Below are 54,434 nucleotides of genomic sequence, written 5' to 3' on the forward strand. Positions count from 1 at the left end.
CGAATCCCAATAGCAATGGCCTCCGGCAGGATCAACCGGAATGTATACCTCAGTGCCTGGTTCCCGGCACTGAGGGGGTGTTGGCGGGTGTTGACGCGATGTCAACACACCATTGCATGGTCTAGTATGGTGTCCAGTCCCATCCAGCGACCTGGATGACACCGAACGACCATGGCTCACATCAGATTTCCGCTTACGCCGGAGCGCAGGGGGCGAAATCCTCATCTTCGCGGACCTGGTTGTACCCTTCGAGGGGATATAAACCCGTCGAAGCGTTTCAGGTCCAGCGAAACCGGGCCGAGTTGAACGGCCCGAGTTCGCGGATGCGTTCTTCGCATTAGTCACGATGGCCGGGGTATATTTAACCCCGTCGAACTATCGACGCCACGTCATGCGGTTTCATGCCGAGGGAATCCACGGAGAACGGCACGCGGATGAGTCAGAAAGCGGCGTCTGAACTGCCGGTGTTGCCACTAAATCTCGGATACTTTCGTGTGGTTCGGTGAAAAATCGTGCGAGAGAACTACGCTTCGTCGATGTACTCGATCCCCTGTTTCGAGACGTTGGCCTTGGTGATGTCGTTGAGGTCATTGAGCCAGAAGTCGTCGTCTGCGTCGTCGACTTCTGGAGCACTGTCCTTCCACGCCCACCCCTCATACTCGTGGACCTTTTTCGTCCCCTTTTCGCGGAGTCGAAGCGTGATCCGTTCGGCCTCGTCTTCTGACGGGGCAGGGTCGAGGGTTCGCGCCGCTTTGAGCGCGGCCTGCCGAGGCATGTTTCCGGAGAATTCGCTCGATTCTGATCCGTCTTCGTCTCGAAGGGCAAAGTTTCGCTTACCGTCTTCACGTACCATGGTTTATCCTCCATGGGAACCCAGCACACAATCCATAATAAATATATCGGGGAAGTGAAAGCTGATGTGCAAAAGATTTAAATAATAACTCGGCTTGGGCTAGCGATTATCTCGATGTGTAGCCGAAGATTGAGCAGAACGACAGTATTTGACACCCTCCTCGCGCTGCAACGCGAGGCTTTCTCCTTGTACTTCCGTAAACAACACTTATGTAGCTGGTATGGCGAAGTGCGACCAGTACAACCGCGATGGTCCGCAAAAAGAAGCTCAGCCCGAGTGGCGCGAAGGACGACGACGGGAAGTACCACAACGTCCACGTGAACCTCCACGAAGACGAGCTCGCTGTCGCCGGAATGGAGATCGGTGACGAAGTGTTCGTCCGAGTCCGGGACGGGAAAATAATCATTCAGCAAGCGGATTCGAGCCCCGAAGATCTCGAACACGACTTCTGAGTAGCGACCGGATCTCGCGGTACAGGGACTTCTCACCGAGGACGAAGTGTTATGTCGGTGTGCGCGCTGGACGCAAGGACCGGGGTCGACGCTGCAGTGCGCGTCGGTCGGCGGATTGATACCCGCTCGTACTGAGTGGGAGACGATGGACGCGTACGATCTGTTGAAGCCGGCGCTGTTCAGGCTTCCGCCGGAGACCGCACACGGGTTGACACACAGGCTCTTGGAATTCACACAGGGGACACCGGTCACGACGGCGCTCCGGTCCCGATATACGGTCGAAAGCTCTCGCTTAGGCGTGAGCGCGTTCGGACTCGAATTTTCGAATCCGGTGGGGGTCGCCGCTGGATTCGACAAGAACGCGGAGATACCCCGGGCGCTCGCGTCGCTCGGCTTCGGGCACGTCGAAATCGGCGGGATTACAGCCGACCAGCAGCCAGGAAACCCGCGACCACGGCTGTTCCGGCTTGCCGAGGATGAGGCGCTGATAAACCGCATGGGGTTCAACAACGAGGGAGCAGACATCGTCGGGAAGCGACTCGACCGGGACCCACTGCCGGACGTACCGGTCGGGGTGAACATCGGGAAGTCGAAGTCGACTCCACTCTCTGACGCCGCCGACGATTACCGGTACACCTACGAGCGCGTGGCTGACGCGGGCGACTACTTCGTCGTCAACGTCTCCAGTCCGAACACGCCCGGTCTCCGCGACCTCCAGAACCGCGAGGCGTTGGAGGAGATACTTGGATCCCTCGCCGACTCCGGGGCCGACCCGCTTCTCGTGAAGCTCTCTCCGGATCTCCCGGACCCGGCCGTCGAGGAGGCACTCACCGTCGTCGACGAGTGTGATCTGGACGGCGTCATCGCGACGAACACGACCACGTCGCGCCCCGATTCGCTGCGGAGTCCACACGGAGCAGAGCGAGGCGGCTTGTCGGGGAAGCCTATCAGGGACCGTGCCACCGAACGCGTACGGTTCGTCGCCGAACGGACTGATGTACCGGTGATCGGCGTGGGGGGAGTCACGGACGCCGAGAGCGCCTACGAGAAGATACGCGCGGGCGCGTCGATCGTACAGTTGTACACCGGGCTCGTGTACGAAGGGCCGACGATTGCGCGTGACATCAACGAAGGCGTACTCGAACGGCTCAAACGAGACGGATTCGAGACGGTCGAGCAGGCGATCGGGGCGGACCTGTAGTACAGAAGAGAGCGCGAACTCGGAACGAACGCGAGCCTGTTACGCCTCGTCGTTGACGATGACGACGACATCATCGGCTTCGAGCAGCTCTCCGTCGCCTCGGTACTGCCGGGATTTCTCGACAGAGAACTCGTCTGCGAGGAGAGTGAGGCCCGCGACGTGGAGTTCGTCGCCGTCGATCTCATAGTCATCCCGCGCCAGCGCAGCCTCGATGTCGCCGACTTGATCGCCGTACTTCGGGCCGACAGTGGCGTAATCGAGGTCGATTCCCGTGATCACCGTTTCGACGGGTGCGTCGGCTTCGGGGTGGACCGTGAGGTCGGCGACGTGCATGACGCCCGTGATATCGGCCTCGAAGCCGCGGACGTCCGCGTACACCTCGACCGAGTCGAGTTCGGCGTTCAGCGCGAGTTGGTTTTCGCTTTTGTACTTCCGGATGGCACCGACGACGGCGGTCGCTGCCGTGCCGGCGGTCCGGTCGGCGTCGATCCCGAGCGGCTCGGGCCAGTCGGTGAGGTGGATCGAGTCGCTGGCGGCGGCGTCGACGGCGTCGGACGCGTCGACCGCCCCGACGTACATGTCGTGCCACAGTTCCTCGGTGACGTGCGCCAGCAGGGGCGCGAACAGCTTCAAGAAGCGGCGGTGAGCGGTTCGGAGCGTGTACGCTGCGGCGGCGTCGTCACGTTGCTTGGCGATCTCGAGGTAATCGTCACAGAACGTGTTCCAGAAGAAGCTCCGGAGGCCGTCCCGCGCCTTCGAGAACTCGCGGTTTTCGAGCAGGTCGGTAAGCCGATCGATCTCCGCGTCGAGTTCAGCGAGGAGCCACCGATCGAGTTCGTGGAGGTTCACGTCGGCCGGTTCGTCCGGGAACGGCTCCGGAGCCAGCGACTCGACGAGCTTGGACGCGTTCCACAGCTTTCGGATCAGCTTCTCGCCCGCGCGGAGGTCCTTCTCTTTGAACGGGAAGTCGTCGCCGACGGCGGTGCCGGCGGCCCAGTAGCGCGTGGCGTCGACGGGGAACTCTTCGAGCACCGTCTCGGGCTCGACGACGTTGCCGACGGACTTGGACATCTTCTCGCGGTTCTCGTCGAGGACGTGCCCGTTGATCATCGTCTCGCGGAACGGAACCTCGCCCGTGTGTTCGTAGCACTTGACGAGGGTGTGGAACAGCCAGAAGCTGATGATGTCGTGGCCCTGCGGTCGGAGGTCGAACCGGTACAGCTCCGGGTGTTCCATCGTGAACTCCCCAGCCTCGTCGTCCCAGTCCCAGCCGGCGTTGATGAGCGGGGTGAGACTGGATGTGGCCCATGTGTCGAGCACGTCGTCTTCCGGTTCGAACGCCTCGTGGCCACAGGTCGGGCAGGCGTCCACGGGCGGATCGTCAGAGAGGGGATCGACGGGCAGGTCGGCCTTCTCGGCGATGATCTCTTCGCCACAGCCCTCGCAGTACCACACCGGGAACGGAATGCCCGACGAGCGCTGTCGCGAGATGAGCCAGTCCCACTGGAGCCCGTCGACCCAGTGTTCGTATCGGGTGAACATCTTCTCGGGAGACCACTCCATCTCCCGGCCGATGTCGAGGTACTCGTCCGTCTTGTCGAGCATCTCGACGTACCACTGCTCCGTGACGAGGAACTCGACTCCCGTCCCGCAGCGCTCGTGGACGTTGACGGTATGAGTGATGGGGCGGCGCTCCTCGAGCGCGCCCGCGTCGTCGAGGTCGTCGACGATGGCCTCGCGAGCCTCGTCGGAGTGGAGGCCCTCGTACTCCTCGGCGACATCGGTCATGTGTCCGGACTCGTCGATGGCGACCCGGAGGTCGAGGTCGTGGACTTGGTACCACTCGATGTCGTTCTGGTCGCCAAACGTACAGCACATCACGATGCCGGAGCCGGTCTCCATGTCGACGCGCTCGTCGGCGATGATGGGAACTTCGTGGCCGAACAGCGGGATTTCGGCGAACTCTCCGACGAGGTACTGGTTCTCGTCGTCGTCCGGGTGGACGAACACGGCGACACACGCGGGGAGGAGTTCCGGACGGGTCGTCGAGATTGTGAAGGTTTCAGCCTCGGTGGCGGTGTCACCGGCCTCGTCGTCCCGCGCGACGGGGAACGTGATATCGTGGAAGTGGCTGTCCTGCTCGTCGTCTTCGGTCTCGACCTGCGAGATTGCTGTCTCGCACTCGGGACACCAGATCGCGGGGGCTTTCTCGCGGTACTCGCGTCCCTGCTCGTACAGGTCGACGAACGACAGCTGGGAGACGCGCTGGACGCGTGGCTCGATCGTCTGGTACGTGTGGTCCCAGTCGACGGAGACGCCAAGCGACTGGACATTATTCGTGAACTGCTCCTCGTAGTCGGCACAGACCTCCCGGCACTTCGCTTGGAACTCGCGTCGCTCGAAGTCCTGGTGTCTGATGTCGAGTTCGTCCTCAGTCAGGCGTTCGGACGCGATCCCGTTGTCGTCGTAGCCGAACGGGAAGAACGTGGCACCCCCGTTCATGCGCTCGAAGCGCGCGACGAAGTCCTGGAGCGTGAATCCGTAGAGGTGACCCATGTGGAGGCTCCCCGACACCGTCGGCGGCGGGGTGTCGATGGAGAAGACGGTGTTCGGATCGACCGGGTCGTCGGGGTACGCGTACGTCTCCTCGTCGACCCATCGCCGCTGCCAACGCGGCTCGACGGCGTCGGGGTCGTACTCACCACTGGGCATTTCACACGCACGTTCCGGTGGTTCCCTCTTAACGGCCTCGGTTGTGTAGAAGACGATCCGAGATCTCAGGGTGCGACGCCGACGGTCAAAAGCGTCCCCCACGTTCGATATCGATCGATCATCTCCTCGCGGGAGTCCCAGTCGTCGGTCGGAAACGCTGACTCGGGCGGGATATCGATTTCGCGATCCGGGACGGCGTCCTGTTCGGCGACGTACAGCCCGGCCTCTCTGAATGCCTCGCGGTACGCCGCGCGCGACCAGAGCGTCATCTCGACGGAGATGTTCTCCTGCCACGCGTGCGTGGTCTCGCTCTCCTCGAAGAAGTTCACCGCGCAGTAGAACGTTCCGCCGGGTTTGAGCACGCGCCGGATCTCTTCGAGCGTATGGACCGGATCGCTGGCGTAGTAAAACGCCTCCATCGAGAAGACGTGATCCAGCGAGTCGTCGGCGAAGGGGAGGTCGTCGAAATCGCCGACGAGGAACCCAATCGCGTCGTCGTCGGTGTACCCGCGGGCGTTTCGCGTCATCTCGGGCGCGCCGTCGAGGCCGTATCCGCGACCTACCCCGCGCTCGCGAAGCGCGCGGAGCGCGTAGCCGGAGCCGGTGCCGAGATCCAACACGGCGTCACCGGACTCGACCGGCATCCGCGCGAGGACGTGTTTCGCGGTGTGCCAGTGTCTATCTTCCATGCCGCGGTCGCGTCCCGACGCCGCCCAGTCGTCGAACTCCTCTCGGACACTCATGCGTGCACGCACGCGCGGACAACTGAAAACCGGTTCGGAGGCGGACGAGGGTGGAAACGGGTGATCGGATCGGGAAGCCGCAACGGCGAGAACGGGGGCCGTCTCGCGGACTGCCCGTTGGAGCGTCGGCATTTTAACCATGGCCGTTCCTTCGTAGGGTATGAAGCGACCGCGAGCGCTCCGGCGACCGCAGTTCCGGGTGGCCGACATGGCCCAGCAGGCGGTCGGCGGCTTTCTCCTTGCGGGCCCGTTCGTGGTCACCGAGGAAGTATGGGTGCTCGCGGCCGGGATGAACTGGATCCAAGGGGCCGCGACGGCCGGCCTCGTCGGGTTGATCGGATACGCCGCGCTGTACCGTGCCGACACCGGCCGCGACGTCGACGACGAGCCGGACCTCATCGGGATCCCGACTCGGTTCGTCTCGTTGATGTCCGTCGCGTTCGGCTCCGTGCTCCTGCTCGCGATGCTTTTCGACGCGCCGGAGACCTTCCTCGTCGAAGCGGGGATCGGCGACGGCGCGGTGTGGGCGACGATGGCGAAGGCCGTCTCGGTCGGAGCCATCTTCAGCGTCGTCGGGGCCGCAACCGCCGACAGCGTGTTCTGACGGGACACGCCGTCGGCCGGGTCACGGACGATCCGAACGGGTCAGACTACCAGCGTGACGATACCGAAGAGGATCAACACGCCAGCGATGTCACAGACGTTGGTGACGACGGGAATGGTCGTATCGTCGGGATTGAGCCCGACGCGATAGGACACCTCCACTGCCGCGACGCTCGTGATCACGACGAGCCCCGCGAGGAGCATTCCCGACGACAGCGAGACGAGGAGAACCTGCCCGAGACCGAGTGCACCGCCGAGCGCGAGGCCGATCGCCCACGCAGCGACGCCGACGACCCCGAAGACGGTCGCCGCGAGCGCGAAGACCGCGCCGGCGTTCGCACGCAGCTCCGGGTTGGTGACGCTCAGCTCGTAGGTTCCGAGGTGTAGCTGGGTAGTGAGGCGCGAGCAGGTGATCGACGCGAGGTTCCCCGCCGTGCCGATCTGCACCGGAACAAGCACGAGGAGAGCGGGGTAGCGTACCAGCGTAGCCTCGTACGTCTGGAGGACGGTCCCGGAGACGAGCTGAAGCACGGAGAGGATCGCCAAGAGCGGGATCATCGTGCGGACGATCCGTCGGATCGACCACTCGTCGGGGATCGAGCGGTCCGCGCTCGGCGAGACGTCACTGGGCGAGGCGTCGCCGCCGGGAGCGCGTGAGACGTCATCGACGGCGTTCGGCGAGGCGTCTTCGCTCGCACTCATATCACGGCCCCCACGAGGGCGACGCCGACGAGCAGGAACAAGACGCCGAAGACGTCACCGAGGGTTGTCACGACGGGGCCGATCACGTTGTCGGGGTCAAGTCCGCGGCGGTATCCGACGAAGATGACGGTGATGAGGACCGATATCATGAGCACCGCCGAGAGGAGCCCAGCGACGACCATGATCCCGACGAGTTCGAGGAGGCTCCCGTCGGAACCGAGGAGGCCGAGCCAGAGGTACGTGACGACCGCGATGAACACGGAGACGGTCATCCCGTTGATAAAGGAGGCGACGATCGCGTTCGTGAGTCGCCTGTCGAGCTGAAACCGAGGCTCGATGAGTCCCTGGTGGAGGCCGGTCGAGAGGCGCGCCCCGAGCGAGCCGTACACGCCGCCGCGGGTCGCGAGAAAGGCGGGCAACAGCAAGAGGAGTCCGGGCACGTCCGCGATGAACGACCGCATCGTCTCGGTTCCGAGTATCGTCCCCGCGAACAGCCCGGCGACGAGGCTGACGAGGACCACGGGAAGCGCCTGCCGGTAGACGTCGCGAGCGGTCGCGTGGCCGGGCATCGAGTGTACCCTCGTGGGGAACGCTGAAAAAACCGACCGAGTGTGTGCGGGCAGTCGGCGGGACGGACCGCACCCGACGGCTCGCACCGCCGTCCGTCGCGTCCCGCACGGTTAAGTCGATCCGTCGACTTCAGTGGGTATGGACTACTCGCTCGCCATCGAGAACGGGCCGGAAACGATTCCCGGTGGCACGGGACTCCTGCTCATCCACCCGAGTATCGGCGAGACGGACCGGATCGACACGGACTTCCTGAAGACGGACACGGACGCGTTCCTCGTCGTCTCCACGCGGACGACCGCCCGCGAAGTCGAACAGAAACTGGAGTACTACGACGTCGACGAGACGAAAGCGACCATTCTCGACACGCTCTCCGTCGAGCGAGGATACTCCCGTCGGTCCTCAGAAGACGTGTACTACGTCTCAGCGCCCGACGACCTCGACGGAGTCGTCGATCGGGTCGAGCGATTCCTGACCGAAAACGAGGGGAAGCGGCGCGTCTCCGTCGACTCGGTCACGGAGATGGCGTACTACGCCGACGACGAGGCGGTGTACGAGGCCGCGAGCGACATCCTCGACCTCCTCGACGAACACGACGCGGTCGGGATATTCCATCTCTCAGAGGAGGTCCACGAGGTCGCGACGCTCGATCGGTTCCGAGATCTGTTTGAGGGGATCATCGAACTGGACGGAGACGGGGGCGTTTCCGTCGATATCTGAGCGCGCGTTCGAGAGCGCTGCCGGGATCGATCGGGAGGACAGACCGAGAGACCGGATCAGAAAATCAGTCAACGGTCAGTCGTCGGTCTCGCCGATCATCGAATTGAACGTCTTCTCCGCCCACATTACCGCATACGACGCGCCGCGATCCCTGTAGGCTGCGGTATCGAGCGCGGCGAACGGCGCGGGCAGATCCAGCCCGTGTCGGACCGCCGAGCACGCGTACTCGGTCGCGCTCGCGAAGTCCGTTTCGCCGCGAGCGACCTCGGCGGGGAGGTTCCCGAGACGCCCCTCGAGGCGGTCGCCGGCGTCGACCCACGCGTCGAACAGTCGAGGGCGGGGAACCGGGTGAGAGTTCGTTGGATCCGGCGCGTCGGTCGCCGTGTCCGCCCACGAGGCGAACACCTCTCGCGTGTGCAGTCCGACCCACGCGTCGAACAGCGCGGTCGCGATCTGAAAGACGTCAGCCGGGCTCTGTCCGGTCGTCGATTCTCCCGTCTCCGGGTCGGGGCGGCGAATCGCGGCGTCGAGATCGCGGTACCGCTCGCCGAAGAACGGGAGGAAACTCTCCGAGAGGTGTGTGGACCCCTCCGTGTGAGTGGGCGGTGTCGCGTCCGGGAGCGCCCCCGGCGCGGGCTCGACCCCGATCTGGACCAGCCGGTCGGCGATCAGGAACGCGAGGAAATCGTCCGGCGTCTCCGCTGCTCGGGCTTTGACCAGCACCGCCTGCGGATCCGTCTGAGTAGTTCGGACGACAGTTCCACCGCCGGGAAGCCCGACGGTGAAGGTGGGTCCCGCATACGTCCGGAGCAGCTCCGGGACCTCGGCCGGAAGCCACTCCGACGGAAACGAGGCGGGATCAAGGCCGTCGACGAACAGACCAATATCCTCTGCCGCGGCTGGCGGGAGCGTCTCGAAATCGGCGTCGACGTCAAGGACCGGCGAGCCGGGTGCGTGCTGGTCCCGGACCGCGTCGAGATCGTCGTCGAGCGGGCGGGAGGAGAACATCAGCCGAAGACGTACGAGAGGATGATGAGAACCGACACGACGGCCGAGACGCCGATCGTACCGAGCACGATCTGAGTTGCTTTGTTCATGCCTCTCGTCGGATATCCCATCGCTTAAATCCACTCACTCGGCGCGAGTCGGGAGTGTGGGATGGGACATCCGGGCGATGAGAGTGACGTACAGTTTGACGTACGGTTGTGCGGTCAGGCGACCATGCAGCAATCCACCATGCGGCCAGACAGCAACTCGACCGCTCGGACGCAGGATCGGTTTTATACTGACGCTCGGAGTGATCACGGTATGCGGATTCGCGACGCACTGGAGTCCGACAGCGACGCCATCGCCGCGGCGACCGATCGACCGCGGAGCGTCGTGATCGACACCATCCACGACCGATCGGTTCGGGTAGCGGTTACGGACGGGGAAGAGGGGCAGTCGAACGAGGATTCCGAATCGAACGAGGATTCCGAGTCGAACGAGTTCGACCGAAATTCCGACGAAGAGGAAGTGATCGGATTCATCGCGTTCGACGCGCGCGCGGACACGGTCCACGTGAGTGACTTCGCCGGGGACGATGCCGTAGTCTCCCGGTTGCTCGATGCGCCTCGCCGATTCGCGAACCGGGAGGGAATGGATCTCGAGGTCGTCGTCCGGGTCGACGACGACCGTTCGATGGTATCCGAGATGGGCTTCGAAGCCGTGGGGTCAGGGCCGCGGTTCGGCGGTCGAGAGACCGTCCGATACCGGATCGAGGCGGACGAACTCGACGTGAAGTAATCGTGTCAGTCGAATCGCTGCTGGACGATTTCGAGCGCGTCTTCCCGGTCGTCCCAGTCAACGAACACGGCGACGGACGTGGCGCTCGTGATGAGGTCGATGATGTTGATGTTGGCCTCCGCGATCGGTGCGATGATGTCCTGAATGACGCCGGGGCGGTTAGGTAGTTCTCCGCCGGTCACGCGGATGACCGCTATCGGATCGGCGACGGTTACGGACGAGAGGGTCTCGTCGGTGACGACCGCCTCGTGGAGCAGCGCCTCGGCGGTCTCGGCCATGTCGACGTCGACGTAGAATGTGACCGAGTCCATGCCGGAGGCGACCGCGTCGATGTTGATATCCTCTTCGCGGAGCGCGCTCGCGAGCTGTGAGAGGATTCCGGATCGGTTTCGGATCGCTCGCCCGGCGATCGTGAGACACGCGAGCGGCTCCTCGCGCATGTCGATCAGGCTCTCGAACTGGCCCTCGATGCGTGTGCCGCCACGGAGCAGGTCACCGTGTTGGTAGTGGACGACCCGAACGTCCAGGTCCTCGTCCTTGTACGAGAGCGCCGACGGTGCGACCACCTCCGCGCCACGGAACGAGAGATTCCGAAGTTCGTCGACCGTGATCTGGCCGACGTTTCGCGCCCCCTCAACGACGCGCGGGTCGCCGGTCATCACGCCCTCGACATCGGTGACGATCACGACTTCGTCCGCGTCCATGTAGTTGCCGAGCATGACGGCGGTCGTGTCGGAGCCGCCGCGACCGAGCGTGGTGACGTTGCCGTCGTGGTCCTCGGCGAGGAACCCGGTGATGATCGGGACGACACCGTCCATCCGCGAAGCGATCTCCTTCGCGCGCTTTTTGGTCTCCTCGATGTCGACCTCGCCGACCTCGTTCGTGATGACGGGCCAGTCCGGATGGCCGGGCTCCAAGAACACCGCGTCGATGCCGCGGACTGAGAGCGCCGCCTTCAGCATCCGGACGCTCGTCCGCTCGCCCATCGAAACGATCTCCGCTCGGTCGGCGTCGTCCGTCTCGAAGGTGATGTCGTCGAGGAGGTCGTCGGTCGTTGACCCCATGGCGCTCGCGACGACAGCGATCTCGTGACCGGTCTCAACCGCGTTCGCGACCGAATCAGCGGCGCGCTCGATCCGGTCACCGCTCCCGAGGCTTGTCCCTCCGAACTTGGCGACTACGCGCATGCGGACACCCCGCGGAACTCGTTCTGCTCGTGATGGGACTCGTTCTGCTCGTGAACGTCGTGAACTGTCCTTGATTCCACGAGAAACGCACGGGGGGTGAAGCATCGTCGAACCGACGGGGAACTCGACCGGAAGCCGCCGTCCGCAACGTGATCGGTAAACATGCGCACCAATATCAGGGGGAGCCGCATAACTGTGTCTTCTTCGACATTGGAAGGAAAAATGACAAATACGCAAAATATAGACGAGATGATTGGAGAGAAATAATACATACGATCTTTTTTGAGAGATCAAGTCGAACGAATATCAGTTACAGCGATAAGAGGTACCGGAACAGCAAGATGAACTACTCGTTGTCGATACCCCACGCGTCGGGCATCTCGATGACGTACCGCCCGTCCTCTTGGAGCGAGATGATGTACTCCTGTCGGTCGTACAGCTCCATCAGATTGAGCTCGTACTGTCCCGGACTCACGATCCGAATGCTCTCGAACTGCTCGTTGAGTTCCGCCCGGAGGTTGTCGATATCCGGCCTCGATTCCTCGGGTAGGCCGGAGTCGTTCGAATTCGCGGCCTCGGAATCCGGAGAGTCAGAGGTATCGCGGCTCGCTCGGTCGAGTTCATCGGGGGAGACGACATCAGAGCGAGCGCTCGCCTGAGCGGTGTCCTCTTCGGTGCGTTCGCGGATCTGCTCAGAGTCGTCCGTAGACGCATCGTCAGGTGGTGAAGGCGTGGAGTTCGAGGCTGACGCAGACGGAGGCGCTGTAGACGACGTATCGGAAGCGGACGACGTGTCAGAGGCGGACGACGTGTCGGAAGCGGTCGGCTGAGTCGTCCCAGCGGTCGACTGATTGGGTCCAGTCGGTTGGTTTCGATCAGAGGTGGTGTCCTCCGGATTCGACGTGCTCTCCGGTTTGAACTGGAACTTGTTTCCACCGCAGTCCGGGCAGCCGGAAAGCATCTCTTTGGAGCCATCGGGGAACGTCCGGCCGCAGGTGGTGCATTGGTGTGGCATTTATTTGGTGGATTGTGGGGTCGCTGGGATCTGTGTTGGCGGCGGCGTCTAGCCGAGTGAATTTCGTCGTGTGCGTTCGTTATTTGCGAGAGACGAGGGTACTGATGAGGTTCTCGTCTTTATGTAGTGTCTCGATGCGGTTGGCCGGACCGATGACGGTGAGTTTCTGTGCCGACTCGCGTCCCATCAGCTTATCGAGGAAGCTCTGGTCGTTTGCCTCAGCTTTGGGGTAGGTTTCGATCTCGATCCCGGTGAAGTCGTCGGGACTGATCTCGGTCATCGTCACCTCGATCAGCTTCGATTCCTCGTCCGGAGAGAGGCCCTCCTCTAAGATGACTATGTTGCCGTCGCGGACGCCGTCGAGGATGAGCCGGATCTTCTCCATGCCGGTCAGCCCCTGCATTCGAGCCCCGCTTATCATGTCGATACGGACGCCGCTATCGGACTCCCCGTCGGACGGGGGGCCGTCAGCGGGAGCATCACCGCCGTCGACGTTGGGGGTAGGTCCAGGCATCAGCCGAAGTACTCCGCGATCTTCGTGTACACTTCGTCCATGTTCTCGCCTTCGAGCGCCGACAGCGGAATCGTCTCGTGTTGCGGGAAGGCATTCGCGATCTGTTTGACATCCGAGTCGGGGAGATCCGTCTTGTTGGCGAGGATGAGCGCGGGCAAGTCCTGTGACTCGATGATCCCAATGAGCATCGTGTTCACTTGGGTGAACGGATCGGTCGTGGAGTCGAGCACGTAGATGACGCCGTCGACATCTTCACGCAGCCAGTGCATCGCCTCCGCGACACCCTCCGTAGCCTCGCGAGAGCGACGGACGGCGTCGTCTTTGTCCATGTCGTGGTCGAGGAACTCCTTGTAATCGACTTTCGTCGTCACGCCGGGCGTGTCGACAATGTCGATCGTGACTTTCCTCCCGTTCCGTTCGATCTCGACGTTTTCTTTGCGACGAGCGCGTCGAGTTTCGTGTGGAATGTGGCTCTCCGGCCCGACGGCGTCTCCGGTCCAATCACGCGCGATCCGGTTTGCTAAGGTCGTTTTTCCGGCGTTCGGCGGTCCGTAGATCCCGATTCGTTTGGGTTCCTCGGCCGCGAACAGCCCGTCCGTGACCCGTGATATACTGTCTTTGAGATTCGTTAGCAGTCCCATCCTGACCTCCAAATTCTGTGTTCTCTCCCGAACACTCCGTGCCGCGTGGTATCACTCGACACAATGTATCTGCCGACGGTTCGGGGAATTGTCGTAGAATCCACGCCCCTCTCACTTAACAACTGCGTCAGACACACCGAACCGAGTCGAGGGACGACAGGACGGACATCGTCTTGGCAGTGAGACGGTAGGCCGTTCTGCGATTTGTGGGACGTTCCACGATTCGCGGATTGTGTTCGCAGTCAACAGATTCTGTCGTCTGCAGATCGTATTATCTCTCCACCCCCACCCCCTTCATTTCGACTGGAAACACGGACAGGTGGGTGGGGTATGAGGCGGTTGGTTAATCTTGGTAACACATCGTCCTTGAATTATTAAGAATTCTCTTACAATATAATTATATAGAGCACTGAGGGTACTGTTGTACAATATATCATATAAATATTTCTGTTATAATATTCGAGTTTTGGACCCCCTCCCCTCTAATTCCTGTTCCACACGAAATGAAGGGGTGTGGGGGGTGCGAATAATACTGTTATTCTGTCTGTTATTCTGTCACAATACTGTTATTCTGTCACAATATACTATACTGCTAGCGGTTACGTCTTCCATCAGCAGATACGGAACCACGCCATCCGCGACTACTACTCACACGACTACGGAAATCGGCCTACTCCCTACGACCAACATCGCAGACTCACCGACTGGAAAAACCGGATCTGGTGTTCTCAGAAGTCTCGGCACACCCTTCTCAACGGACTGTCTCGAAAATACACAGGAACACCGGGAACACAGAACGACCGGCGACAGAACGGCCACAAGACAGGGCAGTTGAACTGGTAGGGGAACGGCGAACGTCGCTTCAGGAAGCCTCGAAGCTTGACCCCGGGATAGGTTCACGCTGTGAGTACTGCATTCCGGATCGAACTACCCGTCGATCGTGACGACTTGATCCCAGCGTTTCGGGTCTGGAGAGCAACACTTTTGTGCCATCTATTCGTCTGGTTCGACTGCATCAACTCGACGCATTGAACGATTGCAACCGTTGAATGTCACGGATTCAGGGCAGTACACGGTGTACTGTATCCGCGCGTGCGGATCTTCCACCTGAAACAGAGGGGTTCACATGGACGAAGGCGAACACACATCGCAGGCGGGTGAATCGGGAGAGGACAACCAGGCTAGCGAGGGTTCGTCTGGAGTTAACACAGACACCGATGTCGATGCCGATCCCGACACCGGTTCCGACCCTGACGGCGATACCGAACTTGACCCTGACGAATCGTCATCTCCGTCGTTATCGTCGAGTTCGTCATCCTCCTCGTCGACAGTCTCGTCGTCATCGTCGAATCCGGATTTTGAACCGGATCGCGATTCCACTCCGAGCGATTCCACACCCACCCCGGCTACTTCAAGCGATTCAACTGGCACCTCTCCCGATGCCACCGAAGCAAATGTCGATCTCGGTAGCAGCGGTAGGGACCGATCGTCTCCAGATGTTGACTTCGACGGCGTCGTCCTCGACGACGAATCGGATAATCAAGGGCTGTTCGACGATCTTCTTTCGGGTGAACCCATCTTCGAGAACAAAGAGGTCTTGCGTCCGTCGTACACCCCACACGAACTCCCCCACCGAAACGACCAGATAAACCGAATGGCGACGATTCTCGTCTCCGCCCTTCGCGGCGAGACCCCGTCCAACATCCTCATCTACGGCAAGACGGGAACCGGAAAGACCGCCTCCGCGAAGTTCGTCTCGCAGGAACTCGAATCGACATCACAGAAGTACGACGTACCATGTGAAGTCGAGTACATCAACTGCGAGGTAACCGACACCCAGTATCGCGTGCTCGCACAGCTCGCGAACACCTTCATCGAAAAGAACCAGCAGGTTATCGCCGACCGACTCGACCGCCTGCGAGACCTTCGTTCCGCGGCGGACGATGATCCCACAACGCTCTCGGACACGAAGTTTTCGACCGTTGACGACCTCGAAGCCCAAATCGCGGAGTTCGAGGCCGACGCCGAGGAGATGGAAGAGGTCCCGATGACCGGCTGGCCCACCGACCGCGTCTACTCCACGTTCTTCGAGGCTGTCGACTACCACGAGCGCGTCGTCGTGATCATGCTCGATGAGATCGACAAGCTCGTCGAGAAGAGCGGCGACGATACCCTGTATAACCTCTCGCGAATGAACTCCGAGCTCGATCGATCGCGGATCTCTATCATGGGCATTTCGAACGACCTGAAGTTCACCGATTTCCTCGATCCCAGAGTCAAATCGAGCCTCGGCGAAGAAGAGATAGTCTTCCCGCCGTACGACGCGAATCAGCTTCGGGACATCCTCCAGCACCGCGCTGACATCTCATTCAAACAGGACGCGCTCACTGACGACGTGATCCCCCTGTGTGCGGCCTTCGCCGCCCAAGAACACGGCGACGCCCGCCGCGCGCTCGATCTCCTTCGTACGGCCGGCGAACTCGCCGAGCGCTCACAGGCGGAGATCGTCGCCGAAACCCACGTCCGGAAGGCGCAGGACAAGATCGAACTTGACCGCGTCGTCGAGGTCGTCCGGACTCTCCCCACGCAGAGTAAGATCGTCTTGTTCGCGGTTATCCTTCTCGAAAAGAATGGGGTCCACAACATCAACACCGGCGAGGTGTTCAACATCTACAAGCGGCTGTGCGAAGAGATCGACGCCGACGTACTCACTCAACGCCGCGTCACCGACCTCATCAGCGAACTCGACATGTTGGGAATCGTCAACGCCGTCGTCGTCTCGAAGGGACGTTACGGCCGGACCAAGGAGATGGGTCTCTCAGTTCCAGTAGAAGAAACGGAGGCTGTCCTCCTTTCTGACTCCCGGCTTGGCGACATCGAGAACGCCCAACCGTTCGTTCAGGCCCGTTTCGACAACTGACTGCCACGGTCACGACACACTTATCCGATCGCTTTCAGACACGCCGTTTCTCCCACTCACAGTACACGCTTCTCGGGCACACTCCCGGAACACACGCCTCACGCACTCAATACACGCTTCACGCGCTTGCCCCGGCGACCGCGTCGATCGCGTCTGTCGGTTCCGCCTTGCCCGTTGCGACCAACCGAACGTACCCGAGGTACGGAATACGGACCCGAGCAACGCCGGTCACCCACTCCTGTTTGACCGGCTCCGAGAGTCCTCTCGCTTGGTCGTAGACGCCGTTGTTGTCCCCGAGCGTGATGTATCCGTCGTGAGGGGCGGGACAGTGTCGGAGGTCGGCACAGCTCTCGGCGCTGTGGTACTCGCTGTCAGCCCGATCGTACCAGTTTTCATCCGCCTCCACGTGAAACATCGCCCGGTGAATGATCGGCGACGCCGTCCGTCCCGGCGGCTGGTAGATCACGACGGAGCCGTACGATCCGAACGTCCGGTAGTCGATGCGCTCTCCGACATCGTAGGTCACGACCCCGATACCGTTATCTGCCCCGTCGGGTGCGAGTCGCCCCGGTTCCGTGACGAACACGAGATCACCGACTTCCATGTTCGGTTCCATGCTCCCGGACTCGACGGCGACCATCGGCGGCCACACGCCGCTGATCCCAAACAAGAGTAATCCGATCACGAGCACAATGGCGACGCTCGAAAGTATCTCTCGAATCCACATCAGCGCACCATCTCTGTCGTGTCGAAACCGGTACCACAGCCCGCGGTCCGCGTCGGATCCGGCTCTCTCCTCCCCGGGGGTTCGACCGGACATCTCGGTCGGATCGCTATCCTCCGGACGGCCTTCGTCGTCTCCGAGAGAGCGTTGTCCGACTGCGCTGGACTCACCGTCGCTACCGCTCGCACCGTCCCCGGACATGTCACTCATATCACCCCTCCCCGTGTCGCTTCCACCATCACTGCCGGTGTCGCTTCCACCATCACTGCCGGTGTCGCTTCCGGTATCGCTTTCCACGTCTCTCGCGTTACTCGCATTATCGCCCGCGTCGTTGTCGTCGCCCGCCAGATCGGTTCCGTCGGAGCGCCCCTCGTCCGATCGCGTCCGATCCCCTTCGTCCATTACTGTTTGGTTACGGGGTTTCGGTCATAAGCTTCCGGGTCCGACTCGATCGTTCCCGGAACCGTTTTGAGCCGTACTCCCCTTTCGATTCTCGTGCCGCTGGAGTCGAACGCCCGTATCGTCAAGGAGTTGGCTGCTCGGGGATACAACGCCGAACGCGAGGCAGTCACCCTGCTAGCAAACGAATCGGATCCAGCCGCTGCCATCGACGCTGCCGTCGACGTGGCTCCTGATAACGCCCTCCGAATCACCGCGGATCACGTCCGAACAATCGCCCGTGATCGCTCCCCCGATCCGACCGACGTGGGCAATCAGTCGTCTGCGCAGAACGACTCCGAATCCGCGAGAAACGACGTGTCGGCCGATCAATCTCCAGTCGAAATGGAGGGGTCGACCACTCACACGGATCGGGACGGAGAGCCTGCTCGGTCCTCACATTCGGGATCGGAGCAGCCGCCTGAGGCGGTATCATCCGACTCTTCACTGTCCGCGTCGACATCCGAGTCTTCAGTATCTCCCAACGAACCTCCAGCACCCCCTGACAAGCCCCCGTCATCCTCCGAGTCCGCTCGCGAGCTCGCCCAGCGCGAGATCTCGGTTGGAAACGACATGACTGGACGCAGCACCGGGACCGGCGAGTATGCAGACTTCGTTCGAACCTTCAGAGACCGCTACGAGCGGCTCTCGAAGCTGCTCCGCGGGCGCGTCAACCACCGACCGGCCGACGCCATCGCCGACATGCCCGGCGGGAGCGACGCCGCGATGATCGGCTTAGTCAACGACGTTCGGTCGACGAAATCCGGCCACTGGCTCGTCGAACTGGAGGACACGACGGGTACCTTCCCGGCGCTGATTATGAAAGACAAGGGCCTCGCCGATGTCGTCGACGAGATTCTGATGGACGAGTGTCTCGCGGTCGAGGGAACGCTCGCCGACGACGCCGGTATCCTGTTTGCCGACTCGCTCCACTTCCCCGACGTTCCCCGGACCCACCAGACCGGCGCGGCCGACCGTCACGTACAGGCCGCGCTCATCTCCGACGTTCACGTCGGCAGCGACGAGTTCATGGCCGATGCGTGGAGCCGGTTCACCGACTGGCTTCACACCCCCGAGGCGGAGCCCGTCGAGTATCTCCTCCTCGCCGGCGACATGGTCGAGGGAGTCGGCGTCTACCCGGACCAGGACGAGGAGCTGGAGATCGTCGACATCTACGACCAGTACGAGGCGTTCGCAGAGTACCTCAAGGAAGTCCCGGCCGACACGGAGATCGTGATGATTCCGGGCAACCACGACGCGGTCCGCCTCGCGGAGCCCCAGCCCGGATTCAACGACGAGATCCGCTCGATCATGGACGTTCACGACGCACAGATCGTCTCGAATCCCGCCACCGTTACCGTCGAGGGTGTCGACGTGTTGATGTACCACGGCGTATCGCTCGACGAGGTGATCGCGGAGTTGCCGGAAGCGAAGGCGAGCTATGACGAGCCGCACAAGGCGATGTATCAATTACTTAAGAAACGACACGTCGCTCCGCAGTTCGGCGGACACACCCGCGTCGCACCCGAAGAGCGAGACTACCTCGTCATCGACAACGTCCCGGACGTGTTCCACACCGGCCACGTCCACAAGCTCGGCTGGGGAAAGTACCACAACGTTCTCGCGGTCAACTCCGGCTGCTGGCAGGCACAGACCGATTTCCAGAAGTCTGTCAACATCGACCCTGACGCTGGATATGCGCCCATCCTCGATCTCGACACCCTCGATATGACGGTCCGGAAGTTCACCTAACCTTCTGACTGCCAGCTGTTCTATCCTGTCTCCGTCCATCCGATAATTCAAGTCGAATACCGTGGCCACCGTCTCGCGTGATCTGACGGTCGCCTGCGGTGCACTAGACGGGAGCGCGACGCACCACCGCAGAGAACTCCCCAGCGTCGCCTGTTCGCCCACCCTGACGACATCGTTGACGCTACCGTCGATACCGCCATTATCGGTCGATATCGACGCGACCGCTCGTCGCGTCGTTGAGTCGCTCGACCAGCTCCTCCACGTCATCGATCGGCACGCGAAGATCGAACCGAACGCGCTCGTCGTAGTCGGCGTCGAACTCGACGCCCGCCGACTCGATCACGCCGCGGACGGTTCCGGAGTCGTCGTACTCGGTGCCGACACGCAGGCGTCGATGCGGCCGATCCTCGACGACGCCCGCCGCGTCGACGCCGTCTTTCACCGCACGTGAGTACGCGCGTGCGAGCCCGCCGACCCCGAGGTTCGGCCCGCCGTGGTACCGCGTCACCACCGCGACGACGTTCCGGATATCCTGCTGTTGGAGCACGTTGAGCGCCGGCTTTCCGGCCGAACCGCTCGGCTCCCCGTCGTCGTCGGCGTACTCCCGAAGCAGCACCTCTCCGCCGAGCCGCCGTTCCGTCACCTCCTCGGCCGGGACCCGGTACGCCGGAACGTTGTGTGTCGCATCGTCGTACTCGGCTCTGACCCGTTCGATGAACGACTCGGCGGCCTCTACGGTGTCGACCGGAGCGACGTGCCCGAGGAACTCCGATCCCCGGACCTCGTACGTGGCCGTCGCGGTCGTCTCGACGGTGAGGTACGTCTTACTCACTCGCCTTCGCCCCCTGTCCGCCGCTCGCTGACCACGACGCTGGTCGGCGGCGCGAGTCGGTACAGCGCGACGAACGCGACGAGGCCGATCACCTCGGCGCTCACCGCGACGATCGCCAGCGGATCGGTCGCGATCGACGACGCCGTCGCGGCCCCGTGCCAGCCGACGTAGCCGACGACGAACGCCGAGAGCGTTCCGGCTCCGAGGGCATACAACCGACGGTACTCGTCCGCCCGGAGCGTCGCGACCGCAACGATGACGGTGAACGCACCACCGAGCAGGAACGCGTACGGCCGAACGTCTCCTGCATCGGGGAGGCGCGGCCACGCCCAGAGGACGTGAATCGCCGCGGTGATGACCGCGGCCTGCACCGCGACGGCTCGAACAAGCCGCTTGGTCGGCACATTACGGCCGGCGTTTCCGGCTCCGCTGACACCGCTCATCTGCTTACTCCCACGGATGTGATCTCGGCTCGTCGGGCCACAGCGGATACCAGTACGACTCGTCGTCTTCGAGCCCGAGTTCGCCGTCGAGCACGGATTGGAGCTTGAACTCGACGCGTTGGTTCCGGTCGTTCGCTCCGGCGGGAGCAAACGGGTAGTACGCCCCGCGCCGGAAAGAGTAGACCCAGTAGGCCCGCCCGTCGTCCCTCTCGAAACCGAAGACTGCGGCGAGCAGCCGCGACCCGAACCCCTCTTCGATGAACTGGTCGGCGGCGAAGTGAACGCTCGTCACGAGATCCTCCGGATCATCGTCTTCGAGCACGAACCACTCGTAGCCGTGACTGTCCTCGTAGCGGTGGAACCCGGTCCCGGTGTCGATCTCGCCGGCTTCGAGGATCGCCTCGACCGTCTCGACGGCGTCGTCGAAGCGGGTACTGTCGACGCCGGAGAAACACAGCGCCGCCTCGCCGCAGTGGTCGTAGCCGAGGTCGGCCTCCATCGTCATGTACGCGGTCGACATCCCGAAGAGATCATCGGGATCGGCCTCTCGCGTCGCGTCCGCCTCCGCGCTCGTCCCGAGCACGGCCCGGATCGTATCGAAGATACCCATCTATCTCGGCGTGTAGGTGACCGAGGGTTTAGGACGTTTCCGTCGCCGTCGGCCTGCAGCGTCGGTCGCCGTCGTCTCTATCGGCGTCGATCCCCTCCCGGTATCACCGTCTCGCTCCGTTTCGATCACTCCTCTCCCTCAACATAATCGAGGTACGCGAGGACACCGCGTGTGTTCAGGCTCGCGTTTGCCCGCGCGCGTTCCGGGTTCCAGTAGTCAATATCCCGACTCGCAGCCTCGAAGTGGTCGACGACGGTATCGTCGTCGCCTAACTCCTCGCGTTTCGCCCGGACGGCCTCGACCCACTCCACGAACGCGCGCTTGGCTTCGCCGGCCAGCACCGGTTCGTACTCACGGGGGCCGAAGTGACCGAAACAGATGTACTCGGGATCGAGGTCGTCGATCGTCTGGATATCGTCGAGACACTGATTAAGATCGAACTGCGGCGGCGGGCTCGTCGCGACGATTTCATCGACTTCCGGGACGTAGATCCCGCCGGCGTCGGCCGCGAAGACGACTCCCGCGTCCGGGTTGTGGTACACCGCGTGGTGGGGTGCGTGGCCGGGTGCCTCGTGAACGACCAGCTCCCGATCACCGAGGTCGATTCGGTCTCCGTCGGCGAGCCCCGAGATCCGATCTTCCGGGACCGGGGCGGGATCGTCGTAATACTTCCACTGGTCTTCGACCGCGGCTTTCGTCCCCTCGACGAGCGCCTCCGGATCGACGAGGTGCCTGACGCCCTTCTCGGGAATGACGACCTCGGCGTTTGGATAGCGCTCGGCGAGATGGCCCGCTCCCCCTGCATGATCGAGGTGCGCGTGGGTCGCGAGTATCCACTCGAGGTCCTCCCGCCCGATCCCTATCTCCTCGATGGTCTTGAACAGCGTCTCTCGATTCCCGCCGGTTCCGGTATCGACGACGATCGGTCTCTCCGTGTCGTACACGTACACCGCGCCGTACTCTTCCGTGTCGAACATCCCGGTGTCGTGGACGTACAGATCCTCGACCCCACGGACCGGTTCGAACGCTCCAGCGTGCATGCTGCAAGCACCGCTCTGGGACCTCTTTTAGCAATCGGTCTCCGTCGCCGAGCGTTCGATCGGGGCGATCATCCTGTCGTGATTCCCATCGACGACCCCGCTAGTGTGCCTCTATCGTCGTGAGAGGTCGAACGCCGCGTGGCCGCGACGGTGACCAAACTGAAAAATGCCGCTCACTCGGTCACGCGCCGTTCAACTCTTGGAACTTGTCGAGGAGTGCCTCCGCAGAGTCGCCGGAGTCGTACGTGAGCGATCCGGAATACTCCGGGCGCTCGGCGTCGAAATCGGCGTCGACTTCACTGGTCTTCTTCTCACGACGCTCGTGTTCGGCCTCGTCATAGGCACCCATTGACATGGTACAACCTCACTTGGAAGCTACTCATTATATATGTATCGGTGAAGTATGTAATTCCTGAAACGAACGATGACACGGATCCCCCGACAGAATCGATCGCTGAACGCGGCGCACGAGCGCCACATCTCACCGGAACGAATTAAGCGCAGGATGCGGTACATCTGTCGTGGCACAACCGATCCGATTCAGACGCGCTCCGGGCCGCTGGGACGCGGACCGCGTTCGCTCGACGATCGAACGGCCGCTCGACGAGAACCTCGGAGCGACCGCCGGGAGCCCGTGGTTCGGTTCGCCTCCGGGATACGACGCCCGCCGGTTCGACATGGACGACGGTTCATTCGCGCTGTTCTGTTGGACCGACGACGACGGCGACCCCCCGCCCGGCGTCGGCGGCGGACCGGTCGGCTACTGGATCGGTAACACCGAGACGCCGAGCGAACTCTGGCGCACAGACAAGTACGGCTTCGATGCGGTTCCGTATCCCGTCTCTCGGTGGACCCAGCGCGAACTCCTCGCGGCGCTTCACGACGATGAGCCGTGGCTCGCGGCGTATCCCCACGTCTCGTGGTATTTCCTGCCGGTGTTCTGTTCGAAGGACGGTGCCGAGACGACGCGCGCGTTCTTTCGCGACCACGCCGCCGGGTTCCCGGACGCGACCCGCGAGGAGGCCACCGGATTCGTCGAGCGCGCCCTCCGCCCGGGAACGCTCGATCCGTATCGCGAGACAATGGCCGGAAAGCTCGGAACCTCGGTCTCGTCCGACATCGTGCGGATGAGCGCCGCGATCGCCGAGTTCACCGCCGCGTGGATCCTCGCCGATTCCGGCTACAGGGTCACGCCCGAAATCGAGGTGACGACGGGCCACTCCCTCGATTTCCGGGCGACGGATCCGGACACCGGAAGCGCCTCGCTCGTCGAGGTGACGCGTCCGCAGCCCGTGTCGGCCCGATCGGCGAGCGATCCGGTCACGGCGATCCGCGACACCGCGGAGACGAAGACGAGCGGCCAGCTGGAGGCTCACGGCGGCGGCGTCACGCTCCTCGTCGACTGCTCGTCGTTTCCTACCTCCGAGTGGGCGCGGATCCGCGAGTCGCGGCCGGCCGTCCGCCACAAGCCCGTGATCGTGCTTCGTGCCCGTCCCGACGGCCACGTCGAGGGATACCGCAAGGGATCGGTGCCGATCGACCTCTCTCCGGCGATCGAGTGGCTGTCGTAGCGGTCGCTGGCGGCGTACGGCTACCATCAACAAACGAAACAGCGGCTCGCCGGGTCAGAACGAGACCGGCGAGGGGCCGTCCTCGGCGTCGGTCGTCGGGTCGCGGTCCGAGTAGAACCGCCGACCGATCCCGCGGTGGCAGACGCCGGCGCGGAGCGTCGTAAACACGTCCTCCGCGTCGTCGAACGTCTGCTCACCGAATCGCTCCAGCACGTCTCCGAGACGCTCGGAGCCGTCGGCGAGCTCTACGGTCGCGTTGCCGTGGGCCGCGATCAGTTCTTCCGAGGTCGTCGGATATTGGTGCCGTTCGAGTCGGTCGTCGACGCCGTTCAAGCGCATCAACTACTGCGAGCCGCCGATGGTCCTTAATGATTGTCCATGTATGACCTTAGTTCGGTGAGTGCAATTATAGTTCCTTATATTGGTGTCTGTTACCGCAGTTCGGTTGCTGTGCTAGCGTGGTACAATCGCCGTCGATTAGTGTACTGCATTCGGATCCAGACCATGGACACGGACCGGCTGGTCGCGGATCTCCACGCGCACACGACCCTCTCCGACGGGACGATGACCGTGGCTGAACTCGCCGCGACGGCTCGCGAGGCCGGGATTGACTGGGTGGCGGTCACCGACCACGACCGGATCCACCCAGAACTCGCCGCTCCCGTCGTCGAACGCGACGGGGTCAAAATCGTCCGCGGTATCGAACTGCGCGTCGACGCGGGCGTCGAGCGCATCGATCTGCTCGGCTACGGGGTCGAGCACACTCCGGCGCTCGACGCGGAGATCGAACGGCTCCAAGCCGACCGACAGCGACGTGGAGCCGCGATCTGTGATGCGGTCGAAGACCGACTTGGAATCGATCTCGACCTCGAACCGCATCCCGGGCTCGGCCGCCCGCACATCGCGCGCGCCATCGACGAGTCGGCCGCGCCGTACGACTACGCCGCGGCCTTCGACGAACTGATCGGCGAGGACGGCCCCTGCTACGTCGCCCGCGAGGTGACGGACCTCGAACGCGGCGTCGACCTCCTGTCCGCGGCCTCGGCCCTCGTCGGACTCGCACACCCCTTCCGCTACGACGCTGTCGACGCGGCGCTCGATATCGCCCGCAAGTTGGACGCAGTCGAGCGGTTCTATCCGTACGGCCGCGCTGTCAACGATGGTCGCATCGAGCGGGTCGCCGCCGAGTCCGACCTCCTCTTGACTGGCGGGAGCGACGCGCACGAGCGGACGCTCGGCGAGGCGGGATTGACCGCCGAGGCGTTCTCTCCGGTCAGAGACCGCCTCCCAGATCCGGTGTGACCGATGTGCGGCGTGACCGACGCCCGGTCTCCGGACGCGGACCGCCGCGCGGTCGCCGAACCCTCCCGATCCACGAACAGGGTTAAGCCCCACGCCGATAGAGTGGACGGTATGCGGTGTCACTACTGTGAACGAGAGGCCACCTACGAGGCCGAACAGAGCGGCGTGGTCGTCGGCCTCTGTGAGGAGCACTTCAAAGAGCGCGTCGAAGAGCTCGCGGAGTCCGACGAGCTCGCCTCGCTCCGCGACCGGATCGACATCGAATCACAGGAGTAGTCCCGTCTCACGTCCCTTCGCTGATTCGTTTTTCACGCCCCGACTTGTCGCTCTTTCTCTCTCTCGCGCGCTCGCCGCGGACGGAGCATAAAAGACCGACCGGAGCCAACCTCCAGCCATGCACCCGACTAACCGGCCGCGGCGACTCCGGACCGACGGCGTCCGTCCGCTCGTCAGCGAGACCTCGCTGTCGGCCGCGGACCTCGTCGCTCCCGTGTTCGTCGACGCGACGACCGACGAGCGCGTGCCGATCGAGACGATGCCCGGCCACGAGCGCGTCCCGGTAGACGAGGCCGTCGACCGCGTCGAGGAGATCTGCGAGACCGGCGTCGAGGCCGTGATCCTCTTCGGGATCCCGGAGTCGAAGGACGCGTCGGGGAGCCGCGCGTACGCCGACGACGGGGCCGTCCAGCGCGCGATTCGGCGTATCGACGCCGAGACGGACGCGTACGTGATCGGCGATGTCTGCCTCTGTGAGTACACGGACCACGGCCACTGTGGCGTGATCGAGGAGACTGCGGAGACGGACCCGACGCTCACGGTGAAAAACGATGAGACGCTCGATCTGCTCGCGAAGACCGCGGTGTCGCAGGCGGACGCGGGCGCGGACATGGTCGCGCCCTCGGCGATGACCGACGGGCAGGTCCGCGCGATCCGCGAGGCGCTCGACGCGGCGGGCCACGAGTCGGTGGCGCTCATGAGCTACGCGGTCAAGTACGAGTCCGCCTTCTACGGCCCGTTCCGCGACGCCGCCGACGGCGCGCCCGCGTTCGGCGACCGCCGCCACTACCAGATGGACCCCGCGAACCGCCGCGAGGCGATCCGCGAGGCCCGGATCGACGCCGAGGAAGGGGCGGACGTGCTCATGGTGAAGCCGGGTCTGCCGTACCTCGACATCGTCGGCGACCTCCGGCGCGAGTTCGACCACCCGATCGCCGCGTACAACGTTTCCGGCGAGTACGCGATGATCCACGCGGCCGCAGAGAAGGGCTGGCTCGACCTAGAAGAAACTGCCCACGAGTCGCTGCTCTCGATCAAGCGCGCCGGCGCGGACCTCATCGTGACGTACTTCGCCGAGGATCTGGCCGAGCGCTTATAAACGGCAGCGGGTGGAGACTGACGCTCTTGTGACCCAATCACCTCGGCGCGCCGGTGAGCGGTCGCCCGTGGCGACCGCGAACCGCCCGCGAGGGAGCCGGACCGGTGCTCGTGAGCACCGGTCCGCGAGGCTGGGGAGGCGTGAGGCTGTGGTTGCGGTCGGGTGGGACTCAAAGGGGCAGCCGCGAGGGCGAAGCACGGCGACGGAAGCACCGCAGCGAAGGAGCGCCAGCGACTGAGCGAGGAGCGCACCGAGCCGCGCGAGCCGTCGCGGCTGGGGCTTTGGAGCTGTTCGTCGTGGTGGTGTCGGTCACGTATCGCCGAGCGGCTGGGGGTTGAGGGGGAGTCACCCCTTAGTCCTATCACACCACCTGCTCGCCGTCGTCGTCGTACACCTCGATGGCGTCGACCGGGCAGACGCGCGCCGCGAACTTCGCGTCGAACTCCTCGTCGTCGGGCACGTCGACGACGAACACGTCCTCGTCCTCCTCGGTGCTCCCCCGCAGATCGGCTTTCCCGTCGTTCAGGTTCTTCTCGAAGGCGTCCCACTCGGCGACGCACTGATACATCCCGACGCAGGTGTCGCGGTCGAACTCGACATGCATGCCACCCGCTTCGGCGAGGCGGTACAAAGCGATGGCGACGACGACCGCGCGGTCAGTCATAACCTCTCGAACGGTGCGATCACTCGACGCGATCACCGCCGAAGCCGCCCCTTCGTGTCCCGCCCTGCACTGCCCCCCAGCCTCAGGCCTCCCCAGCCTCGCGGTTCGCGCTCTTCCGAGCGCTCACCACGCCCCTCGCGCGGCGCTGCTTCGCGGTCGCCGGGAGCGACCGCTCGCAGGCGCGCGCCGACCGAGTTCGGCTGTGGTGACTTGTCGTCGCGCTCGCGCCGACCGTCCTTTTTAAGCGTCGGAGGGACCGACACTCGCGCATGACCACGGTCTGGCTCGTCGACCGCCAGTTCGACTCGAAGGGACTCGTCCGGCTCACCTACGCCACGGAGGACGGCGAGCGGATGCACACGAAGGAACTGGCCGAACAGCGACTCGTCACGGGCAACGGGATCACGGCCGGTCGCGAGGTCGACGAGAGCGCGCTCGGCGAGAGTCCGCCCGACGATCGAGAGCGGTTCGCCGCGGAGGCGTCGCGGATGGCCGACGAACGCGACCCCGACGACGTTGTGTGATACCTCTCGTCGGTGTCGACGCTCTCCGGCCGCACCGCTCGGCGCGTGAGCGGACTGAGGGGAGTAAGCCCCCTTCGGTTCGTCCCGACATTCGGCTGAGCGTCCGCGCCGTGGCCGGACTACCTTGAGGCGCGGACTTGCACCGGCGAGGATTCGCCGTTCCATCCGTTCCCGCCCGTCGCGCGTGGCGAAGCCACGCCGCCCTCTCCGGGTTAACTCCCTTCCCTTGCGGGTCGGTTCGCACAGATCATCGGTCGGGGCGGGGGGTATCGTTGCTGTTCCAGAGCCAGCCGTCTCCGACTCCGGGCGTGTGCCCGGTCGCCTGTCCGGCCGGTGGGGGGACTTTCCTCATGCCGGAGGCACGGGAGTCGGGCTCCCTCTGTCCGGGTTCTGATTCTTGCCGACCGCGAATAAGCGGTTCGGTCGCCGTCGTTCGCCGGGCGCGCATCCCGTGCGAGCGGAAGTGAGACATCGGCTGATAAGGGAAGCGTTCAAGTCGTCAGGAACGTAATAGACTCTCATGTCCGAGGCTCAGACCGTTCAGCTGTCGTACGACGACGGTGCACGAGCGGTCGAACTCGCGCGGGAGGCGGTCGAGTCGTTCGTCCGACACGGACAACGAGAACAACCGGGCAGTATGCGCGAAGCGTTCTACGCCCGAACTGGCGCGTTCGTCAGGCTCGAATCCACGCGCGGTCGCGGCCGGCTCCGGGGGTGTGCCGGCGCGTGGGAGACCTCCGACCAGCTCGGTCACGCGATCGTCGAGGCCGCGATCAAGGCCGCCTCCGACGACTCCTGCGGCTCCGAGGTCGAACCCAAAGAGCTCGATAACCTCACTGTCTCCGTGTTCGTCGTCTCGAACACGGTACTCACGAACGACCCGCTCGCCGACCTCGAGATCGGTACCCACGGCGTCGCCGTCGACGGCGGCAACGTCCACGGTTGGCTGTATCCGACAGTACCTGTCGAGAACGACTGGTCGGGTGCCGAGTTCCTCTCACGGGCCTGCCGGAAGGCGAAGCTCTCGCCGACCGCGTGGGAGGACGACGAAACGATGGTGACGCTCATCGAGGGACAGGTGTTCCGAGAGCGTCCCGACGGCGGAGCCGTCGAGGAGTTGTAACCGACCGATCGACACTCGGGTTTTCTACTTCACTCTCGTCCGTAGCCGACCGTTTCCGCGTCTGCGAGCGCACGCTCTGTCGCAGCGTCGAGGTCAAATGCTTCGTCGTCGACGCGCTCGCCGTCGCGGATCACCGGTTCCATGAGCGACTCGGCGTCCGCTGGCCCCGAACGCTCCGCGAGCCCAACCGCGTGTGCGCCGTCGGCAGTGCGGTACACGTCTTTTGCGCCGGAGAGCTTCCCGCGTTTCGCGGCAGGTTCGCCGTCGACGGCGACGATGTCGAGCGCGAAATCCACCGGATCCGCGTTCGAGACGTAGCCGCCGACGCCGAACCCGTCGACCACGTCGCGGAGGTCGCGAAGGTCGGCGGGACCGAGCCCGCCGGAGACGTATACGTCGACTTCCTCGTGGCCGCGCGCGTCCAGCTCCCACTGCACCTCTCGGACGATGTGTCTAAAGTCGCCGCGCCGCGACCCGGTTGTGTCGAGCCGAACGCCGTCGAGTCGGTCGCCGAGCGTCTCGACCGCGCGAAGGACCTCGTCGACCTCGTCGGAATAGGTGTCACAGAGCGCGATCCGCGAGACCGACTCGTCGACGCCCTCGTCGAAGGCCCGCCACGCCGCCTCCTGTTCGCCGCGGCCGAAACAGATGGCGAGCGCGTGCGGCATCGTCCCGGACGCCTCCCGGCCGATCAGGTCGCCGGCGGCGACGTGTGAAAACCCGTCGAGCCCGCCGACGAGCGCGGAGCGTTCGACGACTGCGGCCATCGACGGGTGGACGTGTCGCGCCCCGAACGAGAGCACCTGCGCGTCCGGTGCGGCGACTCGGCAGTCGAGCGCGGCGGTCGCGATGCCGGACGCGTGCGAGAGGAAACCGAGTAGCGACGTTTCGAGGCGGCCGAACTCGAGATACGGTCCCTCGATCCGCATCACCGGACCGCCGTCGAACAAGTGTCCTTCGGGGATCGCGTCGACGTCAATGCCACGGCCGGCGAGCAGCGCGACGGCGTCTTTCAGTCCCGCGACCACCTCGAAGTCGCCGTCGGGGAACTGGTCTGCGGTCACCTCGGCGACGACCCGCGGGTTCCGTCCCGCCCGACGCAGGGCCGTCTCAGTTCGATCGAAGTACGCGTCCGTCGCGCGGCCGTCGCGGATCGCGGTCGCGTCGACGATATCGAACTCGGAGTCGGTCATACCGGGGATAGAACCGCCGGGGAGGAAAAGCCATCCGAGTCGCGCGGGCCCGCCCCGGTCGCTCACCGCCGTCGACGCGCGAGGACGGCGACCGCCGCGATCACCGCGGTGAGAGCGGCGATGACGCCGAACCCGGGCGTCTCCTCGGCCGTGTCTGACCCGCCGGACTCGTCCGGGTCGCTCTCGCCCGCGCCGTCACCGCTCTCCGAGTCGGGAGCGCTTCCGTCGGTGGCGTCGCCCCCGTCGAAGTCGCTCTCGCTTCCGGAGCCGTCGGTGGCGTCGCCGTCGGCGTCACCCGTGGGGAGGTCGAGGCTGATTCCCGGTCGGAGTTCAAGTACGCTGGCAGGCTCCGGGGCGTGCGTGATCGTCACCGTTGTCCCGTCTCGCTGGACTCCGTACGCGCCGGGGAAATTGCCGTCGTCGATCTCATACACCGTTCCGGCCTCGTACGGTTCGTCGCTTCGGGCGGTCAACATCCGACGATACGCTCGCTGGAACTGTGCTGCGTCTCCTTCCGTCTGCCACTCGGTCACCCACACGTAGCCGTCGTGCGTCTCGGTGCCATCGTCGTTCCGGTAGGGGTACAGCTCGTCGCCGGCCCATCCAGCAGTCACCTCGTGCGCGTAGTTGTAGTTGGCGCGGGTCCGGAGCTGCTCTTCTGTTTCGAGGTGAATCTGGAAGTTCTCTCGGGGCGTTTTCGTCGGATCTAGTACCGCGTATCGGTACTCTCCCGGAGAGTTAACGGGATAGCTCTGGTACCAGAACATGATGAACATCGACCCCTCGCCGGCGGTCTCCGCGCCGTCGACGCCCTGATGGGGATACGTCTCCCACCCGTTGATCGCCGTGTCCTCGAAGTCGACCTCGCGGGTCTCGTATCCCGGTTCCTCATGAATGACCTCGGCGGTCGAGTTCGGTGGATTCGTCATCGTCTCGTTGACGGCCGGCCACCCCTCCGACTCCACGAGCGACTCGACGTAGAACGCTCCCTCGGCGTACGGCTGGAGGATGGTCTGTAGAATGCCGAAGTTGTACTCGCTTGCGGACCCGCCGCCACCGCCGCCCGACGGGGCGTCGATACAGGTCCAGTTGTCGGCACAGCGCGCGGCGTACCGCTCTTCGATGTGGACCGCTTCGCCCTCGACGATGCCGTCGACCGCGAGGTCGGCGTCCTGCGTGGTCCCGACGTAGCGGGGGCGCGTGAGGTCGTGATACTGGTCTTGCATCCCGTGGACGAGCTCGTGTGCGAGTGTCGACGGGTCGATCTGTACGTCTTCGCCCTCGGGCACGACGAGGACGATCCGGTCCGCCGAGGGAGAGTAGAAGCCGGAGACCGCACCGCCGAACACGGTGTCTATCTCCTCAGCGGCGGTCGCGTCCTCGCCGACGACGAACAGCGCCTCCCACACTTGGTCGTTCCAGCGCTGGTACGCCTCGGCCGATCCGTTCTCGCCGTCGGCCCCGCCGCCTCCCGCTGACCCGTTCGTGAACTCCGAGCGCGTGACGGTCTGTACGGGTACGTCCGCGCGGAAGGGCCGCTCGCGGATGTGTTCGACTCGGGCCATCGTCAGATCGGTCAGCGCTTCGAGTTCCCCCTCTGAGAGCCCGTCGTCTTGATCGAAGGACAGTTCGTCTTCGTAGTGGGTCCCGTTCCAGCAGCCGACCAGTTCGGTGCTGTCCCCCGTGTCACACGCCGCAGATGTCGCACTCGACGCGACCGCAGCGCCCTCCGGCGTCTCGGGCGCGACTCTCGGTGAATCAGCCGCACCGACGCCGCCGATACCGACCGTGAGGAGGGCGAGCGCGGCGAGGACGAACGAGAGGGTGTGAACCCATCGCATATGGCCGATTACAGCCCACCGGATAAGTAGTTTGTCGGTCCGGTTTTTTTGTCCCGCGGAGCATAAGCCTCGCTCATGCCGTACGACCCGGCCACGACTGCGGTGATCGTCGTCGACATGCAGAACGGCTTCTGTCACCCTGACGGGAGCCTCCACGCGGAGCCGAGTGAGGCGGCGATCGAGCCCGTCTCGTCGCTCGTCGAGCGCGCGAGAGACGCCGGCGCGAGCATCGTGTACACCCGCGACGTGCACCCGCCAGAACAGTTCGTCGACGCGCACTACTACGACGAGTTCGACCGGTGGGGCGAACACGTCGTCGAGGGTTCGTGGGACGCCGAACTCGTCACCGATCTCGACGTGTGCGACGACGATCACGTCGTCGAGAAACACACGTACGACGCCTTCTACCAGACTGATCTTGAGGGATATCTCGACGCGCACGGCATCGACGACCTCCTGATCTGCGGGACGCTCGCGAACGTCTGTGTGCTCCACACCGCCGGCAGCGCCGGCCTCCGCGACTACCGCCCCGTCGTTGTCACGGACGCACTCGGGTACATCACCGAGGACCACCGCGACTACGCCGTCGACCACGCCGACTGGCTGTTCGGCGAGACGACGACGCGAGACAACGTGGCGCTCGACGAGTAAGGCATCCCAACGGCGGTGAGTCACGCCCCTCGATCGATTATCACCTGCGCGAATCGGCGTGAAACCCTTTTGACCGCCGACGGGGACCCTCGGGCATGGAACTCAGTCGACGCGGCGTGCTCGGCGGGGTCGGGTCGGCGTTCGCGATCGGCGCGATCGGTTTCGCCGGAGCCGCCACCGTCACCGACGACGGAAACGGCGCGACCGACGGCGGGAGCGGACCGGATCTCGGACCCGGCAGCGACGGGGTGGAAACCGGCGGAACCGACAGAAACGATGAGGCCGGCTCCGTCCCCGCTGACGCGTCCGCGCCGTTCGAAGCCGCGCTGCTCGCCGACGGCGACGAAGCCGGAACCCTATTCGACGCGGCCGATCTCGCGCGTGTGCAGGGCGTGATCTCGGAGGAGCGCGAGCACCTCGTGTACGTCGCTCTCTCCGACGCCGGTATCGGATCGGTGCAGGAGCGACTCGCCGACGCGGGTGCGACCGACGACCCGAACCGGTTCGTCGTCTCGATGACGCTCGACGGGGCCGAGGTGCGACGGGTTGAACTGGACGAGGCCCGCGTCGCGGCGCTCACGGACGACGAGTGGGGAGGTATCCTGACGCTCCCGTTCGGCCAAGAATCGGTGGCGACCGAGGTGTACGAATCGCTGGCAGGTGAGTGATCTGAGGGAGACTGATGAGCGCGGCCGCGTTCACACGGCCGATCGCCCGGGCCCGAAAACACGTGCGGTTATATCGCCGGCGACCACACCGAACTGCATGGGTGACTCGGAGGCCACCGGTGGGCGGCCGTGTCCGATGTGCGAGACGCCGATGTATCACCGGCACTGTAAGTACGTCTGTCCGACACACGGCGTCATCTACGACTGCAGCGACACGTTCTACTAGATACAGTCTCGAAAGGCTGCCTTGTGATCGATAGCGGGAGTGGGTGTTGCATGCGGTTGGCGTTGGAATTTATAAGCGGTCAAGCGGTGTTGCCGGCGACCGTTTATATATGGTTGCTGGCGCGGTGATCGGCTCTCGTGTCTTGGCTGCTTGTTTATGAGTGATGGATGGCGTGGTGGACGCGTTCAACGCCCCGACCGCCCGCACCGTGGTCTCACACCTCCCCAGCCTCGCTGTCGCCAGCGGCCGTCTGCAATGCCTACTCCCACAATCGCTCGTTGCTATACTGATCGAAACCGAGTCTGAACCAATCACTCCTTGAGGACTTCAACTGAGGCGGCAGCGTGGAGTCTCCTTCCTCAAGGAACGAGCAAAGCGAGTGAGTAGGGAGGGGAGGAGCGCGTTCGTGTCAGGTGAGCGAAGTAGGGTAGGGTAGTTGACTTTGCATCCGCGTCGACGCTCGCCAACGGCGACGCATCCTGCGAAATCGACACCGGGCGAACTGTTATGTTCGTGGAGTCCCAGCCATTTTGCATGATTGGCGACCCGCTATCGATCCGCCTTGCCGGCCCCCAGAGGGCAGCATGGTAGAGAAGACACAGGTCGCCCGGAGCAAACGGATCCAACGTCGCACCGGCAAGACCTTCCACGTCGCGACGCGGGTGCTCCCGGAGCGGATCCGCCGCCCAACGTACGTGCTCTACGGCTTCTTCCGGATCGCAGACGAGATCGTCGACTCCCCCGACACCGATCTGCCGGACGAGCAGCGATCGGAACTCGAACGGCTCCGTCGGACTGCACTCGGCTCGGAACCGGCTGATGACTCCGTGTTGGACGCGTTCGCGATGGTTTGTGACGAACGCGGCATCGACGACGCCGACATCCACGCGTTCGTCGACGCGATGGCGAGCGACATCGACACCGACCGCTACGAGACGTACGACGAGTTGGAGACGTACATGAACGGGTCGGCCGCGGCGGTCGGCCGGATGATGACGGCGATCATGGATCTGGACGCCGACACCGAGGCTCGGGCGCTTCCGCACGCGACGAAACTCGGCGAGGCGTTCCAGATGACGAACTTCATCCGCGACGTCCGCGAGGATGTCGTCGAGCGCGACCGGATCTACCTGCCGCTCGAGACGCTCGAAGCCCACGGCGTGAGCGAACAGCAGATCCTCGATTTGGAGTTTGACGACCGCGTCGCGGCCGCGATCCGATCGGAGCTCGCTCGTACCGAGCGGCTCTACGAGGAGGGCGTCGCGGGGATCAAGTACCTTCCCGAGGACTGCCAGTTCGCGGTGCTGCTCGCGTCTGTGCTGTACGCGGACCACCACCGGCTCATCAGAAATCTCGGGTACGATACGGTGTCGACGACGCCGGAGCTCTCGCTTGCCCGCAAGCTCTCACTCCTCGTTCGGACCCGCTGGAAGTGGCAGTGGACGCGCGACCCGGAGGCCGTCTTCTACGAGATGTGTCGCGGCTTCGACAGACACCACGATCACCGCGAGCACGGACCGCACGGCCCGAGCGTCGCACACACCGACTGAGCGAGCCGCGATGGACCGATCTCGATTCGTCTCGCTCGCGTTGCTCGCGTTCGGTCTCGGTTTCGCGGCGTTCATCCTCCGCGGCGTGACCCGAAGTATCGGGTCGTACGGCCTCGCCGTCGCGGTGTCCGCGCCGGTGTTGTTCGTCGCCGTCGCGCTGCTCGCGTGGCTCTCCGTCCGAGCGGCACTCGATGTGACCGGGGATCCGGCCGCTGGAGTGAGGCGTTCGCAGACGCCGTCACGACCACCGGAGAGAAATCCTTATCTGGCACTCCAAACGACTAAAATTCATGACTGGCCGTTACGGCGATCTCGACTACTCGAAGACCACCAAACGGAGCGTCCTGTTGGGGATCGGTTTGTTCCTGATCGGCACGCTCGGCGAGTTGACCATCCACGCGACGGGAGCACAGGTTCCCGGGTGGGAGCAGACTCTTCTGCTCGATCTCGAGTACCTCGGAACCGCGATCACGCTCTTTTCACCGTTCGTTTTCGGTATCCTCCTCCCGCTCACCGAGTAGGTCCGGCGTGACACGGAGGGACCGCCGGATCGATTTGTGCCAACGGGCCCCGGTCGGTGACTGCTGTGAGCGCGAACGATCCCCGTCGGTGCCGGTCCGAGTCGGAATCTCCTTTTGGCCGCGGCGCGGAGATGAATGTATGAACGTACGAACTGTCGCCGACCTCTCACCGGCCGAGCGCCGCGCCTTCTTCGAGCGCGACGCCGGTGTCGAGGCGGTGCGCGACGACGTGAGCGACATCGTCGCTCGGGTGCGCGAGGAGGGCGACGTAGCGCTGCGCGAGTTCTCCGAGGAGTTCGACGGCGTGGCCGTCGGCAACATCGACGTCACCGACGACGCCGAGCGCGCCCACGCAGAGCTCGACGACGCGAACGACCCCGTGCTCGACGCGGTCCGCGACGCCGCGGCCAACGTCCGCGCGTTCCACGAGCGACAGCGTCCCGAGGACTGGCGCGACGAGTTCGACGGCCGCGAGCTCGGCCGCCGGTTCCGCCCGATCGACCGCGCCGGGGTGTACGTCCCCGGCGGCGCGGCGGCGTATCCCTCCAGCGCGCTGATGGGCGTGATCCCCGCGACCGTGGCGGGCGTCGACCACGTCGCCGTCGCGACCCCGCCTGCGGACGAACTCAACCCCGTCACCCTCGCCGCGATCGCCGAGGCCGGCGCGGACGCGGTGTACCAAGTCGGCGGCGCACAGGCGATCGCGGCGCTTGCGTACGGGACGGAGACGGTGACGAACACGCAGAAAGTCGTGGGTCCCGGTAACAAGTGGGTCACAGCCGCGAAGGCGGTCGTACAGGGCGACGTGGAGATCGATTTCCTCGCCGGCCCGAGCGAGGTGCTCGTGCTCGCCGACGTCACCGCGGACCCGGACCTCGTCGCGGCCGATCTCGTCGCGCAGGCCGAACACGACCCGAACGCCTCCGTGGTCGCGGTCACCGACGACGCCGACCTCGCTGACGCGGTTGCCGACGCGGTCGACGAGCAGGCCGCGGGCCGCGAGCGAGAGGAGACGATCCGCGCCGCACTCGACAACGACGCCTCCGGCGTCCTCCGCGCGCGGTCGATGCCCGAGACCGTGCTGTTCGCCGAGGAGTACGCCGCAGAGCACCTCTCGATCGTGGCCGACGACGACGAGGCACTGCTCTCGCGGATCTCGAACGCCGGCTCGGTATTCCTCGGGCCGTACTCGCCGGTCGCCGCGGGCGACTACGCGGCGGGGACGAACCACGTGCTCCCGACGAACGGCGGCGCGAAGCGCTACGGCGGGCTCTCGGTCGACACGTTCCTGCGCTCGTCGACGGTCCAGCGGCTCGACCGCGACGCGCTCACCGAGCTCTCGGACACGATCACGACGCTCGCGGAGGCGGAGGGGCTGGAGGCGCACGCCGAGAGCGTCCGGAAGCGGTTCGAGTAGCACATCTCGGTCTGGGTAGGTCTCCCTCGGCTCCGTCCGGCGTCGCTTCGGCTCCGGAGCGATATATAGCCGTTCGGCCCGCACTGGACCCGTCAGTACGTATCTGGGCTCGTCCGTACCGATCTAGACCCGTCCGGATGCAACGTGTCGGTCGGTAGCACTCCTCTACACTGACGAGCGGAACGAACGACGCTATACGGTTCATAGCAGACTTCTTACCCGCGAAATGGCGTGTTTCGGCCGTAATGTCGGACGACCCTCGCGAACGGACGGGATCGAGTTCGAGACGACGATTCATCAGCCTCGGCGGCGCGGCCGCGGTCGCTGGACTGGCCGGCTGTTCCGGCGGGTCAGGCGACACCGGATCATCCGGCGAGACCGTTGGGACCAGCAGCTCCGACGGAAACGACGGAGCGAGTGGAAGCTCGGGTGAGTCGGGCGATCCGATGCTGGCAGAGTCGAGCGCGTTCGAGGCAGAGGAGCCGAACTGGGAGGAGAACAACTACCTCGCGTCGCCGCTCATCGAGGCGGGATACGAGCGTGGTAGTCGGACCGATCTGGAGCAGATGGGGAGTCGCGAGGTCGACGAGGTTCCCCACGGCGAGCCCGTTCGAGAGACACCCGACGACGAGACCGAGTGGCTCGAACCGGACACGCTCGTGTTCACGGAAAGCCCAAGCGAGGACGTACAGGGTCGCTACGAGGAGGACTTCCAAGCCGTCTTCGACCGCATCGAGGAGGAGACGGGCCTGCCGGTCGAGTACAACCGCGTCGACAGCTACGCCGCCTCCGTCGAGGCGATGCGATCGGAGCGAGCGCACATCGCGAACTTCGCGACGGGGGCGACGTGTTACGCGGTCAACCTCTGCGGGGCGGTCCCGTTCACGGCCGGCATCGCGCCCGGAGGCTCCTTCGGGTACCGCCTGTTCGCGACGACCCGGACCGATGCCGACGACATCCAGAGCGTCGATGACTTCGCGGACGACGATGTCCGTATCGGACACGCTGAGCCCTCCTCGAACTCCGGACACCAAGCACCGTCGGCGCTCTTCGATCAGTACTTCGACGTGACGGCCGGCGAAGACTACGAAGTCAACTTCTCGGGCGGTCACTCGCAGACCACCCGCGGGATCGCCGCCGGCGACTACGACGCCGGGCCGATCTGTTCGACCTGCTTCAAGGATACCGTCGAAGGGACGAGCGACCTGAGCTTCGACGATTTCAAAGTTGTCTGGGCGTCGAACCCGTTCCCGAACGGTCCCATCGCGTACCGGTACAACCTCCACCCAGATATCATCGAGGGGATCGAGGCGGCGTGGCTCGACAGTAATTTCGCTGGCACTGCCTACGCCGAGCGCACCGGCTACGAGGAGTACGTCCCTATCGAGTACCGTCGCCACTGGTACGACATCATGGTCATCCAGCGGTACAACGGCGTCGAGTACACCGAGGGCTCGCTGAGCGAGTGATCGATCGATGACACTCGACGTGACCGACCTGCGGAAGACGTACCCGACCGGCGACGAGGCGCTGACAGGGATCGATCTCTCGATCGACGGCAGCGAGACGACCGCGATGATCGGGCCGAGCGGTGCTGGAAAAAGTACCTTCATCAGGTGTGTCAACCGTCTCACCGAGCCGACAGCGGGATCGATCGAACTCGACGGCACCGACCTGACAGCGCTCGGCGACGACGGGCTCCGCGAGGCGCGCCGCGACATCGGGATGATCTTTCAGGAGTACAACCTCGTCGAGCGGCTCACGGTGATGGAGAACGTGCTCACGGGGCGGCTGGGATACGTCTCGGGCTGGCAGGCGTTCCGCCGGTCGTTCCCGCCCGCGGACATCGAGCGCGCCTACGAGATCTTAGAGCGCGTCGGCCTCGGGGATATGGAGAACAAGCGCGTCGACGAGCTGTCTGGAGGGCAGCGCCAGCGCGTCGGCATCGCCCGCGCGGTCATCCAGCAGCCGACGATCCTTCTCGTCGACGAGCCGACCTCCAGTCTCGATCCGGAGACATCGAACACGGTGATGCGGCTCCTCACAGAGATCGCGGCCGAGCAGGACATTCCCGTGTTGATCAACATCCACGAGGTCGACCTCGCGACTGACTACGCAGACCGGATCGTCGGACTCCACGACGGCGAGATAGTCTTCGACGGACCGCCAGCCGATCTTCAAGACGGGGCGCTCGATCGCGTCTACCGCGGCGGCGATCCGCCGGAATCGGACGCGCCGCGTCCGGCGGACGCGACAGCTGACGGCGCGTCTCAGGGTGACGCCGCGTCGGACGGCGTGCGCGTTCCCGCCGACGGCGTCGTCTCGGCCAACGGCGGAACGCCCGATCGATCGGCGTCGGGTGGGCCTTGAGATGGCGGCCGAACAGCGCAGTTGGCGGCGGCCCACGGCCTTTCGCCGGCGAGAGATCAAGTGGGCGACCTACCTCGGCCTCGCCGCGTTCTTCCTCTGGTCCGCGTTGAGCGTCGGAGCCGATCCGTCGCGCATCGTGGAGGGAGCCGGTCGGAGTCTGACGCTGCTCGGCGACTTCTTCCCGCCGGAGGCGACCCCCCGCCAGACCCAGCGGATCGTCGACAAGATGGTCGAAAGCGTCGCGATGGCGATGGTGTCGACGGTCACGGGGATCGCGATCAGCGTCCCCGTCGCGTTCATGGCCGCGGAGAACCTCTCGCCGAAGCCGCTGTACTACCTCAATCGCGGGTTTATCTCGCTTTCGCGCGCGCTCAACGCCATCATCGTCGCCATCCTCGTCGTGAAGGCGGTCGGGCTCGGTCCGCTGGCCGGGGTCATCACGATCACGTTCAAGACGGTCGGCTTCTTCGCGAAGCTGCTCGCCGAGGACTTGGAAGACATCGACATGGGGAGCGTGGACGCGGTTCGTGCGACCGGTGCGTCGCCGCTGCAGACGCTGGCGTACGGCGTCGTTCCCCAGATAATTCCCCGGTTCGCGGGACTCAGTGTCTACCGCTGGGACATCAACATCCGGACCTCGACGATCGTCGGAATCGTCGGGGCTGGCGGGATCGGATCGGTGCTTCTCACCGCGTTCAACCGCTACTCCTACCAGTACGTCAGCGCCATCCTCATCGCGATACTCGCGGTCGTGCTCGTCGCGGAGGGGGTAAGCGCGATAGTCAGACGGAGGTACCAGTGATGGCCGGCGTCGACGCCGGACGGACGTGGCAGCGGTTCGACCGACGCCGACGGTTCGGACGCTTCGTCGGGCTTCTCGGCGCGCTCGTCGTGTTCGCCGCCTCGTGGCGGTACCTCGACACCGGGATCACGAACGTCGAGACGGTCCCCCGCGAGATCCGCGATCTCCTCACGCGGATGTATCCGCCCGACCTCGCGTACACTCCGGAGATCGTGGAGCCGCTGATCGAGACGATCCACATCGCCGCACTCGGCACCGCCGGCGCGCTCGTGCTCGCGGTTCCGGTCGCGTTGCTCGCGGCCGAGAACACCACACCGAACGTCGCGACCTACTGGCTCGGGAAGCTGATCGTGACCGTGAGCCGGTCGGTGAACACGATCATCTGGGCGCTGATCTTCGTCGTCGTGTTCGGCAGCGGTCCACTCGCTGGCGCGGTCGCCATCGCGTTCCGGTCGGTCGGGTTCCTCGGAAAGCTGCTCGGCGAGGAGATAGAGGAGATAGACTTCGGGCAGGTGGAGGCTGTCCGCGCCGCGGGTGCTTCCTCGGTGCAGGTGCTGCTCTACGGCATCGTCCCGCAGGTGAAGCCGGCGCTCGTCGGCCTCAGCGTCTACCGCTGGGACATCAACGTTCGCGACTCGACGATCCTCGGGTTCGTCGGTGCCGGCGGTATCGGCGTCCAGCTGTTCCGGGCGGTCAACGCCTTCGCGTGGCAGTCCGTGGCGACGATCCTGATCGTCATCCTCGGCGTGGTGATAGCGAGCGAAGCGATCTCAGCGTCCGCTCGGAGGATGGTCCGATGACAGCGGTCGGTGCGTCCGATCCCGAAGTAGTCCTCTTCGACATGGACGGCGTGATCCTCGACGGCTGGGGAACCGACAGCGTGGTCCACGCCCGCGCGGTCGACGACGTGCTTGCGGACCGCGGTCTCAGCGCGGACGTGGACATGCGCTCGACGCTGGCGCGAGACGCCTACGACGACGACTTTCGAGCGGCCTGCGAGACGCTCGGCGTCGATCCGCCCGCCTTCTTCAGAGCACGAGAGGATCGCAGCGCGACGCGCTCAATCGAGCGACTGGCAGCCGGGGCGCGACGGCTCTGCCCTGACGTGGACGCCCTCGACGACTTGGCCGACCGCGCACAGATCGGGCTCGTGAGCAACAACTACGATCCAACCGTCGAGTTCGTCGTCGACCACTTCGGGCTCGACGCGTTCGCCTTCGCCCGCGGCCGAGATCTCGGTCCGGACGGGTTCCGGCGTCGTAAGCCGGATCCGCACTACCTCGACGAGGCGCTCGACGCGCTCGACGCCTCCGGGGGCCTCTACGTCGGCGACCGCGCCACTGACGTTATCGCCGCCGAACGTGCCGGTCTCGACGCCGTGTTCGTCCGGCGCGAGCACAATTCGGCCCTCGACCTCGATGTCGAACCCGCAGCCGAGATCGACAGTCTCCACGATCTCTCCCCGCTGATCGGAGAGCCCTGAACGCGTCGAACCCTTCGGACTCTGCTCGATTTCGGCCTGTGCGACCTCGGTCGTGGCCGTCGGGAGTGTGTCACCGCAGCGTCGCGTCGACGTACTCGCTTGCGGTCTGTCGGGCGAGTTCGAGCTCGCTCATGTCGTCGAACACCACGGCTCGGGTCCGCCCCCCGTCGGCGATAGACAGCAGCGCGTGGGCCGCGCGCTCGGCGTCGACATCGGCGAACGCGCCCTCGTCGATGCCGTGGTTTATCACGGCCTTGAGCGCGTACCGGACGTACTCGTCGTTCTGCGCGAAGCGCTCGCGGAACGCGTCGTTGTACGGGGCCTGACTCCGCATTTCTAAGAGCGCGACGGAGAGCCCCTGCGTCTCGGCCGGCTTCGCGAGCAGTTCGTCGAGAAGCAGAGACAGGCGGGCGTCGGGATCGGTCGTCTCGATGTCGCGAATCGCGTCGACAAACCGGGCGAGGAGGTAATCCAAGAACGCCGCGAGCAGATCCTCTTTCGTGTCGTAGTGATAGTGGATCGCGGCGGTCGACTTGCCGTACTCGTCGGCGATCCGCTGTACCGTCAGGTCCGCGTAGCCGTGATCGCGGAGGGCGCGGTAGGTCGCCTGCATAATGTCGCTGTTCCCGTCCGCGGCGGTTCCGTCCGGTAGCTCGCTCATGTGGCGTCAGTTACGTCCACGGGCGAATAACCGTTGCGCCGATCCGGCGATAACGCTCGAAAAACGATCAGATAGTCAGTCCGTAATACCCGATATATAGGGCTACCGATGAGATATATGGCACATATTCGATGTTCCGAAGCCTTTTGACTTACTAGTTAGTAAGTACTACATGCACACGACAGACGACCACCCAGCAGCCGGACTCCTTGGAGGCTCCCGCTGATGGGGATCGGTGACGGCATCGGCGCGCTGTTCAAGGGGCCGTCGGAGTTCGATCTCACGTCCGGCGGGATCGGGAAGCCCCTCTTTTTCCTCTCGATGCCCATCGTCGTCACAAACCTGTTCCAGACCGCCTACAACCTCGCGGACACGTTCTGGCTCGGGCAGTACAGCACGGACGCGCTGGCGGCGATCAGCTTCGCGTTCCCGATCGTGTTCCTGCTCATCTCGCTCGGCATGGGTATCTCCGTCGCCGGCAGCGTGCTCGTCGCGCAACACACCGGCGCGGGAGACGAGGATCGGGCCGAGTACGCCGCCTCGCAGACGGTGACGTTCGCCGTGATCGCCTCGGTGCTTCTCGGTGTCGTCGGCTATCGCTTCGTCGGTGATTTTCTCGGGCTGCTCGGCGCGTCCGCGGACGTGTTACCGCTTGCGTCGAGCTACATGGAGGTCGTTTCGCTCGGGCTCGTCGCGATGTTCGGCTTTGCCGTGTTCGTCGCGCTCATGCGCGGATACGGCGACACGATCACTCCGATGCTGGTGATGTTCGGCTCCGTCGTGCTCAACATCGTCCTCGACCCATTCGTCATCTTCGGGTGGGGTCCCTTCCCCGCGCTCGGGATCGAGGGAGCGGCGATCGCGACGGTGTTCTCTAGGGCACTCGCGCTCGTCGTCGGCCTCGCGGTCATGTTCCGAGGGGAGCGGGGCGTGCAGATCAACCTCCGAGACATGGTCCCCGACTTTACGTACCTGCGTCGGCTCGTCCGCATCGGATTGCCGGCGTCCGTCGAGGGAACCGGCCGCGCCGTCTCGATGAACCTGCTCCTGTTCATCGTCGCGCTGTTTCCGGATCCGGTGGTCGCCGCCTACGGGATCGGGACGCGGGTCTTCTCCGTGATCTTCCTCCCGGCCATCGCGGTCGCCCGCGGCGTCGAGACGATGACCGGTCAGAACATCGGCTCCGAGAAGCCGGACCGAGCAGAACGGGCGGCGGCGCTGGCCGCGAAGACGCTGTTCGCCGTCCTGACTCTCGCCGGCGTCGTCGTGTTCCTCGTCCCCGAGCAGATCGTGTCGGTGTTCGTCGGTGCCGATCAGGCCGACGCGGCCCGCGTGACCGCGGTCGGCGCACAGTTTCTCCGGATCGTCGCGCTGACGTTCGGATTCATCGGGATCATGCGGGCGTACACGGGAAGCTTCCGCGGCGCGGGCAAGACGCTCACCGCGGCGGCGATCTCCGTGCTGATGCTCGGAATCGTCCGATTCCCGATCGCGTGGGTCGCCGCCGGTGCGATCGGCGAGACGGGGATCTGGCTGTCGTTCGCGGTGTCGAACGTCGTCGGCGCGGTCGTCGCCTACGCGTGGTATCGACGGGGAACTTGGCGCGACGGCGACCTCACCGCACAGCGCGTCGATGTGGACGACTCCGTGGCAGTCGGCGAGTCGGCCGACGACTGACGGCACCTGACCCCGTTCTTCGGGCCCGGCCGGTGTAACCACTCGGGGTCACACCGGTCGGTTTGTCGCCGGCAGGGTTTTGGCCGCTCGGATGGAACGAGAGAGTATGAGTACCGAGACGGCCGACACGGAGGGCGGTGGAAGCGATCCAGCGATCGAGGTGACCCCCGACGCCGCGGCCGAGGCGATCTCTCTGCTGGAGGGCGAGGGGCTCGACACCGACGAGGCCGGCCTGCGACTGTTCGTGCAGCAGGGCGGCTGTGCGGGCCTTTCATACGGTATGCGGTTCGACACGGAACCGGAAGACGACGACCTCGTCGTCGAACACCACGGGCTCCGCGTGTTCGTCGATCCCGCGAGTCAAAACTACATCGGCGGGAGTACGCTCGATTACGAACACGGTCTGCAGGCTGCCGGTTTCGAAGTCGAGAACCCGAACGTCGTCTCCGAGTGCGGCTGCGGTGAGTCGTTCCGGACGTGACCGATCTCCCGACGTGAGCGAGAACGCGACGAGCAGGTGGCGCGATGAGCGGGTGGGCGCAGCGGGGGTGTCGATTTCTCGCGGCTGGGGCGTGTTCCTCTCCCACAGTACTGCGACCGCACCTCATGCCTCCCCACCCTCGCCGCGCGGCTCCAAGGCGAGAGCGGCGCTCTCGCTTGCAACCGGCGCAAAGCGCCGGTGACCTCGCGGACGGTTCGCGGCCTGTCGGCCGCTCACCGGCGCACCACCGCTTGATCCCGTGACGCGTCGCGTTCGGTCCGACGAGTCGCGTTTTTAAGCCTGTCCGGACGATACCGTGTCGTATGAATCTCGACGCTTCGATGACCGCCGACGGTGAGCGCGTGTACACCGACCGGACGCTGGCCGAACGCGGCGCGGACGGCCCCTTCTACGTCGTGTTCGCGGACGCCGACGGATCGTCGCGCTGGGGGTTCCGGTGCGGAAACTGCGACTCGCTTCACACCGCGATGGACACGATGGGGCGGATCCAGTGTACCGACTGCGGGAACGTCAAGAAGCCGGACGAGTGGGATGCGGCTCACGAGTGAGCCCACCGCATGCTTGCGCGCCAGAATCGTGAGAACCTTTATCACAGATGGTGGCCAACGTCGAGACAGATGGCCCCTGCGAGCATCCCACCGACGACGGAGGCCAGAGACGTCTTTCGTGAACTCGGATACACCGTCAGCGAGGGCGGGCGCGAGTTCGTCGCAGAGCGGAAGTGGCGGCGCGTCCTCGTGACAACCCTGTGTCCCGACGACGACCTCGATACGTATCTCGCGGACGGCGGCGACGCCCATCGGCTGCGCTGTTTCGTCACGTGGCGAAAGAACGCGGGCGACCTGCGGGACCGCCTCGTCTCGAAGAAGCCGCCGTACGACTGGGCGGTCATCGGCATCGAAGACGACGGCGCGGACTTCGCGGTGATGGAAGGCGCACCGGGCAGCCCCTAGCCGACGCGACCGCTGGCTCTTCATCGATCGCAGTCGGGGATACATTCAAATCCCCGTGTACCGAATCAACATGTGACATGGTATTTAAGAAGATCACGATGATCGGCACGAGCGAGGAGAGCTTCGAGGCCGCGGCCGACGACGCGATCGATCGGGCCGAGGACACGCTCGAAAACGTCTACTGGGCGGAAGTCCAAGAGTTCGGCGTCGAGTTACAGGACGCGGTCGACAGGGAGTATCAGGCCGAAGTGGAGATCGCTTTCGAGTTGGCCGACTGAGTTCAGCGCGCGTTCGCCGCCCCGCTCGACTCGCGCGTCGCGCAGCCCTGCCGGAAGCGAACCCCCGAACCCCGCCCGAGTGCCGGTCGCTTATATAGGCGGCCACGAAGGACATCACATGACCGAGGATTCACGCGCGGACCGTCGCTCGCCCGTCGGGGAGCCGGTGGTCCGATCGGACCCGACAGTTACGGGGGAGCGCGCCGCCGAGGCGGTCGGATTCGACCCCGACGATCCGGAGAGCGTCGCAGAGGCGGCCGAGACGGTGGCTCGCTTCTCGGCGGGTGACGTCGGCGACGACGATCACGTGTTGATGCTGCGCGGTGCGGCCGCGTGTGCGGCGCTCGTCCGCGGCGTCGGCTCGTACAAGGCGGCGGCCGAACGCGCCGGCGACGACGTGAGCGTGGCGTTCATCCGCAAGTGGGCGCGCGTCCACGACCTCCCACAGGCGATCCGCCGACAGGTCGCGAGCGGGAAGATCGCGCCGAGCGCCGCCAAGCACATAGCGCGGCTCGGTGGCACGGATCGCTACCTGCTCGCGTGGGCGACCATCGACGGCGACCTGACGGTTCGGGAGGTCCGATCCATCGCCTCGGCGGTCAACGATGGGGGCGACGTCGAGAGCGCGGTTCGCGAGGCGGGCGTGCAGCTCGGTCACGTCGGCGTCGACCTCCCGCTCAACACGTACGTCGAACTCCGGCGGCGCGCCTCGAACGAGAGCCGCGCTCCCGGCGACATCGCCGCGGCCGCGCTGGACGACTACTTCGCAGACGGCTCCCAGTAGCGCCACGCTTTCTAAACGTTTATCCGTGGTCTGACCCTACCGGTTCGTGTCTGGGCCGGTAGCTCAGTTAGGGAGAGCGTCCGGCTTTTAACCGGACGGTCGGGGGTTCGAATCCCTCCCGGCCCGTGCAACGAGACGGTGAGCAACGCGAATCGTCGAGTGAACCGGTCGGGAGGGATTCGAACCCGGGGAGTCGCGCGCAGCGAACGTAGTGAGCGAGCACGTCTTCATACGGTTCGAATCCCTCCCGGCCCGTTTTCCTGCGACCAACGGGAGCAGTGAAAACGCCGTGTTCTTCGAATACGACTGACCCACGCGAACGGTGTTCGCGTGAGCCCTCTTCGACCACTCGTGCTGCGCTCGCCCCGGACGAAAACGTTTCCCGCGCGCCCCGCGAGTCGTCGAGCATGCGTATCGCCGTCCCCAACAAGGGCCGCTTACACGATCCGACGCTCTCGCTTTTGGAACGTGCCGGGCTCCACGTCGAGGAGACCGCCGACCGACAGCTGTACGCCGACACGGTCGATCCCGAGGTGACGGTGCTGTTCGCGCGTGCAGCTGACATCCCCGAATACGTCCGCGACGGGGCGGCCGACCTCGGCGTCACCGGCCTCGATCAGGCCGCGGAGTCCGGCGGCGTCGCCGACGATCCCGAGACGGCCGACGATAACGACCTTGTCGACCTCCTCGATCTGGGCTACGGCTCCTGCCGACTGGTGCTCGCCGCGCCCGAGGACGGCGACATCACGGCCGTCGAGGACCTCGCGGGCGCGACAATCGCCACCGAGTTCCCGACGGTCACCCGCGACTACCTCGCGCGCGTCGGCGTCGACGCCGACGTGGTCACCGTCACGGGCGCGACGGAACTGACCCCCCACGTCGACATGGCGGACGCCATCGTCGACATCACCTCGACGGGGACGACGCTACAGGTGAACCGCCTCGCCGTGATCGACGAGGTGCTCGCCTCGTCGGTGCGGCTTTTCGCCCGCGCCGATGTCGCCGACGATCCGAAGGTCGAACAGGTGCGGACGGCCTTCGAGTCCGTGCTCGCGGCCGACGGCCGCCGCTACCTGATGATGAACGCGCCGACGGACCGTCTCGACGAGGTAAAAGACGTGATCCCGGGGCTGGGCGGTCCGACGGTGATGAACGTGGAGGCCGACGAGAACGGCAACGGGAAGGTGGCCGTCCACGCCGTCGTCGAGGAGCGCGACGTGTTCGCGACGATCTCGGACCTCAAGGCCGTCGGCGCGAGCGGCATCCTCGTCACGGAGATCGAACGACTGGTGGAGTGATCGCGGTCAGGCGTTTTCCGGCGATCCCGACCCGATCAGGCGTCCGACGACGGTCCCGACCCGATCAACCGCTCTTTCTCCGCGCGCGTGAGCGATTTGATCGCGTGCTCTCTGGACATCGCGGCCGACTTCGAATCGAACGACTCGACGTGGCGTAGCGTCACGGGAGTCCGCCCGCGGGTGTATTTCGCGCCCTCGCCCGCGTCGTGCTCGGCGACGCGCCGCTCCACATCGGTGGTGTATCCGGTGTAGAGCGTCCCGTCGGCGCACTCGATCACGTACACGTAGTGGTCAGCCACGGATCCTGTCGCGTCTGTGTCTATTTTACGGGCGCGGTCGGGGATGCAGAGCGGAGCAACTCGGTCGGCTCAGTCGCTCTGGATCCGCGGTGCGAGCATGAACGTCACGTTGCCGAGCCCCTCGGCGAAGCCGTAGTGGAGCTTGACGGGGAACTCCTCGCCGAGTTCGACGGTGACCTCGGCGTCGGAGGGAATCGCCTTGTTCATGTCCTTGAGGTAGTCCAGACTGAAGAGCGAGTCCGCGGGGCCGGCGGTGAGCGCGATGAGGTCCTCGCGGGTGAGTTTCAAGTCGACGTCGTCGGTGTCGCCCTCCGCTTCGATGTAGAAGGCCTCATCGCCCTCGTCGACGCGGAGGCGGATGTGGTCGGAGACCATGTCGGCGGCGGTGATGCCGCGACCGATCTGTGCGCCCTCGACAACGATTTCGGCGGCCAAATCGAGGTCAGGGATGTCCGGCTCCTGCCGGATCGAGTCGGGGTCTATGAGCGCGAGGGTGTAGCTCAGCCCGTCGATCTCGATGTGGAGCTTTCGGGTCTCCTCGTCGAGTTCGAGGTGGATCAGATCGCCGGAGTTGGCCATGCCGGCGATGTCTTCGAGCCGGGCGAGGTTGACGCCGATGACGCCGCCGTCGGCCTCGTAGGATTCGAACGCGGCTGCTTCGAGAGTGAGATCGACCATCCCGACGTTGGCGGGATCGACCGCCCGGATCGAGAACTCCTCCTCGTTCAGGCGGATCTTGCACTCGTCGACCAACACGCTCACCGAGTCGAGCGCGTCCTGAAACGTCGACGCGCCCACGATGGCCTTGAACATATACGTTCAGCTAGGGCGGTATCACCTAAAAAGGCACCCGATCGGAGCGGGACGGGAGCGTTCGAACCGACCGAATCAGCCGGCCGACAGCGGTATCTGGATCGGGCTGCTGACGGCGGCGATTCGACCCTAGATCAGCGGCTCGACGATGTCACGCCCCTCGTCGAGGAGGACTGCCACCGCCTCGTCGCTGTCGGCTTCGGCGTACACGCGGAGTTTCGGCTCGGTGCCCGAAGGGCGGACGAGGAGCCACGACCCGTTCTCCAAGAGGAGTTTGAATCCGTCGAGGGTGACCACCTCTGCGACCCCGTGGCCGCACACCGACGGCGGGATGTGGTCTTCCAGATCGGCGAGGACGTCCTCCTTGCGGTCGTCCGGACAGTCGAGCGATACCTTTCCGGCCGCGATGTGGCCGTGTTCGTCGAGCAGTCGGTCGACTCGGTCGTCGAACGGCTCCGCGGCGTGAGCGCTCCCGGCGAGCAGCGCCATCAACACGCCGTCCTTCTCCCGGACGTGTCCGCGGAGGGTGAACCCTCCCGACTCCTCGCCGCCGAACAGCGCGTCGTGGTTGCCCATCGCCTCGGCGACCCACTTGAAGCCGACCGGCGTCTCGTACACCTCCTCGCCGTGCGCCTCCGCGATCCGGTCAACGAGGAACGTCGTCGAGACGGTCCGGACCGCGGGGCCGGCGTCGGTTTCGAGCAGCCGGTCGTAGCAGGCGGCGTAAAACAGGTTGGCGTCGAGCACGCCGCGATCCGCCGTGACGACCGCGATCCGGTCGGCGTCGCCGTCATTGGCGATTCCCAGATCGATGTCGCTCTCGGGGTCGGTGACGCGGTCGACCAGCTCGCCGAGGTGTTTGGCCGACGGCTCCGGCGAATCGCCGCCGAACGTCACGTCGCGCTCACAACGCAGCCGGACCACCTCGGCCCCGGCGGATTCGATCAAGGCGTCCGTGACGCCGCGTCCGCTCCCATGCATGGCGTCGTACGCGACCGTGAGCCCGGAGAGGTCGGCTCCCTCTCCCTCACCGGCGACGCCGCCAACCACCGCTCGGGCCGACTCGGCGTGGCTGCGCACGAGGTCGACACGCGAGATCTCGCCGCGCTCGCTTTCGGGGAGCAGATCCGGCTCCGCGAGACGGGCGACCACGTCCTCGGTCACGTCTGGAAGTGCGGGCGCGCCGTCGTGCGGGATGAACTTCACGCCGTTGTACTCGGGTGGGTTGTGCGAGGCGGTGACCATGCACGCTCCGGCGAGCCCGCGGTCGACAATGGCGTGCGCGATGACGGGCGTCGGCACGTCGCGTTCGGGGAGAAGCACGTCGAAGCCGTTGCCCGCGAGCACCTCTGCGAGGCTCTCGGCGAATCCCTCGGAGGTCTCCCGAGCGTCGTAGCCGACCGCGACCGGTTCGTCGTGGCCTGCCGCCGCCAGATGGTCGGCGACCGCCTGTCCGACGATCCGCACCCGTTCGTCGGTGAAGACGTCGAGGGTGGCCCGCCACCCGTCCGTTCCGAAGGCAATCTGATCCATGTGCGTCACGTCGTGGGCGGAGACAATAAGGCTCGGTGTCACCGCCGGCGACCGCCCTCGTTTTTGTCTTCCCGGCTCGAAGCCGACGTATGACTCGAATCGTCGCGGTGTCCGGCAGCCGACGAGCGGCGAGCACGACGCGAGCGGCACTTCGTATTGCCCTCGACGCCGCGGACGACGCCGGCGCGGAGACAGATATGATCGACCTCGGCACGGTCGATCTCCCGCTGTATCACCCCGACGAGGACGGCCAAGGTGACAGCGAGGCACTGAAACGGCGCGTGCGCGAGGCCGACGGCGTACTCGCGGGCACTCCAGTCTACCGCGGCTCCTTCTCGTCGACGTTCAAGAACTTCCACGACTTCTGCGGCTCGGCGGAGTACGAGAACACGGCCGTGGGACTGCTCGCGACCGCTGGCGGCGGTTCCTATGGCGGGACGCTCGAACACCTCCGGTCGACGTTTCGGAACGTCCACGCGTGGACGGTTCCCGACGAAGTAGGTATTCAGAACGCCTCGTCGGTCGTCGAGACGGGAGAAAACACCAGATACCGGATCACAGACGACGACATCCGGCGGCGCACGGAGACGCTGGGTCGCGTCGTCACCCAACACGCGGAACGGCTGCGGTGAATCGAGACGGAAATTGGCCGGTGAAATCGGATCGAGAGCGGTCTCGACGACACGTCGACCCGCCGCGCTTTTGAACGCCTCTCGCTTACAGCGTCTATGACCGAACCGGGGGACGACGACCGTGTCCGCTAACCGGAAGGGCGACCGGCGCGAGCGAGAACTGGTGAACGCACTGGACGAGTCGGGATTCGCCGTGATGCGTGCTCCGGCGAGCGGCTCGTCGACGGAGCGGGAGCTTCCGGACGTGCTCGCCGGCGACGGCGAGACGTTCTACGCAATCGAAGCGAAATCAAGCGCAGGCGACCCGATATATCTCACGGGTGAAGAGGTCGAGGCGCTGCTGTTTTTCGCTCGGAACTTCGGCGCGAAAGCGCGTATCGCGGTCCGGTTCGACCGCGAGGACTGGTACTTCTTCCATCCCGGCGACCTGTACACGACCGACGCCGGCTCGTATCGCGTCAAAAAGGAGACGGCGCTCGCGGACGGCACCGACTTCGCTGAATTCGCCGGCGAGACTCAGAAGGTGACGCTCGACGAAGTCGGGTCCGGCGCGGGCGGAAGCGGCGCGGATGGGAGCGGCGGAAACGACGACGCAGAAACCGAGCAGCGACGCGAGATCTTAGAGGCCGTTCGCGACGGGCACATGCCCGTCGAGGACGCACTCGACGTGTTGTGACCCCGCGCACGGGGCGACACCCGGCGAGACGCGACGCCGGACCCCCTCGCTTATCCCTCGCGGCGGCGAACTCCCACGCGAATGAGCGAGGACTTCGGTCTGCTGGAGCCCGCTGACGATCCCGGCGACGAGTGGGAACAGCTCGATGTCTCCGACACCGAGGCCGACCGGATCGCGCGCCGGCAGGACCGCGAGTTCGACGAGTTCCGTAAGCGGATCAAGGACACGGAGCAGTTCAAGCTCCAAGAGTCGGTGTTCGACGACGCGACGCTCGCAGCCGTCTACAAGCTCGTCCAAGACGGCTACGTCGACGCCTTCGGTGGTCCGGTGTCGACCGGCAAGGAGGCGAGCGTCTTCGAGGCGCTCGGGGGGCAGGCGGGCGAGCGCCCGGAGCCGGGGTCGGCTGCGGCCGGCGGCGGCCCCGAAGGTGTTCACCCGGAGCGCGAAGTCGCCGTGAAGGTGTATCGGATCAACTCCTCGAACTTCCGGCAGATGCGCGAGTACCTGGAGGGCGACCCGCGGTTCGAGGGAATCGCGAACGACAAGAAGGCGGTCGTGCTGGCGTGGACCCGCAAGGAGTTCGCCAATCTCAAACGCGCGCGCACCGCGGGAGTGCGGGTCCCCGAGCCGATCGCCGTCCAGCGGAACGTCCTCGTGATGGAACTGGTCGGCCACGCCGACGACCGCGCTCGCCGGCTCTCGGAGGTCGAAGTCGAGAACCCCGAGACCGCCTACGAGGTCGTCCGCGAGTACATGCGACGGCTCTACCGCGCCGGACTGATCCACGGCGACCTCTCCGAGTACAACATGATCATCCACGAGGGCGAACTGGTGGTCATCGACATGGGACAGGCGGTGACGGTCCACCACCCGAACGCCGGCGAGTTTCTCGACCGCGACTGCGAGAACGTGGCGGCCTTTTTCACCAGACAGGGGATCGATGTCGACCCCGCTGACCTCCGCGCGTACGTGACCGAACCGGAGCCCGATCCGAGCGAGTAACCGAAAGCCGAACGACGTGCCACACGAGAAACCGGGCAGACCAAGTGAACTGGCGAACGGACACACTGATTTGGGTCCCGGTTGACGTGTCCCCATGCCCTCCTTGAACAATTCTGCGGCGGTATCCACTGAGATAGCATCCGTCGCCCGGCGATACCGCCGGGTTGAACGCACGGCCAGTTGGCTCGTTGCCCTCCTCGTCGTCGCGGTCGTTCTGACAGCGATCCGCACGCTTGACCTCTTTCCGGCCGCGCTAGTCGCGGTCGGCATAGTCGTTCTCGCTCGTATACCGCTCGTGACCCGAAACGGGCATACGCGACTGATAACCGACTCCGAGCCGGCGGCAGTCGTGGACGCGTTTCGGTGCGGCACCCCACCGATCCTCGCTTTCCAGTGGGCGGTCGCGGATACGATCGAACTCGGTGGTGAGGATGTCGATGCCGAGGAATCCGGCTCTCCCGCGACGACCCGCGCGACCTACGCGTTCTCTTATCTGTTCGGACTGCAATCGGTGTCGATGACCCTTGAGGTTCGATCGCTGAGACGCGAAGGCGACGACAGAGCGGCCACGGGCGGCGCGGGACCGGCCACAGACGCCGACGTAGTCGAAACCCTCGAGGTGAGCGCCACGGCCGGCGGGCGACCGTGGGGCACGTATCGGGTGACGATACGGGAGTCCGACTTCGGGACGGTCGTTGACGTGGATCTGACGACCGACCGGCGGTTCGACCTGCGGTCGGTCCCACAGGCGCTGGTCGCGGAGCGGTACTTCGATGCGATCCTCTCGGCACAGGGATATCGCGTTGCCGATCGATCGGTGTCATGGTCGACGTGATCGGCCCTCTCCGGCCACCCGAGAATCCACGCTAGCCGGCCGCACACGCCCGGTATCTGGACACACACCGCGGCTCGCGGAACACGTTTAAAAGGCTTGGCCGGATATCCATCTGCATGCAACACGTGACGGTTCCGCAGGACCGGATCGGCGTCGTCATCGGTGCCGGTGGCGAGACGATGCGGGAGATAGAAGAGCGGGCGAACGTGCGCCTCGACGTCGACTCCGAGTCGGGAAGCGTCGCCATCGAGGAGCGAAACGACCCGGTCGCCGCGATGATCGCGCCCGACGTGATCAAGGCGATCGGCCGCGGCTTCAAGCCGGAGACGGCGCTGTCGATCCTCGACCACGACCTTCGCACGCTCGATCTGATCGACCTGTCCGAGCACACGCGCAACGACAACGACCTCCAGCGCCAGAAGGGCCGGATAATCGGCGAGAACGGACGGACCAGAGAACTGCTGGAAGAACTGTCCGGCGCGAACGTCGTCGTCTACGGCACCACCGTCGGCGCGGTCGGCCAGCCCGAAGAGTTAGAGGTCGTCCGCCGCGCGGTCGGGATGCTGCTCGACGGCGCGCCCCACGGTGCGGTGTACTCGTACCTCGAACGGATGTCGAACGAACTCGACGACGACGTGAGTTTCAACGCGCCGCAGTAGGACGGAGTCAGTGCGGAACAGTCGGCAGCCGAAACAGTCAGTACCCAAATCGATCGCGAACGAGGACGACCGTCGTACGTCCCTCCTCCGTCTCACG

62 protein-coding genes, 1 tRNA gene and 1 other RNA gene (1 of these 64 running past the window's edge) are annotated in these 54,434 nt (G+C 64.9%); 37 read left to right on the top strand and 27 right to left on the bottom strand.

Annotated elements, in window-relative coordinates:
- Positions 1-523: 523 nt before the first annotated feature.
- Positions 524-853, bottom strand: a complete 330-nt coding sequence (locus tag NO887_RS15120; RefSeq protein WP_256419046.1) for a non-histone chromosomal MC1 family protein — start codon at positions 851-853, stop codon at positions 524-526.
- A 248-nt stretch (positions 854-1,101) separates the two neighbouring features.
- Here NO887_RS15120 and NO887_RS15125 point away from each other — a divergent pair, with 248 nt between their 5' ends.
- On the top strand, positions 1,102-1,305 hold the full coding sequence (locus tag NO887_RS15125; RefSeq protein ID WP_256419047.1) for a hypothetical protein: 204 nt from the start codon (positions 1,102-1,104) through the stop codon (positions 1,303-1,305).
- 145 nt (positions 1,306-1,450) lie between these two features.
- A complete protein-coding gene (locus tag NO887_RS15130; RefSeq protein WP_256419048.1) occupies positions 1,451-2,506 on the top strand; it encodes a quinone-dependent dihydroorotate dehydrogenase in 1,056 nt (351 codons plus the stop codon).
- Between the two features lie 39 nt (positions 2,507-2,545).
- On the opposite strand, the gene NO887_RS15135 is transcribed toward NO887_RS15130, so the two are convergent.
- Both NO887_RS15135 and NO887_RS15140 read right to left on the bottom strand, forming a co-directional pair.
- On the bottom strand, positions 2,546-5,218 hold the full coding sequence (locus NO887_RS15135) for a valine--tRNA ligase (RefSeq protein WP_256419049.1): 2,673 nt from the start codon (positions 5,216-5,218) through the stop codon (positions 2,546-2,548).
- Between the two features lie 65 nt (positions 5,219-5,283).
- Positions 5,284-5,961, bottom strand: a complete 678-nt coding sequence (locus tag NO887_RS15140; protein WP_256419050.1) for a class I SAM-dependent methyltransferase — start codon at positions 5,959-5,961, stop codon at positions 5,284-5,286.
- A gap of 160 nt (positions 5,962-6,121) precedes the next feature.
- Here NO887_RS15140 and NO887_RS15145 point away from each other — a divergent pair, with 160 nt between their 5' ends.
- Positions 6,122-6,565: a DUF2391 domain-containing protein gene (locus NO887_RS15145; RefSeq protein ID WP_256419051.1), complete on the top strand. Its 444-nt coding sequence runs from the start codon at positions 6,122-6,124 to the stop codon at positions 6,563-6,565.
- Positions 6,566-6,606: 41 nt separating this feature from the next.
- Here NO887_RS15145 and NO887_RS15150 read toward each other — a convergent pair whose 3' ends face one another.
- Together NO887_RS15150 and NO887_RS15155 are read right to left on the bottom strand one after the other, a co-directional pair.
- On the bottom strand, positions 6,607-7,122 hold the full coding sequence (locus NO887_RS15150; RefSeq protein ID WP_256419135.1) for a magnesium transporter: 516 nt from the start codon (positions 7,120-7,122) through the stop codon (positions 6,607-6,609).
- 140 nt (positions 7,123-7,262) lie between these two features.
- Positions 7,263-7,835: a magnesium transporter gene (locus NO887_RS15155; protein ID WP_256419052.1), complete on the bottom strand. Its 573-nt coding sequence runs from the start codon at positions 7,833-7,835 to the stop codon at positions 7,263-7,265.
- A gap of 139 nt (positions 7,836-7,974) precedes the next feature.
- Between NO887_RS15155 and NO887_RS15160 the strand changes: the two genes are divergently transcribed.
- Complete coding sequence (locus tag NO887_RS15160; RefSeq protein ID WP_256419053.1) at positions 7,975-8,553, top strand: DUF7090 family protein; 579 nt, start codon at positions 7,975-7,977, stop codon at positions 8,551-8,553.
- 75 nt (positions 8,554-8,628) lie between these two features.
- Here NO887_RS15160 and NO887_RS15165 read toward each other — a convergent pair whose 3' ends face one another.
- Both NO887_RS15165 and NO887_RS18700 read right to left on the bottom strand, forming a co-directional pair.
- Complete coding sequence (locus NO887_RS15165) at positions 8,629-9,561, bottom strand: DUF7089 family protein (RefSeq protein WP_256419054.1); 933 nt, start codon at positions 9,559-9,561, stop codon at positions 8,629-8,631.
- Positions 9,561-9,650, bottom strand: a complete 90-nt coding sequence (locus NO887_RS18700) for a hypothetical protein (RefSeq protein ID WP_425601549.1) — start codon at positions 9,648-9,650, stop codon at positions 9,561-9,563. The genes NO887_RS15165 and NO887_RS18700 overlap by 1 nt, the downstream gene beginning before the upstream one ends.
- 211 nt (positions 9,651-9,861) lie before the next feature.
- On the opposite strand from NO887_RS18700, the gene NO887_RS15170 reads away from it, so the two are divergent.
- Entirely contained in the window at positions 9,862-10,338 is a 477-nt protein-coding gene (locus tag NO887_RS15170; protein ID WP_256419055.1) for a hypothetical protein, read from the top strand.
- A gap of 5 nt (positions 10,339-10,343) precedes the next feature.
- On the opposite strand, the gene NO887_RS15175 is transcribed toward NO887_RS15170, so the two are convergent.
- The 4 genes from NO887_RS15175 to NO887_RS15190 form a co-directional block, all read right to left on the bottom strand.
- On the bottom strand, positions 10,344-11,525 hold the full coding sequence (locus tag NO887_RS15175) for an aspartate kinase (RefSeq protein WP_256419056.1): 1,182 nt from the start codon (positions 11,523-11,525) through the stop codon (positions 10,344-10,346).
- A 346-nt stretch (positions 11,526-11,871) separates the two neighbouring features.
- Positions 11,872-12,540 (bottom strand): Zn-ribbon domain-containing protein, encoded by a 669-nt coding sequence (locus NO887_RS15180; protein ID WP_256419057.1) that lies wholly within the window; start codon positions 12,538-12,540, stop codon positions 11,872-11,874.
- A 79-nt stretch (positions 12,541-12,619) separates the two neighbouring features.
- Positions 12,620-13,054, bottom strand: coding sequence for a DUF2073 domain-containing protein (locus NO887_RS15185; protein WP_256419058.1), 435 nt, complete (start codon positions 13,052-13,054; stop codon positions 12,620-12,622).
- Entirely contained in the window at positions 13,054-13,695 is a 642-nt protein-coding gene (locus tag NO887_RS15190; RefSeq protein WP_049984005.1) for an Era-like GTP-binding protein, read from the bottom strand. Before NO887_RS15190 ends, NO887_RS15185 begins: the two co-directional genes overlap by 1 nt.
- Before the next feature lie 1,126 nt (positions 13,696-14,821).
- Here NO887_RS15190 and NO887_RS15195 point away from each other — a divergent pair.
- Positions 14,822-16,615, top strand: coding sequence for a Cdc6/Cdc18 family protein (locus tag NO887_RS15195; protein WP_256419059.1), 1,794 nt, complete (start codon positions 14,822-14,824; stop codon positions 16,613-16,615).
- A 118-nt stretch (positions 16,616-16,733) separates the two neighbouring features.
- On the opposite strand, the gene NO887_RS15200 is transcribed toward NO887_RS15195, so the two are convergent.
- The gene (locus NO887_RS15200) at positions 16,734-17,741 is read right to left on the bottom strand and encodes a S24/S26 family peptidase (protein ID WP_256419060.1); all 1,008 of its coding nucleotides are present in this window, start codon (positions 17,739-17,741) and stop codon (positions 16,734-16,736) included.
- 93 nt (positions 17,742-17,834) lie between these two features.
- On the opposite strand from NO887_RS15200, the gene NO887_RS15205 reads away from it, so the two are divergent.
- Positions 17,835-19,529, top strand: a complete 1,695-nt coding sequence (locus NO887_RS15205; RefSeq protein ID WP_256419061.1) for a DNA-directed DNA polymerase II small subunit — start codon at positions 17,835-17,837, stop codon at positions 19,527-19,529.
- Between the two features lie 199 nt (positions 19,530-19,728).
- On the opposite strand, the gene NO887_RS15210 is transcribed toward NO887_RS15205, so the two are convergent.
- From NO887_RS15210 to NO887_RS15230, 5 genes are all read right to left on the bottom strand, one after another.
- A complete protein-coding gene (locus tag NO887_RS15210) occupies positions 19,729-20,361 on the bottom strand; it encodes an IMPACT family protein (RefSeq protein WP_256419062.1) in 633 nt (210 codons plus the stop codon).
- Positions 20,358-20,804, bottom strand: coding sequence for a hypothetical protein (locus NO887_RS15215; protein ID WP_256419063.1), 447 nt, complete (start codon positions 20,802-20,804; stop codon positions 20,358-20,360). Before NO887_RS15215 ends, NO887_RS15210 begins: the two co-directional genes overlap by 4 nt.
- A 4-nt stretch (positions 20,805-20,808) precedes the next feature.
- A complete protein-coding gene (gene pspAB, locus NO887_RS15220; protein WP_256419064.1) occupies positions 20,809-21,414 on the bottom strand; it encodes a PspA-associated protein PspAB in 606 nt (201 codons plus the stop codon).
- A 125-nt stretch (positions 21,415-21,539) separates the two neighbouring features.
- Positions 21,540-22,454, bottom strand: coding sequence for an MBL fold metallo-hydrolase (locus NO887_RS15225; protein ID WP_256419065.1), 915 nt, complete (start codon positions 22,452-22,454; stop codon positions 21,540-21,542).
- A gap of 181 nt (positions 22,455-22,635) precedes the next feature.
- Positions 22,636-22,803 (bottom strand): DUF5786 family protein, encoded by a 168-nt coding sequence (locus NO887_RS15230; RefSeq protein WP_230455336.1) that lies wholly within the window; start codon positions 22,801-22,803, stop codon positions 22,636-22,638.
- 172 nt (positions 22,804-22,975) lie between these two features.
- On the opposite strand from NO887_RS15230, the gene NO887_RS15235 reads away from it, so the two are divergent.
- A complete protein-coding gene (locus NO887_RS15235; RefSeq protein ID WP_256419066.1) occupies positions 22,976-24,025 on the top strand; it encodes a DUF5784 family protein in 1,050 nt (349 codons plus the stop codon).
- 54 nt (positions 24,026-24,079) lie between these two features.
- On the opposite strand, the gene NO887_RS15240 is transcribed toward NO887_RS15235, so the two are convergent.
- Complete coding sequence (locus NO887_RS15240) at positions 24,080-24,364, bottom strand: DUF5789 family protein (protein ID WP_137783251.1); 285 nt, start codon at positions 24,362-24,364, stop codon at positions 24,080-24,082.
- Between the two features lie 165 nt (positions 24,365-24,529).
- On the opposite strand from NO887_RS15240, the gene NO887_RS15245 reads away from it, so the two are divergent.
- The 3 genes from NO887_RS15245 (at position 24,530) to hemB (ending at position 26,702) form a co-directional block, all read left to right on the top strand.
- Positions 24,530-25,327, top strand: coding sequence for a PHP domain-containing protein (locus NO887_RS15245; RefSeq protein WP_256419067.1), 798 nt, complete (start codon positions 24,530-24,532; stop codon positions 25,325-25,327).
- Positions 25,328-25,438: 111 nt separating this feature from the next.
- Positions 25,439-25,603 (top strand): DUF6757 family protein, encoded by a 165-nt coding sequence (locus NO887_RS15250; protein WP_199242194.1) that lies wholly within the window; start codon positions 25,439-25,441, stop codon positions 25,601-25,603.
- Positions 25,604-25,721: 118 nt separating this feature from the next.
- A complete protein-coding gene (gene hemB / locus NO887_RS15255; protein ID WP_256419068.1) occupies positions 25,722-26,702 on the top strand; it encodes a porphobilinogen synthase in 981 nt (326 codons plus the stop codon).
- A gap of 361 nt (positions 26,703-27,063) precedes the next feature.
- Here the strand turns inward: hemB and NO887_RS15260 are convergent, their stop codons facing one another.
- A complete protein-coding gene (locus NO887_RS15260) occupies positions 27,064-27,306 on the bottom strand; it encodes a ferredoxin (protein ID WP_256419136.1) in 243 nt (80 codons plus the stop codon).
- A 329-nt stretch (positions 27,307-27,635) separates the two neighbouring features.
- Between NO887_RS15260 and NO887_RS15265 the strand changes: the two genes are divergently transcribed.
- Positions 27,636-27,890, top strand: a complete 255-nt coding sequence (locus NO887_RS15265; RefSeq protein WP_256419069.1) for a DUF7967 family protein — start codon at positions 27,636-27,638, stop codon at positions 27,888-27,890.
- 52 nt (positions 27,891-27,942) lie between these two features.
- Here NO887_RS15265 and rnpB read toward each other — a convergent pair.
- Positions 27,943-28,274, bottom strand: an RNA gene (gene rnpB / locus NO887_RS15270) — RNase P RNA component.
- 136 nt (positions 28,275-28,410) lie between these two features.
- Between rnpB and NO887_RS15275 the strand changes: the two genes are divergently transcribed.
- Positions 28,411-29,013 carry a TIGR00296 family protein gene (locus NO887_RS15275; RefSeq protein WP_256419070.1) on the top strand — a complete coding sequence of 201 codons (603 nt, stop codon included), beginning with the start codon at positions 28,411-28,413 and terminating at the stop codon, positions 29,011-29,013.
- Positions 29,014-29,042: 29 nt separating this feature from the next.
- Here the strand turns inward: NO887_RS15275 and NO887_RS15280 are convergent, their stop codons facing one another.
- The gene (locus tag NO887_RS15280) at positions 29,043-30,206 is read right to left on the bottom strand and encodes a nicotinate phosphoribosyltransferase (RefSeq protein WP_256419071.1); all 1,164 of its coding nucleotides are present in this window, start codon (positions 30,204-30,206) and stop codon (positions 29,043-29,045) included.
- A 62-nt stretch (positions 30,207-30,268) separates the two neighbouring features.
- The gene (locus tag NO887_RS15285; protein WP_256419072.1) at positions 30,269-32,047 is read right to left on the bottom strand and encodes an Hvo_1808 family surface protein; all 1,779 of its coding nucleotides are present in this window, start codon (positions 32,045-32,047) and stop codon (positions 30,269-30,271) included.
- A 75-nt stretch (positions 32,048-32,122) separates the two neighbouring features.
- Here NO887_RS15285 and NO887_RS15290 point away from each other — a divergent pair, with 75 nt between their 5' ends.
- The 11 genes from NO887_RS15290 (at position 32,123) to NO887_RS15345 (ending at position 41,735) form a co-directional block, all read left to right on the top strand.
- Positions 32,123-32,698, top strand: a complete 576-nt coding sequence (locus tag NO887_RS15290; RefSeq protein WP_256419073.1) for a cysteine hydrolase family protein — start codon at positions 32,123-32,125, stop codon at positions 32,696-32,698.
- Between the two features lie 95 nt (positions 32,699-32,793).
- Complete coding sequence (locus NO887_RS15295) at positions 32,794-33,366, top strand: hypothetical protein (RefSeq protein ID WP_256419074.1); 573 nt, start codon at positions 32,794-32,796, stop codon at positions 33,364-33,366.
- 97 nt (positions 33,367-33,463) lie between these two features.
- Positions 33,464-33,592: an HVO_2523 family zinc finger protein gene (locus tag NO887_RS15300; RefSeq protein WP_256419075.1), complete on the top strand. Its 129-nt coding sequence runs from the start codon at positions 33,464-33,466 to the stop codon at positions 33,590-33,592.
- A gap of 584 nt (positions 33,593-34,176) precedes the next feature.
- A complete protein-coding gene (locus NO887_RS15305; protein WP_256419076.1) occupies positions 34,177-35,142 on the top strand; it encodes a phytoene/squalene synthase family protein in 966 nt (321 codons plus the stop codon).
- A 290-nt stretch (positions 35,143-35,432) separates the two neighbouring features.
- Positions 35,433-35,663, top strand: coding sequence for a DUF7860 family protein (locus tag NO887_RS15315; RefSeq protein WP_256419077.1), 231 nt, complete (start codon positions 35,433-35,435; stop codon positions 35,661-35,663).
- A gap of 139 nt (positions 35,664-35,802) precedes the next feature.
- Positions 35,803-37,080 carry a histidinol dehydrogenase gene (gene hisD / locus NO887_RS15320; RefSeq protein ID WP_256419078.1) on the top strand — a complete coding sequence of 426 codons (1,278 nt, stop codon included), beginning with the start codon at positions 35,803-35,805 and terminating at the stop codon, positions 37,078-37,080.
- Between the two features lie 245 nt (positions 37,081-37,325).
- Positions 37,326-38,549, top strand: a complete 1,224-nt coding sequence (gene phnD / locus NO887_RS15325) for a phosphate/phosphite/phosphonate ABC transporter substrate-binding protein (RefSeq protein WP_256419079.1) — start codon at positions 37,326-37,328, stop codon at positions 38,547-38,549.
- Between the two features lie 7 nt (positions 38,550-38,556).
- The gene (gene phnC / locus NO887_RS15330) at positions 38,557-39,450 is read left to right on the top strand and encodes a phosphonate ABC transporter ATP-binding protein (protein ID WP_256419080.1); all 894 of its coding nucleotides are present in this window, start codon (positions 38,557-38,559) and stop codon (positions 39,448-39,450) included.
- A gap of 1 nt (position 39,451) precedes the next feature.
- On the top strand, positions 39,452-40,252 hold the full coding sequence (phnE, locus tag NO887_RS15335) for a phosphonate ABC transporter, permease protein PhnE (RefSeq protein ID WP_256419081.1): 801 nt from the start codon (positions 39,452-39,454) through the stop codon (positions 40,250-40,252).
- Positions 40,252-41,052 (top strand): phosphonate ABC transporter, permease protein PhnE, encoded by an 801-nt coding sequence (gene phnE, locus NO887_RS15340; RefSeq protein WP_256419082.1) that lies wholly within the window; start codon positions 40,252-40,254, stop codon positions 41,050-41,052. The genes phnE (NO887_RS15335) and phnE (NO887_RS15340) overlap by 1 nt, the downstream gene beginning before the upstream one ends.
- Entirely contained in the window at positions 41,049-41,735 is a 687-nt protein-coding gene (locus tag NO887_RS15345; protein ID WP_256419083.1) for an HAD family hydrolase, read from the top strand. The genes phnE (NO887_RS15340) and NO887_RS15345 overlap by 4 nt, the downstream gene beginning before the upstream one ends.
- A gap of 70 nt (positions 41,736-41,805) precedes the next feature.
- On the opposite strand, the gene NO887_RS15350 is transcribed toward NO887_RS15345, so the two are convergent.
- Positions 41,806-42,396 (bottom strand): TetR/AcrR family transcriptional regulator, encoded by a 591-nt coding sequence (locus NO887_RS15350; protein WP_256419084.1) that lies wholly within the window; start codon positions 42,394-42,396, stop codon positions 41,806-41,808.
- A 225-nt stretch (positions 42,397-42,621) separates the two neighbouring features.
- On the opposite strand from NO887_RS15350, the gene NO887_RS15355 reads away from it, so the two are divergent.
- The 8 genes from NO887_RS15355 (at position 42,622) to hisG (ending at position 47,888) form a co-directional block, all read left to right on the top strand.
- Entirely contained in the window at positions 42,622-44,073 is a 1,452-nt protein-coding gene (locus NO887_RS15355) for an MATE family efflux transporter (protein ID WP_256419085.1), read from the top strand.
- A gap of 106 nt (positions 44,074-44,179) precedes the next feature.
- Positions 44,180-44,554, top strand: coding sequence for a HesB/IscA family protein (locus NO887_RS15360; protein WP_256419086.1), 375 nt, complete (start codon positions 44,180-44,182; stop codon positions 44,552-44,554).
- Between the two features lie 323 nt (positions 44,555-44,877).
- Entirely contained in the window at positions 44,878-45,123 is a 246-nt protein-coding gene (locus NO887_RS15365; protein WP_256419087.1) for a DUF5816 domain-containing protein, read from the top strand.
- 69 nt (positions 45,124-45,192) lie between these two features.
- A complete protein-coding gene (locus NO887_RS15370; protein ID WP_256419088.1) occupies positions 45,193-45,528 on the top strand; it encodes a DUF7116 family protein in 336 nt (111 codons plus the stop codon).
- A 77-nt stretch (positions 45,529-45,605) separates the two neighbouring features.
- Positions 45,606-45,806, top strand: a complete 201-nt coding sequence (locus NO887_RS15375) for a dodecin (RefSeq protein ID WP_256419089.1) — start codon at positions 45,606-45,608, stop codon at positions 45,804-45,806.
- Between the two features lie 118 nt (positions 45,807-45,924).
- Positions 45,925-46,590, top strand: coding sequence for a DUF7119 family protein (locus NO887_RS15380; RefSeq protein ID WP_256419090.1), 666 nt, complete (start codon positions 45,925-45,927; stop codon positions 46,588-46,590).
- A 52-nt stretch (positions 46,591-46,642) separates the two neighbouring features.
- Positions 46,643-46,716, top strand: a tRNA-Lys gene (locus NO887_RS15385).
- A 281-nt stretch (positions 46,717-46,997) separates the two neighbouring features.
- Positions 46,998-47,888, top strand: a complete 891-nt coding sequence (gene hisG, locus NO887_RS15390; protein WP_256419091.1) for an ATP phosphoribosyltransferase — start codon at positions 46,998-47,000, stop codon at positions 47,886-47,888.
- Between the two features lie 35 nt (positions 47,889-47,923).
- On the opposite strand, the gene NO887_RS15395 is transcribed toward hisG, so the two are convergent.
- The 3 genes from NO887_RS15395 to NO887_RS15405 all read right to left on the bottom strand — a co-directional run bounded on the left by NO887_RS15395 (position 47,924) and on the right by NO887_RS15405 (position 50,533).
- On the bottom strand, positions 47,924-48,187 hold the full coding sequence (locus NO887_RS15395; protein WP_256419092.1) for a GIY-YIG nuclease family protein: 264 nt from the start codon (positions 48,185-48,187) through the stop codon (positions 47,924-47,926).
- 69 nt (positions 48,188-48,256) lie between these two features.
- Positions 48,257-49,000: a DNA polymerase sliding clamp gene (locus tag NO887_RS15400; RefSeq protein ID WP_256419093.1), complete on the bottom strand. Its 744-nt coding sequence runs from the start codon at positions 48,998-49,000 to the stop codon at positions 48,257-48,259.
- Positions 49,001-49,129: 129 nt separating this feature from the next.
- A complete protein-coding gene (locus tag NO887_RS15405) occupies positions 49,130-50,533 on the bottom strand; it encodes a phosphoglucomutase/phosphomannomutase family protein (RefSeq protein ID WP_256419094.1) in 1,404 nt (467 codons plus the stop codon).
- Between the two features lie 89 nt (positions 50,534-50,622).
- Here NO887_RS15405 and NO887_RS15410 point away from each other — a divergent pair, with 89 nt between their 5' ends.
- The 5 genes from NO887_RS15410 to NO887_RS15430 all read left to right on the top strand — a co-directional run bounded on the left by NO887_RS15410 (position 50,623) and on the right by NO887_RS15430 (position 54,337).
- Positions 50,623-51,165, top strand: coding sequence for an NADPH-dependent FMN reductase (locus NO887_RS15410; protein WP_256419095.1), 543 nt, complete (start codon positions 50,623-50,625; stop codon positions 51,163-51,165).
- A 121-nt stretch (positions 51,166-51,286) separates the two neighbouring features.
- A complete protein-coding gene (hjc, locus tag NO887_RS15415; RefSeq protein WP_256419096.1) occupies positions 51,287-51,841 on the top strand; it encodes a Holliday junction resolvase Hjc in 555 nt (184 codons plus the stop codon).
- Between the two features lie 81 nt (positions 51,842-51,922).
- Positions 51,923-52,843: a serine/threonine-protein kinase Rio1 gene (gene rio1 / locus NO887_RS15420; protein WP_256419097.1), complete on the top strand. Its 921-nt coding sequence runs from the start codon at positions 51,923-51,925 to the stop codon at positions 52,841-52,843.
- A gap of 94 nt (positions 52,844-52,937) precedes the next feature.
- Positions 52,938-53,678, top strand: a complete 741-nt coding sequence (locus tag NO887_RS15425) for a hypothetical protein (protein WP_256419098.1) — start codon at positions 52,938-52,940, stop codon at positions 53,676-53,678.
- A 116-nt stretch (positions 53,679-53,794) separates the two neighbouring features.
- Positions 53,795-54,337 (top strand): KH domain-containing protein, encoded by a 543-nt coding sequence (locus NO887_RS15430; protein WP_256419099.1) that lies wholly within the window; start codon positions 53,795-53,797, stop codon positions 54,335-54,337.
- A 37-nt stretch (positions 54,338-54,374) separates the two neighbouring features.
- On the opposite strand, the gene NO887_RS15435 is transcribed toward NO887_RS15430, so the two are convergent.
- Positions 54,375-54,434, bottom strand: the 3' portion of a protein-coding gene (locus NO887_RS15435) for a lactate utilization protein (RefSeq protein WP_256419100.1). The gene runs 597 nt beyond the window's last position; 60 of the gene's 657 nt are visible here — the last part of the coding sequence; its start codon lies beyond the right edge, outside the window — the gene reads right to left on this strand; it ends in the stop codon at positions 54,375-54,377.

The organism is Halorubrum laminariae (assembly GCF_024494655.1).
GTDB lineage: Archaea > Halobacteriota > Halobacteria > Halobacteriales > Haloferacaceae > Halorubrum > Halorubrum laminariae.

Coding starts and splice junctions, on each gene's coding strand:
- NO887_RS15280 (WP_256419071.1), bottom strand. CDS start 30,206: ATGACCGACTCCGAGTTCGATATCGTCGACGCGACCGCGATCCGCGAC.
- NO887_RS15275 (WP_256419070.1), top strand. CDS start 28,411: ATGTCCGAGGCTCAGACCGTTCAGCTGTCGTACGACGACGGTGCACGA.
- NO887_RS15375 (WP_256419089.1), top strand. CDS start 45,606: ATGGTATTTAAGAAGATCACGATGATCGGCACGAGCGAGGAGAGCTTC.
- NO887_RS15290 (WP_256419073.1), top strand. CDS start 32,123: ATGCCGTACGACCCGGCCACGACTGCGGTGATCGTCGTCGACATGCAG.
- NO887_RS15430 (WP_256419099.1), top strand. CDS start 53,795: ATGCAACACGTGACGGTTCCGCAGGACCGGATCGGCGTCGTCATCGGT.
- NO887_RS15425 (WP_256419098.1), top strand. CDS start 52,938: ATGCCCTCCTTGAACAATTCTGCGGCGGTATCCACTGAGATAGCATCC.
- NO887_RS15265 (WP_256419069.1), top strand. CDS start 27,636: ATGACCACGGTCTGGCTCGTCGACCGCCAGTTCGACTCGAAGGGACTC.
- NO887_RS15225 (WP_256419065.1), bottom strand. CDS start 22,454: ATGCACGCTGGAGCGTTCGAACCGGTCCGTGGGGTCGAGGATCTGTAC.
- hemB (WP_256419068.1), top strand. CDS start 25,722: ATGCACCCGACTAACCGGCCGCGGCGACTCCGGACCGACGGCGTCCGT.
- NO887_RS15170 (WP_256419055.1), top strand. CDS start 9,862: ATGCGGATTCGCGACGCACTGGAGTCCGACAGCGACGCCATCGCCGCG.
- NO887_RS15230 (WP_230455336.1), bottom strand. CDS start 22,803: ATGGGTGCCTATGACGAGGCCGAACACGAGCGTCGTGAGAAGAAGACC.
- NO887_RS15165 (WP_256419054.1), bottom strand. CDS start 9,561: ATGTTCTCCTCCCGCCCGCTCGACGACGATCTCGACGCGGTCCGGGAC.
- NO887_RS15350 (WP_256419084.1), bottom strand. CDS start 42,396: ATGAGCGAGCTACCGGACGGAACCGCCGCGGACGGGAACAGCGACATT.
- phnD (WP_256419079.1), top strand. CDS start 37,326: ATGTCGGACGACCCTCGCGAACGGACGGGATCGAGTTCGAGACGACGA.
- phnE (WP_256419081.1), top strand. CDS start 39,452: ATGGCGGCCGAACAGCGCAGTTGGCGGCGGCCCACGGCCTTTCGCCGG.
- NO887_RS15260 (WP_256419136.1), bottom strand. CDS start 27,306: ATGCATGTCGAGTTCGACCGCGACACCTGCGTCGGGATGTATCAGTGC.
- phnC (WP_256419080.1), top strand. CDS start 38,557: ATGACACTCGACGTGACCGACCTGCGGAAGACGTACCCGACCGGCGAC.
- pspAB (WP_256419064.1), bottom strand. CDS start 21,414: ATGGGTATCTTCGATACGATCCGGGCCGTGCTCGGGACGAGCGCGGAG.
- rio1 (WP_256419097.1), top strand. CDS start 51,923: ATGAGCGAGGACTTCGGTCTGCTGGAGCCCGCTGACGATCCCGGCGAC.
- NO887_RS15140 (WP_256419050.1), bottom strand. CDS start 5,961: ATGAGTGTCCGAGAGGAGTTCGACGACTGGGCGGCGTCGGGACGCGAC.
- NO887_RS15120 (WP_256419046.1), bottom strand. CDS start 853: ATGGTACGTGAAGACGGTAAGCGAAACTTTGCCCTTCGAGACGAAGAC.
- NO887_RS15145 (WP_256419051.1), top strand. CDS start 6,122: ATGAAGCGACCGCGAGCGCTCCGGCGACCGCAGTTCCGGGTGGCCGAC.
- hisG (WP_256419091.1), top strand. CDS start 46,998: ATGCGTATCGCCGTCCCCAACAAGGGCCGCTTACACGATCCGACGCTC.
- NO887_RS15405 (WP_256419094.1), bottom strand. CDS start 50,533: ATGGATCAGATTGCCTTCGGAACGGACGGGTGGCGGGCCACCCTCGAC.
- NO887_RS15130 (WP_256419048.1), top strand. CDS start 1,451: ATGGACGCGTACGATCTGTTGAAGCCGGCGCTGTTCAGGCTTCCGCCG.
- NO887_RS15160 (WP_256419053.1), top strand. CDS start 7,975: ATGGACTACTCGCTCGCCATCGAGAACGGGCCGGAAACGATTCCCGGT.
- NO887_RS15125 (WP_256419047.1), top strand. CDS start 1,102: ATGGTCCGCAAAAAGAAGCTCAGCCCGAGTGGCGCGAAGGACGACGAC.
- NO887_RS15250 (WP_199242194.1), top strand. CDS start 25,439: ATGCGGTGTCACTACTGTGAACGAGAGGCCACCTACGAGGCCGAACAG.
- NO887_RS15180 (WP_256419057.1), bottom strand. CDS start 12,540: ATGCCACACCAATGCACCACCTGCGGCCGGACGTTCCCCGATGGCTCC.
- NO887_RS18700 (WP_425601549.1), bottom strand. CDS start 9,650: ATGAACAAAGCAACTCAGATCGTGCTCGGTACGATCGGCGTCTCGGCC.
- NO887_RS15215 (WP_256419063.1), bottom strand. CDS start 20,804: ATGAGCGGTGTCAGCGGAGCCGGAAACGCCGGCCGTAATGTGCCGACC.
- NO887_RS15315 (WP_256419077.1), top strand. CDS start 35,433: ATGACTGGCCGTTACGGCGATCTCGACTACTCGAAGACCACCAAACGG.
- NO887_RS15305 (WP_256419076.1), top strand. CDS start 34,177: ATGGTAGAGAAGACACAGGTCGCCCGGAGCAAACGGATCCAACGTCGC.
- NO887_RS15360 (WP_256419086.1), top strand. CDS start 44,180: ATGAGTACCGAGACGGCCGACACGGAGGGCGGTGGAAGCGATCCAGCG.
- NO887_RS15400 (WP_256419093.1), bottom strand. CDS start 49,000: ATGTTCAAGGCCATCGTGGGCGCGTCGACGTTTCAGGACGCGCTCGAC.
- NO887_RS15195 (WP_256419059.1), top strand. CDS start 14,822: ATGGACGAAGGCGAACACACATCGCAGGCGGGTGAATCGGGAGAGGAC.
- NO887_RS15285 (WP_256419072.1), bottom strand. CDS start 32,047: ATGCGATGGGTTCACACCCTCTCGTTCGTCCTCGCCGCGCTCGCCCTC.
- hisD (WP_256419078.1), top strand. CDS start 35,803: ATGAACGTACGAACTGTCGCCGACCTCTCACCGGCCGAGCGCCGCGCC.
- NO887_RS15380 (WP_256419090.1), top strand. CDS start 45,925: ATGACCGAGGATTCACGCGCGGACCGTCGCTCGCCCGTCGGGGAGCCG.
- NO887_RS15240 (WP_137783251.1), bottom strand. CDS start 24,364: ATGCGCTTGAACGGCGTCGACGACCGACTCGAACGGCACCAATATCCG.
- NO887_RS15155 (WP_256419052.1), bottom strand. CDS start 7,835: ATGCCCGGCCACGCGACCGCTCGCGACGTCTACCGGCAGGCGCTTCCC.
- NO887_RS15345 (WP_256419083.1), top strand. CDS start 41,049: ATGACAGCGGTCGGTGCGTCCGATCCCGAAGTAGTCCTCTTCGACATG.
- NO887_RS15365 (WP_256419087.1), top strand. CDS start 44,878: ATGAATCTCGACGCTTCGATGACCGCCGACGGTGAGCGCGTGTACACC.
- NO887_RS15175 (WP_256419056.1), bottom strand. CDS start 11,525: ATGCGCGTAGTCGCCAAGTTCGGAGGGACAAGCCTCGGGAGCGGTGAC.
- NO887_RS15200 (WP_256419060.1), bottom strand. CDS start 17,741: ATGGACGAAGGGGATCGGACGCGATCGGACGAGGGGCGCTCCGACGGA.
- NO887_RS15300 (WP_256419075.1), top strand. CDS start 33,464: ATGGGTGACTCGGAGGCCACCGGTGGGCGGCCGTGTCCGATGTGCGAG.
- NO887_RS15355 (WP_256419085.1), top strand. CDS start 42,622: ATGGGGATCGGTGACGGCATCGGCGCGCTGTTCAAGGGGCCGTCGGAG.
- NO887_RS15190 (WP_049984005.1), bottom strand. CDS start 13,695: ATGGGACTGCTAACGAATCTCAAAGACAGTATATCACGGGTCACGGAC.
- NO887_RS15135 (WP_256419049.1), bottom strand. CDS start 5,218: ATGCCCAGTGGTGAGTACGACCCCGACGCCGTCGAGCCGCGTTGGCAG.
- NO887_RS15295 (WP_256419074.1), top strand. CDS start 32,794: ATGGAACTCAGTCGACGCGGCGTGCTCGGCGGGGTCGGGTCGGCGTTC.
- NO887_RS15185 (WP_256419058.1), bottom strand. CDS start 13,054: ATGCCTGGACCTACCCCCAACGTCGACGGCGGTGATGCTCCCGCTGAC.
- NO887_RS15370 (WP_256419088.1), top strand. CDS start 45,193: ATGGCCCCTGCGAGCATCCCACCGACGACGGAGGCCAGAGACGTCTTT.
- phnE (WP_256419082.1), top strand. CDS start 40,252: ATGGCCGGCGTCGACGCCGGACGGACGTGGCAGCGGTTCGACCGACGC.
- NO887_RS15245 (WP_256419067.1), top strand. CDS start 24,530: ATGGACACGGACCGGCTGGTCGCGGATCTCCACGCGCACACGACCCTC.
- NO887_RS15150 (WP_256419135.1), bottom strand. CDS start 7,122: ATGATCCCGCTCTTGGCGATCCTCTCCGTGCTTCAGCTCGTCTCCGGG.
- NO887_RS15410 (WP_256419095.1), top strand. CDS start 50,623: ATGACTCGAATCGTCGCGGTGTCCGGCAGCCGACGAGCGGCGAGCACG.